This is a genomic window from Occallatibacter sp. FHG110214_02, from assembly GCF_059115385.1.
This window is the reverse complement of the sequence record NZ_JBZYWK010000008.1, coordinates 55,682-113,352: the sequence shown is the minus strand read 5'-3', so window position 1 is coordinate 113,352 and position 57,671 is coordinate 55,682. Positions and strand designations below refer to the sequence as shown.

Sequence of the window (57,671 nt, the reverse complement as noted above, 5' to 3'; positions counted from 1 at the left end):
TGCTGGATGGAGCCGATGCGGATAGCGTTCTTGCCGTAGTCGGCGAAGGTGAAGAACGTGGAGCCGAAGGGCAGCAGGCCGCCGTGCTGCGCCATGCCGTTGACCGCGGCGAACATGCCGAATTCGCGGACGCCGAAGAAGACGTTGCGGCCTTCGGGATCGACGTGGAAGTTCGCGCCCGGCTTGAAGATGGTCTTGGTGGAGGCCGTGAGGTCAGCCGCGCCGCCGAAGAGCTCGGGAACGTCGTTCGCAAGGGCGTTCAGGACAACCTGGCCGGCATTGCGGGTGGCAACCTTCTTTTCGGTCGGGAAGACGGGGACGGACTTTTCCCAGCCAGCCTTGCGCTCGCCCTTGAAGGCGCGGGTGAACTGGGCGGCGAGCTCGGGGTAATCCTTGGAGTAGGCTTCAAAAAGCTTGGTCCATTCTGCTTCCGCGGCTGCGCCCTTGGGGCCGATCGTACCCCAGTTGGCGGCGGCTTCTTCCGGCACGTAGAAGGACTTGTCTTCCGGGAAGCCGAAGTTCTTCTTGGTCTCCGCAACAGCCGCTGCGCCCAGTGCCTCGCCGTGGACGGCGTTGGTGCCTGCCTTGGGGCTGCCGTAGCCGATAGTGGTGCGGACGGCGATGAAGGAGGGCTTGTCCTTGACTTCCTTGGCGGCGGCGATAGCGGCTTCGAGTAGCTCAAGGTTGTTGCCGTCTTCGACGATCTGGACGTGCCAGTGATAGCCCTCGAAGCGCTTCAGAACGTTTTCGGTGAAGCTGAGGTTGGTGGGGCCGTCGAGGGAGATGAGGTTGTCATCCCAGAACCAGATGAGCTTGCCGAGGCCGAGGGTTCCGGCGAGGGAGGCCACTTCATGCGAGATGCCTTCCATGAGGTCGCCGTCGCCGCAGAGGGCGTAGGTGTAGTGGTCAACTACCTTGTAATCCGGCTTGTTGTAGATGGCGGCGAGATGCTTTTCCGCGATGGCGAGGCCTGTGGCCATGGCGATGCCCTGGCCGAGGGGGCCGGTGGTCACTTCCACGCCTTCGGTGTCGAGGGATTCAGGGTGGCCGGGAGTGATGGAGTGCAACTGGCGGAAGTTTTCGAGGTCGTTGATGGAGACCTTGTAGCCCGAAAGGTGAAGCACGGAGTAGAGCAGCGCCGAGGCGTGGCCGTTCGAGAGGACGAAGCGGTCGCGGTCTGCCCACTTGGCGTTGGCGGGGTTGTGCTTCATGAGCTTGTGGTAGAGCAGGTACGCAATGGGGGCGCAGCCGAGGGGCGCGCCGGGGTGGCCGCTGTTGGCCTTTTGCACGGCATCAACGGCAAGAAGCCGGAGCGTGTTGATGGAGAGCTGATCTAGCTGGGCGGGGGAGAGAGTTTCCGCGCTTGTTGACATAGTGCAGGGTCCTTTCGTTGGGGAAGGCGCGCCTTGTTGATTACGAATGGAGGCGTGCGCCTGTTGAAGAGATGCGTTATCTGGAGACAATGCCTACAACTACATTGTATCCAAGCCATTGCCCGGTATCGGTGTACCGCAAAGTGAGAGCAATCTGGGTAGCACCTGCGTGCGGGGGAATGTCTGCAAAGTAGCCCGAGCTGCCCATGGTGTTGCTCATCGAGGTCTGGACGGTCTGCCAGTTGTCGGCGGACCAGGTTATCTCGAAGGGGCTTTCTACGAGAATCCTTAATGTCTCGTTGGGTTTGATGCGTTGAATGGGGCGGCGGAAGGTGAAAATCTCAAGATTCCGGCGGGGTTGCGGGCCATCGGGGGTGCAATAGCGGTTGTAAACCGACTCGATGCGGTCGAAGACCTGGCCGTCTTTGGCGGAGCGGAGGAGCTTGAGATATTCGGCGTGCGCCCAGACGAGCGGGGTGGCGGAGCCAGCGGGGTCGCCGAAATGCAGGCCGCGGCGGGGAATGTCGGGCTCGTCCCAGACCTGCTCGGGCATCATCTGGCCAAGGGTGGCGTAGCCTTCGTAGGTCTTGATGAGCGGGGAGATGTCGCGCCCGGCGGCTAGCTCGTAGTGGGCGCGCTCGCCGGTGAGCAGCGGCCATACGCGGCCCTGGCCGTAGCCGGTGAAGGGAGCGCCGTGGTCGCCGTTGCCGTAGCCGTCCCAGTTGTAGCGGAGCCAGCCGGGGCCCTGCGGGAGGTCGCGCTTGAGGACGTGGTCTACGACCTTGAGCGAGTCTTCCATGAGCTGTGAGCCAGCGGGGCGGATGCCGTAGCGGACGTATTCGAGGAAGCCGGCATCGATGATTTCGCGGGCTTCAAATTCGTAGCGCGTGTTGGGCGGGCGGTTGTTGAGGTGGATGGTCTCGGTGCCTGCGCCTTCTTCGTCGTAGGCGTTGCCGGTTTCCGGCGGACGGACGCGCATGTAGTGGCGCTTGATGTCGGGGTGCAGCACGCCGTCGTTGGTTACGGTCCAGTCTTCGAGGTGGCCTTCCATCCAGTCGGCGTATTCCTCGACAAAGGTAGCCATTTCCGTGGAATCGTGGGCGCGGAGGATTTCACCAGCGCAGATGAGGGAGGCGATGACGGCGGAGAGGGTGGACGGGGAGTAGCCGGAGTTTTCTTCCCAGCGCTCCTGCTGGGTGATGGGGGCGTGTTTGAGGAGGAATCCTGCGGCGCGTTCTACGAAGGGGACGATGGAGAGCTCGCCTGTGGCGTTGGCTTTCCAGAGACGCCAGGCGAGGATGATGGGGAAGGCGACCTCGTCGAGCTGCATGCCGGACCAGTAGGGGCGGCCATCGACCCAGAAGTTCTGGGCAAAACCGCCGTCCGGCTTTTGGGTACAGGCGAGATAGACAAGCGCGCGCCGCGCAGTCTCCGCGCGTCCGCAGGCCAGCAGCGCACCGGCCGTCTGTACCATGTCGCGGGTCCAGACAAGGTGGTAGCCGCCGAGGTCGTCGTCGCCTTTGGCCTGGCCCCATGGGATGGAGGCTGAGGCTACGAATGCGCCGGAATATGTCTTGTCTTCATGGGCGAGGAGGACATTGTGGCTGGTGCGCATGAGCAGGCCGCCGTCATGGGATTTTTCGGCGAGCCACTCGGGGTTGGCGACGCGGTGCCACTGTTCGATGTAGCGCTTGCGATGCTCCGCGTAGGGCATGACGAGGGCGGATAGAGTTTTCTGGAGCGAAGTATGTGGGGTGTTGCCGATGCCGATGGCGACGGTGAAGGCGCGGGCTCCATCGGTTCCGGCGCAGTTCATGTCCAACTCGCCGAAGAGGGCGATGTTGCCGTTGGAAGCGGAGCCGAACTCCCAGTCCATGTGGAAGTTTTCCTTGAGGTCGCGCCAGCCGTCGCTTTGGCCGACGAAGCCGCAGGAGACGCGGGTGAAGCCACAAGATGCGCCCATGACGAGCGACATATCGTTCTTCCACGCGAAGAGCATTTTGTAACCGGCAACGTCTACGGCGCGGCCATTGTTGCCTGCGCCGCCGCCGTCGAGATGCGGGGCCAGCAACGCGTAGACCTTGAGGCGCTGAACCAGTTCGTGGTGGCCTTCGATACGCACGTTGACGAGGAGGACCGAGTGATGCGGGTCGGTGATGACTTCCTTGATGAGCGTGTAACGGCCATCGGGGTCGCGGTTGATGTAGCGAATGCCGAGAGCTTCGGGATGAATGTACTCGAAGCTGGTAAGCAGATCGCGCTTTTCTTCATGGGCGAAGGTTTCGCCGTCCGTCACCATGAACTCGAAGTCGCGGATCTGGGGCTTGTCGATGGTGGGGTGGTACAGCTCATTGACAATGCCGTGCGAGCAGGTGAACCAGAGACGGCTCGACGCCGAGTAGGCGGTGCCGATGGAGTCTTTAACGGCGGAAGTCCAGCGTGGAGGCAGGCCGGGCGCGCCAAATGCCTCGCCCTGCTGAGGAAGCCAACGATAAGAAGGATATTCGCTCATGGTCGGAAAACAGAAAGCCAAATGCGCTATCTATCGTACGCTCTTGATGATTGCGTGGATATGAAAGTTGCATACACTTCGATATCGAAAGGGTTTTGTACCGCAGTTTGGAAAAGCGGCAACTTTACGCAAAGACGGGGCAGTTTTTCGGAAAGAGATGAAACGCGGGGCGGATTCGAGGCATCCATTGGCAGTGAAGACAGTGACGGACATTTGACACTGGCGTCACTGGAAGCGGCTACAATCTGGAACGAGGAGAATTGACTCATGGCTTATGAATTGCCCGCACTTCCCTATGACCACGCGGCTCTTGAGCCCTTCATCGATACGGAAACGATGAAGCTGCATCATGGCAAGCATCACCAGGCTTATATCAACAACCTGAATGGCGCGATTGAGAAGCATCCTGAACTGGGCTCGAAGACGGTGGACGAGCTGGTTGCGGATCTGAATGCGATTCCCGAGGATATTCGCGGCGTTGTGCGCAACAACGGCGGCGGACACTCGAATCACTCGATTTTCTGGACGATTCTTGGACCGGCGGGGACGCCGGGCATTGGCGGCGAGCCCACGGGCGCGATTGCTGACCAGATCAAGGCGGATTTCGGCGACTTTGAGACCTTCAAGAAGACCTTCAACGAGACGACGGCGAAGCAGTTCGGCTCGGGCTGGGGCTGGGTGGTTTTCAAGGACGGCAAGCTGACGATTCTGACCACGCCAAACCAGGACACGCCGCTCTCGCAGGGGCTGTATCCCATTCTTGGCAATGACGTTTGGGAGCACGCCTACTACCTGAAGTACCAGAACAAGAGGCCGGATTACCTGGCTGCCTGGTGGAATGTGGTGAACTGGGCGGTTGTGAATGAACGCTTCGCGACAGCTAAGAAGTAGGGATAAAGGGAAATAGGGACAGAGGGACAAAGGAAGGCCGGAATTGTCCGGTATATTGCCTTTGTCCCTTTTCTCTTGGTCCCTCTGTCCCTGTTTTTGCAACTCTGTTGCAAAAACCGTGTCTATACAAACGTATGAAACGCTTACGTTTTACCTTGGTCCTTGCGGGCCTGATTGCTTTGGGTGCGGCGGCTGCTTCGGCGCAGTCGGCCAGTTTTACTGTCAGCCAGAATGGAAAGCAGGTCGGGACGGCCAGCTTTAAATTTGCGGCTGCGCAGGGTGGTATCAGCTCTGAGTCGCTGGTGAATGTGTCGATGCAGGGGCTGAATTATCAGCTCTCGAAGACGGAACGGCTGGATTCGGCGAACCGCCTGAAGCATGTGCTGGCCAGCGGCATTGTGAACGGCACGGCTGTCAACATTATTGCCAAGCCGGATGTGGCGGGCACGGGTGCGAAGCCGGTTGCCGCTTCGGCTGCTGCGAATCTTCTTTTGAACATCTCCGCGAATGGACGCGCGACTACGACGCGGCTGGATGCGCATGCGGGTGCCGTGTTTCTTGCGGACTTTGATCCCGGGGCGCTGCAGACTCTGCTGGCAATGTGTGTGACACAGAAGGGCAGCGATATATGGGCGATTGTTCCCAAGCAGGCCGGCTCGGTGGTTCCGGTGACGGTGGTAACGGACGGACCGGAGCAGGGGACGCTCGACGGCAAGCCGGTTGTGGTGCAGCACCTGACGGTTACGATTAGCGGCGCGAAGACGGAGATTTTTGCCGGGCCCAAGAATGATTTGCTGCAGGCGGAGCTGCCGATGCAAGGCTTTGCGCTGGTTCGGAGTGGGTTTGTGCTGACTCCGCCGAAGACGGCTGGGGCGCTACCGGCGGATGCGGGACAGTTGAAGCAGCAGATACAGCAGGATCAACAGCAACAGCAGACGCCGCAGCAAGGGTATCCGCAACAGCAGCAGTATCCGGCGCAGCAATATCCTCAGCCGCAGGAATAAATTTCCAGCCATGCGCCAAAACCTGTGCTAACGTTTGGCGCATGAAAAAACATTGCAACGCCCTTTTTGCTCTTCTACTGGTAGTGTGCTTCGCTGCTTCGGCGCGGGGCGAAGAGTTGAACCCTAAAGACCAGGCTGCGATTCGCGCTGTGCTCGATCATGAAATCGAGGCATGGAACCATCACGACATGAAGGCTTATGTGGCTGACATGACGGAAGACGTGCAGTGGGTTAATGTGACCGGGATGTGGTGGCGGGGGCGCGACGAAGTCTACCGGGCACATGAGGCTTTCCATCAAACCATCTTCAAGAATCGCAATCTCTACCCTTGGAAAGAGGTGAGTATTCGCGGCATTGCTCCACACGTTGCGATTGTAACGGCGACAGGGGCCGGAGATGGCTTTACGGGGATGCAGGGGCGCGTTTTTCCGCCTTCCACAGGTATTTTGACGTTTGTTCTGGTGCAGAAAAAAGGGCGCTGGCTGATTACAGCGGCGCAAAATACCCGGATCGATGAGGAAGCTGCGAAGAATAACCCGGCCCATCACGAATAAGGCGGTCTGGCATGGTTAAAGTGCGTTTGCTGCGGCGACGGCGGAGGCCCAGGCCCACTGGAAGTTATAGCCGCCGAGGTGGCCGGTTACGTCTACGGCTTCTCCTATGAAGAAAAGGCCGGGCGTGGTGCGGGATTCCATTGTGCGGGCGTGGAGGTCGCGGGTGTCGATGCCGCCGGCGGTGACTTCGGCTTTCTCGTAGCCTTCTGTGCCGATGGGGTGGAACTTGTGACGGCGGAGATTTTGTTCGGCGGCTTCGAGAGCGGCGTTGGTCCAACCTGTGGGGGCGGCGGTTTCGGCGAGGTGGTTGGCTAGGCGCTGCGGGAGGATTTCGCGGAGGGCCTGGCGGAAGCTGGTTGCGTCGCGGCGGGCATTTTTGGCGAAGAGAGGGGCGAGCGGATGCTCGCTCTTTGCCGTTTGTGGGGCGAAATCGATGTAGATGGGGTGGCCAGGTTGCCAGTAGGACGAGGCTTGCAGGATGGCTGGGCCGCTAAGGCCGCGGTGGGTTAGCAGCATCTTTTCGCGGAAGCGGGGTGGAGGTTGGTGGTTGGGTTTGATGGTGAGATTCTCGGTCCATGCGAGGACTTCCGTCGAGACGCCAGAGAGTTCAGTCCAGGCGGCTTCCTGATTGCCGAGCGTTAGTGGGACTAAGGCGGGACGTGGTGGGATGATGCGGAGGTTGAACTGCTTTGCGACATCGTAGGCGAAGGCTGTTGCACCCAGCTTGGGGATAGAGAGGCCGCCTGTGGCGACTACTAATGCTTCGGATTGAAATTCGCCCTGGGTGCTGGTGATGCGGAAATTGTTTTGCTCGTTTTGGACGGAGATGTCGCGGGCGTTAAGGAAGATTTCTACTTTGCCGCGTTCACATTCGGCAAGGAGCATGTCGAGGATTTGGCGGGCAGATTGGTCGCAGAAGAGCTGGCCTAAGGTTTTTTCGTGGTAGGCGATGTGGTAGCGGTTGATGAGTTCCAGAAAGTGTGCGGGTTGGTAGAGGGCTAAGGCCGACTTGGCGAAGTGCGGGTTTTGCGAGAGGTAGCGGTCGGGCGCAGTGTGGAGGTTGGTGAAGTTGCAGCGGCCTCCGCCGGAGATGAGGATTTTGCGGCCTGGCTGCCCATTGTGGTCGAGTAATGCGACTCGCTTGCCGCGCTGGCCCGCTTGGGCGGCGCACATGAGGCCTGCGGCTCCTGCGCCGAGGATGACCAGATCGTATTGGCTCACGGCTGCGTCAAATTGGCGCGGAGTGCTTGAGGGCATGTGTGTATTTTCGCCGAGGAAACTGGCTTAAATCTTCCCCAGGGGCTAAAGCCCTATTACCTCTTAGCAGACGAGAATGTACGGGCTGAAGCCCGTACCCTTCAAACTGATTGTGTGGGCGTGAAGCGGGATTGCACGAGGGCGAGGGCTTCTTCGGGGGTGGTGATGGAGCCTTCGAGCTGGGCGTCTTCTACGGTGTGGAGGATTTCTTTGAATTGCGGGCCGGGGGGGAAGCCTAACGCGATGAGTTCGCGGCCGGTGAGTAGCGGCGTGGGGCGGACTGTTTCTTCCGGCATGGCTTCATAGTGTTCGCGGACGAAGTTGTAGTGGTCGAGGTTGCGGCTACCTGCCAGGCAGTCCATTTTGTGCAGGGCGATGTGCTGTGGGAAGTCTTCGAGGCGGAAGAAGCGCTTCAGGGTGGAGGGCTTCATCTTGTCGGCGTCGGCGAAGCGCATGTGGTTTTCGATGAGCGCGAGGATTTGGCGGGTCTCGTCATTGGAGAAGCGGAAGCGGCGGCAGATTTCCGCTCCGATGGCGGTGCCGACTTCCGCGTGGCCGTTGAAGCGGATGCGGTCGGCGGCGCGCTGGAAGGTGGCGGGTTTGCCTACATCGTGAAGGAGCGCTCCCCATGCGAGGGTGAGCGGGGCGTTGGGTTCAAGCTGTTCGAGCAGCATGAGGGTGTGGGTCCAGACGTCGCCTTCGGGGTGGTATTGCGGGGGCTGCTCTACGCCTTTCATTTTTGCGATTTCGGGGAGGACTTCGGGGAGAAGCTTTGTTTCGTCGAGGAGCTCGAAGGCGCGGCGTGCGTGGCCTTCGGTGAGCATTTTGGTTAGCTCGTCGCGGACTCGTTCGCGGCTTACGTTGGCGATTTTGGCGGCTTGGTGCTGGATGGCGGCGTGGGTTGCGGGTTCGATGGTGAAACCGAAGCGGGCGGCGAAGCGGATGGCGCGGAGGAGACGGAGCTGGTCTTCTTCGAAGCGGCGTACGGGGGTGCCGATGGCGCGGAGGATGCCGGCATCGAGGTCGGCGAGGCCGTTGACGTGATCTCGTACTGCTTCGCGGAGATTTTTCGATGCGAGATTTGTGGGGTCGAGTAGCAGGCCGTTGATGGTGAAGTCTCGGCGCTGGACGTCTTCTTCGGCGCTGAGGGTATAACGCACGGCGTCGGGGCGGCGGCCATCGGAGTAGGCTCCGTCGCTGCGGAAGGTGGCTACTTCGGTGAGCGCATCTTCGTCTGCTACCAGGACTACGCCGAAGTGTGCGCCTACAGCGAAGGTGCGGGGGAAGCTGTTGAGCACTACGTCCGGGGTTGCGGAGGTGGCTACGTCGTAGTCTTTGGGGGCGCGGTTGAGCAGCAGGTCGCGGACACAGCCGCCTGCTAAGTAGGCTTCGTGGCCTGCACTTCGTAGTGTTTCAACGATGCGAAGCGCGGCGGTAAATTGGGGCGAAGTTGCCATCTGGTTTATTGTCTCGCGTTGCATAGGTCTTAAACTAAAAGAGATGAAGAAGGGCCTCATCCTGGGGATTGAAAGCTCGTGCGACGAGACGGCGGCGGCGGTGGTCGAGCGCGGGTCGCGGACGCTTTCGTCTGTGGTGGCTTCGCAGATTGCTACCCATGCGAAGTATGGCGGGGTGGTGCCGGAGTTGGCCAGCCGCGAACATCTGCGGGCGATTGTGCCTGTTGTGGATGCGGCGCTGAAAGAGGCTGGAGTCGCGCTTGAGGATTTAGATGCGATTGCGGTAACGAGCGGGCCGGGATTGGCGGGCGCGTTGCTGGTGGGCATTACGTATGCCAAGGCGCTGGCGTTTGCGGACGAGAAGCCGGTGATTGCGGTGAATCACCTGGAGGGGCATATTCATGCGGTGCTGCTGAATGAGCGAGAGCGATTCATGGGCAGCGACCCCTCCCGTGCGACAAAATCGTCGCACGAATGGGGCACCCAGGTTGAAGGTGATTCGTTTGAGGGTGAGCCTGCGCTGGCGCTGGTGGTTTCGGGCGGACATACGGCTTTATATTTGGCTACTCCGGCGCATGGGGCTTGGTCCTACAAGCTGCTGGGGCGAACGCTCGACGATGCGGCAGGCGAGGCTTACGACAAGGTGGCGAAGCTGCTGGGGCTGGGGTATCCCGGCGGGCCGTGGATTGATGCGCTGGCGAAATTTGGTGATCCGAAGGCTGTGCCGTTTACCTTTGCGCGGATCAAGAACAAGGCTCATTTGCATGGGAAGGCTCCACGGACGAAGGGTGCGAAGACTGCGCCGATTGCGGATCTGGACCCACATTTTTTGTTTTCGTTTTCCGGGATTAAGACGGCGGTGCTGCGGCATGTGGAGTTAAATGGGCTTCGCGAAGGTGCGGAAGATCGGCATGCGAAGATTCTGGCCGGGGTGAAGACGCCTAAGACGCAGGAAGAGGCGCTGGAGTTGTGCTCGCAAGATGTGCTGGATTTGATTGCGAGCTTTCAGGCTGCGGTGGTTGGGGATTTGCTGAAGAAGACCTTTGCGGCTGCTGAGTCTGTCGGTGCGAAGCATGTGCTGGTGACGGGCGGGGTGGCTGCGAATCGGGAGTTGCGGGAGAGGTTTGCTGCGGAGGCTGCGAATCGGCGCGTGAAGATTGCGTTTCCTACGCTGGCGCTTTCTACCGATAATGCGGCGATGATTGCGGCGGCGGCGTGGCCGCGGTTTCAGGCGGGGGAGTTTGCTGGGAGTGCACTCTCAGCGGATGCTTCGCTGGCGCTGGGTGTTTGAGCGTGTTTGTTTTGTCCTCGCCGGACGGGCCCACTGCGCGTGGTGCGGCATTGCATGCAGCCACTGCGAGCTGCGCTCGCGCTGGTACAATCGTAAGGGCAGATAATGGCCTACTTTGTAAGTTTGTATCTCTTTCCTGATGACGCTTCGCCTCTTTAATACTCTCTCGGGACAACTGGATGAGCTTGCGCCGGCTGACGGCGGCGAGCTACGTATGTATGCCTGCGGGCCTACGGTGTATGACTACGGCCATATTGGCAACTTCCGCACGTTTTTACAGGTGGATGTGCTGCGGCGGTTTTTGAAGCTGACCGGGGTGAAGGTTCGCCACGTGATGAACATTACCGACGTGGACGACAAGATTATTCGCAATGCGGCTGAGCGTGGGATTCCGATTGGCGAATATACTCCCAAGTTTGTCGAGGCGTTTTTTGACGACCTGGACTCGCTGCGCGTCGAGAAGCCGGAGTTTATTGCGCGAGCTACCGAGCACATCGAGAAGATGGTGGAGCTGATTCAGCGGCTTGATGCGGCTGGTGCGGCTTACAAGACAGAGGACGGGAGCTGGTACTTCCGGCTGAAGTCGTTTCCGGAGTACGGAAAGCTTAGTAAGAAAGACCTGTCTGGGATTGAGGACGGGGCGCGAGTGGATGTGGACGAGTACGAGAAGGACTCGGCGCGCGACTTTGCGCTGTGGAAGGCTGTGAAGCCGGGGGAGACGTCCTGGGATACGGCGATTGGGCGCGGGCGGCCGGGATGGCATATTGAGTGCTCGGCGATGGCGATGGAGTTCCTGGGCGAGACGCTGGATTTGCACGCGGGCGGCGAGGACTTGATGTTTCCGCACCACGAGAACGAGATTGCACAGAGCGAGACAGCGACTCACAAGCCATTTGCGCGGCACTGGATGCATGTGCGGTTTCTGCTGGTGGACGGCAAGAAAATGTCGAAGAGCGAAGGGAATTTCTATACGCTTCGCGATCTGCTGCTGAAGGGGTATAAGGCTTCGGCGATTCGGCTGGCGTTGATCTCGGTGCCTTATCGGCACCAGTTGAACTTTACGTTTGATGGGTTAACCGAGGCTACGAATGCGATTGAGCGGCTGCGGACTTTTCATGACCGGCTGACGAAGGCTTCGCTGGCGGACGGTTCGAGCGAGGCGATGAAGGCTGCTGCCGAGAAGGCGCGTGCGGATTATTTTGCTTCGCTGGGAAATGATTTGAATACCGCTGATGCGCGGGCTCCGATTTTTGATTTGGTGCGGGCGGCGAACACGGCGCTGGATAAGGGCGAGTTTCTGGCTGGGGATCGCGAGGCGGTGCTTTCGGTGCTGCGCGATTTTGACGCGGTGTTTGACGTGATTGAGGACCATGATGCGGGGCCGACGGAGCACGCGGTTGCCTGGGCGCAGACGGAGGGGCGGGAGATTGCTCCGGAACTGCTGGCGCGGCAGGGGCTGACGGATGCCGAGATTGACGCACTGGTAGAAGAGCGGACGAAGGCCAAGAAGATGCGGAACTTTGGCCGCGCTGACCAGATTCGCAATGAGCTGGCGGAAAAGGGCGTCATTATTGAGGACTCCAAGGATGGGGTTCGCTGGAAGCGGAAGTGAAAAAGCAGCTTTTAGCTTCTAGCTGTTAGCTTTTAGCTCGGTTGGGCGGGACTGAAATGCTGGATAGAAAGATGCGAAGGCATACCCTTGGGCTGAAGCCCTATTCTCCTTGCTGACTTTATGCCGGGGTAAAGTCCCGGCTGTCTTTCCTGCGTCTGCATAATCAGAGGCAATTGCATCTCGAATATTGTTCGATTCCGAACAGTTGGGTTTGTCAGCGGTCAGTGGGATAGCGGGCGCCGAACCTTTTAGTTACTTGTAAGCCTAATAAAATCAATCATTCATGGTGCGTGTAGATTTGGCACGTGACGTGCAGTTATGTTCGATGTCATGGACATTGCGCGCCCCGATATTAAGAAAAAGAGGCAGCGTCAGACGGCTGTTTGGATCGTTCTGGCTCTGGTGGTTCTGGCTGTGGCCGGATTCCTTGTTTCGCGACTGAAGCCTGCGGCTCCCACTGTGGACGCCTCGGCTGTTTGGCCGGATACGGTGAAGCGCGGCGATATGGTTCGCCAGGTGCGCGGCTCCACGGGCCTGCTGGTTCCGCGAGAAGACGCGATTCGGTTGATTCCGGCGCTGACGGATGCGACGGTGGTGCACATTCGTGTGCTGCCGGGCGCAAAGGTCACGCCGGATACGATCCTGATGGATCTCTCTGACCCTCAATTGGAGCAAAAGCTGCTTGATGCCCAGTTGGCGTTGAAGGGCGCGGAGGCAGACTACAAGAGTCTGCAGGCCACGCTGCAAAGCACGCTGATGGACAAGAAGACGGCTGCGGCGGCGGTGAGCGCCGACTACACGCAGGACACGCTGCAGGCGCAGACGGACAAGAAGCTCTATGAGCTGGGTGTGATTTCCGGGCTGGCCTATCAGAAGTCGAAGGGTACGGCTGACCAACTGACGACACAGCATAATCTCAGCCAGCAGCAAATCTCCGTGAACGAAAAGGCGATTGATGTGCAACTGGCTTCGTCTCGCGCCAAGGTGGATCAGGCGCGGGCTTTGCTGGCGCTCTATCAAAAGCAATCGGATGCGCTGCAGGTGAAGGCGGGGATTGTCGGTGAGCTTGCTCCGTTGGCGATGCCGGTGCAGGTGGGGCAGCGTGTGACGGCGGGAACGTCGGTGGCGGAGGTGATTCAGCCGGACAAGCTGAAGGCTGCGCTGCAGATTGCCGAGACGCAGGCGCATGACATCACGATTGGGCTGAAAGCATCGATTGATACGCATAACGGGATTGTGGCGGGACATGTTACGCGAATTGATCCCTCAGTTGTGAACGGAACGCGAACGGTTGACGTAGTTCTGGATGGCGAGCTGCCTCCGGGTGCAGTGCCAAACCTGAGCGTGGATGGAACCATCGACCTCGAAAACTTGCGGAATGTGCTGTACGTGGGGCGCCCGGCGCTTGGACAGGAGAACTCGACGTTGAGCCTGTTTAAGGAAGATGCGGACCACAAGTATGCGACGCGCGTGCCGGTGAAGGTGGGACGGGCTTCGGTGCAGTACATCCAGGTGATGGACGGGCTGAAGGAAGGCGACACGGTGATTCTCTCCGATATGTCGCATTACGACGGTGTGGACAGGATCAGGTTGCAGTAAGAACAGTGTCAGAAAACTTCAATGGGGGAACGCATGGCTAACGATACGTTGATTGAAATTGATGGTCTGACGAAGGTGTTTTACACCGACGAAGTGGAGACGCATGCGCTCTCCGGTATTCATCTCACCATCTCGCGCGGCGAGTACGTGGCGATGAGCGGGCCTTCGGGCTGTGGCAAGTCAACCTTGCTATCGATTCTTGGATTGCTGGATACGCCGACGGGCGGCAAGTACATGCTGAACAACAAGCCTGTCGAGAACCTGAGCTTTGGCGAACGGTCGCGGATTCGCAACCAGGAGATTGGGTTCATCTTCCAGAGCTTCAACCTGATTGGCGATTTGACCGTGGAAGAGAATGTTGAGCTGCCGCTTACGTATCGCGCGGGCATGCCTTCGGCAGAGCGCAAGAAGCGCGTGAAGGAAGCGTTGGAGCGCGTGAATATGGCGCACCGCATGCGGCACTATCCGGCGCAGCTCTCGGGCGGTCAGCAACAACGTGTGGCTGTGGCGCGTGCACTGGCGGGTTCGCCTTCGATTCTGCTGGCGGACGAACCTACTGGAAACCTGGACTCGAAGAACGGCGAGGCAGTTATGCACTTGTTGGCTGATTTGCATCGCGAGGGTTCGACGATCTGCATGGTGACGCACGACCCGCGGTTTGCGAAGCATGCACAGCGTGAAGTGCACCTATTTGACGGCAAGGTTGTGAGCGAGGATGAGCTGCGCAAGCTGACCGCTGAAGTGGAGGCGTAATCGTGTTTCAGGGCGCGGTGCAGGATTTGCAGTACGCGATGCGGCAGTTCCGGCGTTCGCCGGGATTTGCGCTGACTGTTGTGCTTACGCTGGCGCTGAGCGTTGGTGTGGCAACAGCGGTGTTTTGCGTTATCGATACGGTGATTCTGCAGCCGCTTCCGTATGACAATCCGGCGCGCATTGTGGATGTGCACAGCAGGAGCCGGAGCGGGTACAACCAGCCTGCTTCGTGGCCGAGCTACCAGGATGAGCGGTCGCAGGCGCAGAGCTTTGCGGCGCTGGCGGGGTATAGCGCTTATCAGAGTGCAACGGTGGAAACGCCGGTTTCCGGGCCAGTTTTGCTGGACGCGGTGCGCAGTACGGACAACTTCTTCACGGTTTTTGGCGTGCGTCCGCTGATGGGCCGCACGTATCTGCCAGGGGAAGAGTTGGACGGTAAGAATGATGTGGTGGTGCTGGGATATGACGCCTGGGAGAAGTATTTTGGTGGCGACCGGAATATTGTGAATCGCTCGGTGAAGATTGATGGCCGCGAATACACAGTTATTGGCGTGATGCCGGCTGGGTTTCGTTTCCCGCTGAGTGAACGTGATGCCATCTATACGCCACTGCATATTAACGAGTCCTGGATGAAAGGTCGGGGCAGCCATTGGTTGCAGACAGTGGCGCGGCTCAAGGATGGCGTGAGCATGGAGCAGGCGCAGGCGGACCTGTCGCATGTTTTCAGCAACCTGGGCAAGGCTAATCCTGACCATGATGAAGGCCGCACCGTAAAGCTGATGCCGCTGTCTAAGAGCGTGAACGCGCAGACTCAGGGGCCGCTGTGGACGTTGCTTGCTGCTGTGCTTGCCGTTCTTGCAATTGGTTGCGTGAACGTGGCCGGGTTGCTGCTGGTGCGCGGTGTGAAGCGCGAGCGCGAGATGGCGATGCGCACTGCGATTGGCGCGCAGCGCGGTCGGCTTGTTCGCCAGGTGCTTACGGAAAGCCTGCTGCTGGCGCTTGCTGGTGCGCTAGGCGGTGTGCTGTTGGCGTGGGGCATGCTGGACCTGATGCGCCTGTTCCTGATTCATGCGCTCTCGCGCGGGGCGGATATTCATTTGAACTGGGTGGTACTGAGCGCGGCGATTGCGGCCTCCGTGGTTGTGAGTGTTGTTGCTTCGCTTTATCCGGCACTGCGTATGGCGGGCACGGACCCAAACAGAGCATTGAAATCGGGCGGCAGCGCAGGTGCTGGGCGTGGGCAGCATCGTCTACGTGCGGGATTCGTGGTTGTGCAGATGGCGCTGACGCTGGTGTTGCTGGTTGTCTCCGGCATGCTGATTCGCATGGTGGGGCGTTACAGCCACGAGGACCTTGGCTTTGATCCTGCGCATATCCTGACGGCGGAGATCAATCTTTCGCCTGCACGTTATACGGGGCGTGATCCGATTGCAGATTTCTACGAGCCGTTTTTTGAGCGCGTGAAGCGGATTCCCGGTGTAAAGGCTGTGGGCGTGAACAGCATTGTGCCGATTGAGAATTATGGTTCGAACTCCGAGCTGCATATTGCGGGCCAGCCGCCTTATCCCAAGGGGCAGGAAAGGCTTTCGGAGATCCGCATGGTCAGTGAAGGGTATTTCGATGTTTTCGGAATTTCGCTGAAGCGTGGAAGGATGCTTTCCCCCAGCCTCGACGGGCCAGAGAATCCCTCTACCGCCATTGTGGTCAACGAGGCGTTTGTGAAGAAGTTTATGCCCAGCGAGATGGATGCGGTGGGACAGAGGCTGGACGACGCGGACAAAGAAGCAGATTGGACGCGCATCGTGGGCGTGGTGGGCAATATCCGCCAGACACTTTACGAGCCGCCTTTGGCCGAGCATGACTACCTGATAGGTTCGATTGCGATGAAGGATCGTGCCGCGATGTTGAGCAGCATGAACCTAATGGTGAGTACGAATGTGAAGCCGGAGAGTATTGTGCCGGAGTTGCGCACAGCTCTGCATGAGATTGATCCCACGGTGCCGTTCAAAACGCCGGAGACGATGACTGAGGTTGTTGCGCAGGCGCTGGTTTTTCAGCGCATGGAGAGCTGGCTGTTTGGCATCTTTGCTGCATTGGCTCTGGTGCTTGCGTTGGTTGGACTCTATGGCCTTGTCAGCCATGAGGTTGAGCAGCAAACGCGCGATATTGGCGTGCGCATGGCGCTTGGTGCTACGCGCCGCCGTGTGATGGGGATGGTTATGCGCCGCGTGGTATGGATGCTTGGTATCGGTGCAGTAGCTGGGTTGGTACTGACGGCACTTGTGCGCGCGGTGATTGACATGGTGATTTACTTCGATGCGCAAAAAGAAGCAGGCAACACGCTTTGGATTACGCTATCGCTGGTTGCCGCGGGCCTGCTTGCAGCGCTGATTCCGGCACGGCGCGCAGCTTCTATAGAGCCGATGCAGGCGTTGCGAGCTGAATAGAGAGAACGGATATGAGGAGGCAATCGAGATGATCCAAGATCTGCGTTACGCGTTGCGACAGTTGCGTAAGGCGCCGGGGTTTGCGCTGACGGCGATTCTTACGCTTGCGCTTGGCATTGGCGCTACGGTTACGATCTTCTCGATTGTGGAAGGTGTGTTGCTGCGGCCGCTTCCGTTTGCCGATGCTAAGCAGTTGGTTGCCTTTGGAGATCATCTCGACGGGCTGGACATTCCGGGTGGACCGGCTGTGCCTGCGCCGGAAGTGCTGCAATATATGCGTGACACGCACAGCTTCGCGGGCCTGGGCGGTTATCGAACCGGGATGTATGAGCTTTCGGGAGCGGGTGAGCCGGCGCAGATTTCTATAGCGCGAATGACAGCGAGTATGTTTCCTGCGCTGGGAGTTGCGCCGGCAATGGGCCGCGTGTTTACGAAGCAGGAAGACGAAGCTAAATCGCAAGTGGCAGTATTGAGTTATGCGACGTGGATGAGCCGCTTTCATGGTGATCCACGAGCGATTGGCGAAACGATCCAACTAGATCGTAAGCCGTACGAGATTATTGGCGTGATGCCGCGCGATTTCGAGTTTCCGCTGGAGCCGGGACAACTGAGCCGCTCCGAGCTTTGGATTCCGATGAGCTTTTCGCCGGGCGAGCTGAAGAATCAGGCAAGTTGGAATTATTCGATGGTGGGACGCCTCAAAGCAGGCGTGAGCATTGAGCAGGCAAGGCAGGATGGTGAGCGTGTGGCGCAACAGATCATGCGCGGCTGGCCAGCAGAGTTTGCGAGCATTCATATCCACACGGTGGTACAGCCGCTGGATGAAAAAACTGTAGCTACTGCGCGGCCTCTGATCCGCACGTTGTTCCTGGCCGTGGCTGTCGTACTTTTTATAGCGTGTGCAAATCTAGCGGGACTGTTGCTGGTGCGGGTGATCCGGCGGAGCCGTGAGTTTGCTGTGCGCCTAGCGCTCGGTGCGAGCGGAGCAACGGTGGTGCGGCAGAACCTGATGGAAGCGCTGACGCTAAGCATTGCGGGAGGATTGCTGGGGCTGGGACTGGCGTCCGTGGCGTTGAAGGTGGGGATCAGCCTGTTGCCGGAGACACTGCCGCGCATTAGCGCTATTAGTCTGGATTGGCAGGTGGTTGGTTTTGCGTTGTTGCTGGCAGCGGTGACTGGACTGGTTTGCGGGCTTGCACCGGCGCTGGCTGCAGCTCGTACGGGCGTGAATGAAGCGCTGAAGGAAGGCGGGCGCACGGGCACGAGCGGCACGCGGAATGCATGGCTGCGTTCGGCGCTTGTGATTACGGAAGTGGCCGTGGCGCTGGTGCTTTTGGTTAGCGCGGGCTTGCTGCTGCGGAGTTTTGAAAAGCTGCGCGAAGTGGATCTTGGTTTTCGTGCAGATCATGTGTTGACAGCGTTTTACAGCCTGCCTTCGCAGCAGTACTCCACGCAGACGAGCGTGGATGCGTTTACGACCGCTGCTCTCGACAAGGTGCGACAGTTACCGGGTGTGGACTATGCGGGGATCGCGGACAGCGTCCCAGCGAATGGCAGCAATAACAATGATGGTTTTGTTCCGGAAGGATATGTCCCACCAAAGGGCGGCGGCATTTTGACGGCTTGGAGTTCGACTGTCATCGGTGATTATTTCAAGTCTGCAGGGATTACGATTTTGCATGGACGAGACTTTACCGATGCGGATAACGCGCAATCAGCCCTGGTTGTGGTTGTGAATAAGACGCTGGCGGACCGCTACTGGCCAGGACAGGATCCGATCGGTAAGCGCCTTCATCATGGCGCCGTAGAGACGCCGCTTCCCTGGATGACCGTGGTTGGAGTGGTGAGCGACGTGAAGCAAGATGCAGTGGATGCTCCTGTCTTGCCGCAGTTCTATCAGCCGGCGAGCCAGTTGACACGATCGCTTGGGAGTTTTGCGCAGCCGGGAATGACGGTAGGTGATTATGGCGCGATTGTGCTGCGGACTTCACTGCCTCCGGAGACGATGAAGTCCACTCTTATTGGTGCAATGCACACGATTGATCCGCAACTGCCGCTGATGCATGTGGAGACGCTGGACCAGGTGGTGGAAGGTAGCCAGGCTCCGCGTCGGTTTAACACCGCAATCATTTCGTGCTTTGCCGGAGCGGCCGTGCTACTCGCGGTGCTGGGGATTTATTCGGTGATTGCGTTTTCTGCCGCAATGCGTACGCAGGAGATGGCGATCCGCTTGGCGCTTGGCGAGCAGCGGGCGAGCATTCTACGGCTGGTACTGGTTTCCGGTGCCAAGTTGGGAATAGCGGGATGCGTAATTGGGGTAGTCGCAAGCTTGTTTGCTACTCGGTTGCTGCGCACACTGTTGTTTGAAGTCAGTCCGCTGGACCCGGTGGTGATTGTGCTGGCTGCGCTGGCGATCTTTGCGCTGGTGCTTGTGGCGTCACTGGTGCCAGCGCGGCGCGCCGCTGCGATTGAACCGATGCGGGCTTTGCGCACGGAATAGGGGAATTGTATGAATGCTTTTCTGCAGGATGTTCGTTTTGCGCTACGGCAGTTGCGCAAGTCACCGGGTTTTACGTTGACGGTGGTGCTGACGCTGGCCTTAGGCATTGGCGCAAATACTGCGATCTTTACGCTCTTCGATCAGGCACTGCTGCGTATGTTGCCGGTGCAGAAGCCGAAGGAATTGGTGCGCTTTCAATGGACGGGCGGATTCTCAGGCTCGATGAGCAGTTTTGGTGGAGATAGCAAGAATTATTTCTCCTATCCGATGTACAAGGACCTGAGAGATAAGAACCAGGCATTTACGGGCATTCTTGCAGCGGATAGAACGAATGTTGGCATCTCGTGGCATAACCAGGCGGAGGATAAGGATGCCGAAATTGTTACGGGAAATTATTTTCAGCTTCTAGGGCTGCAGCCTGCCGTGGGTCGTCTGCTTACGCCACAGGATGAGACAGCAAAAGGCGACAACGCCGTGGTGGTGCTGAGCCATGATTACTGGAAGGCGCGCTTCAACCATTCCCGGGATGTGATTGGCCAGACGCTGCTGGTGAATGGGCATCCGTTTGAAATTGTCGGAGTTGCGCCGGAGAATTTCGATTCTGCCATCGGCGGCTACAAGCCAGGCATTTTTATTCCTATCACGATGGTGGAAACAGCCATTCCATGGGCGGCGAATCGCGATAACCTGAACAACCATCAATCTGTATGGCTGACATTGGCTGCGCGACTTAAACCGGGTGTTACGCGGGAGCAGGCAGAGGCAAGCCTGGGGCCGCTATGGCACTCACTTCGTGCATATGAGCTGACGCTATACAAATCAACTTCGGAGCGCTTCAAAAAGAACTTTCTCGATAACTCGACGCTCAAGGTTCTTGACGACTCCAAAGGCTTTTCGCCGGATCGCATGGATTTAGAGACGCCGCTGAGAATTTTGATGAGCATGGCGGGACTGTTAGTGGCAATGTGTGCGATTAACATCGCGACCCTGTTGCTGTTGCGGGCGTCGGCACGCGCGCGTGAGATGTCGATGCGCTATGCATTGGGTGCCAAGCGCGGTCGCATTGCCGCGCAGTTGCTGGTGGAGGGTGGTTTGATTGGTTTGGCTGGCGCATTGGCCGGATTGGCGCTGGCACCTACCGTGACGACGCTGCTGGTACGTCTACTGACGAATGCAAATCCTGGAGAAGAGCCATACTCCGCTGCCATTGACGTACGCATTCTTCTCTTTACTCTGCTGATTGCGCTTGTGGTGAGCCTGCTCTTCAGCATTGCGCCTGTACTGCATTTTCTACGTCCGAATCTTGCGGGTGCTCTGCGGCAGAATTCTGGCACCGCGACAAAAGATTCGCAGATGTTTCGCAAGGTTGCCGTTGGCGTACAAATTACGCTCAGCGTGATTTTGCTTGGTGGCGCAGGCTTGTTTGTGCGTACGCTAGACAATCTTCGTCATGGGGAAATTGGTTTTGATACCGGCCATTTGGTCGAATTTTCGTTCGACCCCACGGACTCTGGTTACGGAGAAGACCGCACGCCGCGCATTATTGCCAGTGCAATAGAGAGCTTGCGCCGTATCCCCGGTGTTACTTCTGTTGCAGCCAATACAGATCCTGAGCTCATGGGCGATACTCATACTTCGGAATTTTCCATTCAAGGCTACAAGCCTGGCGAAGACGAGCACATGGGGTTTGAGCAGCCAAGCATCACTGCAGGGTACTTTGCCACATTGAAGCAGCCGTTGCTGGTTGGCCGTGAGTTTACTGAGACGGATACGAAAGGCCAGCCCAAGGTTGCGGTCGTCAATCTTTCGTTTGCGAAGAGGTTCTTCGGCAGTCCGCAAAATGCTATAGGCAAGCAGATTGCGGAAGGCGATGGGGATGTGAAGTATGACACCACGATTGTGGGCGTCGTGGGTGACATCAAGCACCAGGATCTGCGCACCCTGATAGGAGACGCGGTCTATACACCGTATCTGCAAGATGAGCATCCGAGGGGCGTGGAAATATATTTGCGTACAACGCATGATCCAAAGAGCGTGAAGGGTATGATTCGCCAGGCGATTCATGCACAGGACCCGACACTGGTGGTGGATGGGCTACGCACGATGGATGAGCAGATTGACTATGCCGCCGCGGATGAGCGGGCACTGGCGATTCTGGCGATGGGTTTCTCTGCACTGGCGTTGCTGATGGCGTCAGTTGGATTGTACGGCGTGCTCGCTTACTCAACTGAGCAGCGCACGCGCGAGATTGGTGTGCGCCTTGCGCTGGGTGCACAACGGTGGAGTGTGATTGCGCTGGTACTGCGGGAGATGGTGATTGTTGCGGCGATTGCAACGGTGGTTGCGCTGCCTGCGACGATTGCACTGGCGCGCCTGCTTAAGAGCCAGTTGTATGAGGTAACTCCGGCAGATCCAACGACCCTGCTGGGAGCGGTTGCGGTAACAGCCTTAATGGTTGCGCTGGCTGCACTGTTGCCGGCACGTCGAGCGGCAGCTATAGAGCCTATGCGCGCATTGCGGACAGAGTAGTGCGAATTGGCGGATGAGGAATGGCAATGAATTCAATTCTGCAGGACTTGCGGCATGCGTTACGTCAGTGGCGTAGGTCTCCAGGCTTTGCGCTTACGGCGATTGCTGTATTGGCGCTTGGGCTGGGTGCGAACATTGCTGTCTTTACTGTGCTGAATGGGGTTTTGCTACGGCCGTTACCGTATGCGCAGCCGGATCGAATTGTGAAGATCGAGCCAGATCAGCCTGATTATCAGTTTTTTGATCTCAGTTATGCGGACATGCTGCAACTACGCGATGCGGCACGCCTGCAGATGGGCACGAGCATGAATGAGCGCCCGGTGAGTATTGTAGGGCCGGGAGGACGATTTCAGGCTTCACAGATCATGGTGACAGCAGGCACGTTTTCCATGCTTGGCGTGCAGCCTGAACTTGGGCGAGGCTTTCGCGAGGAAGAGAATGATCCGGGCAAAGAGCGTGTAATTGTGCTGAGCGATGGAGCGTGGCACAAGCTCTATAATGCTGATCCGCATGTGCTGGGCCAGCCGCTTATGATTCGCGGAGATGCGTACACGATTGTCGGCGTGATGCCTTCGGGATTCAGTTTCCGAATGGGCGATGATGTGATGCAGGTGTGGTCGCCGCAGGCACTCACTGCTGCCAACAAGAGCGCAATGAGTGGCGAGCAGCAGGTCTCCGGCACAATGTTTGCGCGGCTGCCGGATGGCATGACCGCGGAACAGCTTGAGGCGCGGCTAAGCACGGCGCAGGCAGTGATTGCGAAAGAAGCGCCGGAAGGCGATATGATGCCGACGCGCGTCAAGGTGGCAAGCTATCAGCATTCGCTTGTCGAAGGCCTTCGTAAGCCACTGCTATTGTTGTACGGAGTGGCGTTTGGCATCTGGGCGCTGGCGTGCCTGAATGTGGCGAGCTTGATGTTGACGCGAGCGGTTTCGCGTGGCCGCGAGCAGGCGATTCGTTCGGCTCTTGGCGCGGGTCGCGTACGCCTGGTGCAGCAGTCGCTTGTGGAGAGCTTGCTATTGAGCGGGATTGGCGCTGCTATGGGTCTACTGCTGGCGCAGGTCGCTCTTCAACTGATGCGGCATCAGATTCACCGATATGTGAATCGTCTTTTCGACGAAGTGAATTTCGATTGGCGGTTGTTGTGCGGTCTTGCCACTATGACAATTGTGACTTCCGTGGTTGTAGGGGTGATTCCTGCGCTGTGGGCGTCGAGCCGTAGTGTGCAGGCGCGGTTGCACGGTGCAACAAGCACGGCAACGGCGCAGCAGAACCGCACGCGCGAAGTGCTGGTAGTAGCACAGATTTCGTTGACGCTTGTGTTTCTGGTTGGTGCGGGATTATTTCTGCGTACGATTTTTGCGTTGCGACATGTTCCACTCGGATTTTCTCAGCAGAATGTTTTGTCCGGCGGGGTGATTATGAATCCTCCTGCATGGGATACCGGCGTCAGGCACGACAAAGAGCAGAACATTGTGCAGACGCATTATCTGCCATTGCTGGAGCGCGTACAGGCGATTCCTGGCGTGACGGATGCGGCGCTTAGCTCAGTTCTTCCCATGCGTACAGAGTTCCAAGTCTCGATTATGGGCGATCTTGATCATAAGGAAGCTCCTCGCGGGAAGACACCTTCTGCTGCTGGGCGTGTGGCTTCGCCAGGCTTTGTGAATACGCTGGGCGTTCCAATGATTCGCGGACGATTTTTTACAAATGACGATACGTCAACTTCGCCTGTGGTCATTGTTGTTAACCAGGCATTTGTGGACAAGTATCTGTCCGGTCGGGACCCCATTGGGCATGTTTTTTCGATGGGGAAAACAGGGCGATGGGCGGATACCCGCATTGTAGGGGTGATTGGAGATGTGAAGCAGGGCGATGTGACGGAGGCCACGAAGCCGGAGATTTACTTTTGCCTAGCACAGACTGACCCCGGCACGCCGCTCTATGGCATTGCACGGGCGTTCATAGAAGTAGCGATTCGTGCGGCGGTGCCAGCAGACACGTTGCGTGCTCAGTTTGAGAAAGCTCTGCATGAGGTGTCGCCGGATGCAACTACAACCGGAGTGAAGACGATTCATGAAGCTGTAGAAGATTCCTTCGGCTCGCAGACGTTGATTGCACATTTGCTGGAAGCTTTTGCGGGATTGGCGCTGATGATTGCTTCTGTTGGGTTGTATGGGCTGCTGTCATTCACTGTGGCTCAGCGTACACGCGAGATTGGGGTCCGCATTGCTCTCGGCGCCCCACAGGGAAATATTCTCTCGCTGGTGTTAAAGCGCGCGATGCTGATGGTTGCGGCTGGGCTTGTAATTGGTATGAGTATCTCGTGGTTTGTAGTGAAGTTTGCTTCTAGCTACATCTACGGGGTGAAAGCGCATGACGCGCTGACTTTTGTTGCGGTTGCTGTGGTACTGGGAGCGGCATCGTTTGTTGCGGCTTGGTTGCCAGCGCGACGTGCGGCAGCAGTGGACCCCATTCTGGCTTTGCGATCGGAGTAAGGAAAGAAAATGATTGATCTCAAAAATGTAGAGCGTAGTTACAAAACGGGCCACACAGAAACATGGGTGCTGCGGCGCGTGAGCTTGACTATTCGCGAAGGTGAGTTTGTCACCATTATGGGTCCGTCGGGTGCGGGTAAGTCGTCTTTGCTGAACGTGCTGGCGCTGCTTGATGATGGCTGGATGGGCGAGTATTGGTTTGGCGAAACAGCAGTGCATAAGCTCAATCGCAAGCAGCGCGCTGATCTTGCGCGGCAGCGGATTGGCATGGTTTTTCAGAGCTATCACCTACTCGATGACCTGACGGTTGCGGAAAATATCGATCTGCCGCTTTCGTATAAAAATATTCCGGCTAAAGACCGTGCAGGTATGGTTGCAGAGATTCTGGATCGCTTTCAGATTGTGGCGAAGAAAGACCTGTTTCCGAATCAGCTTTCAGGCGGGCAGCAGCAGTTGGTAGGCATAGCGCGAGCCGTGGTGCACTCGCCACAGCTTCTGTTGGCCGATGAGCCGACAGGCAATCTTCACTCCACGCAGGCACGAGAGATTATGGAGCTTTTCCGCGAGCTGAACAAGCAAGGCACGACAATTGTGCAGGTGACGCACTCGGATGAGAACGCGCGCTACGGCTCACGCATCCTGGAGCTGCACGATGGATGGCTGACGCGTGATGAGCAAATCCAGCCGGCGGCAACGGAGGCCCAGTGAACGACAACTCAATTTCATTCTACGGTGCGATCCGAATGACTCTTTGCTCTTCGAAGCCGACTCTTCTACGTCTTCAGACTGTTGCTGCAATTCTGTTACTACAGGTGAATATGGTTTTCGCTGTAGTTCCTCCGCAAGCGCAGGCAGGCGGGCAACAGGCACCGAATGCGCCGTCTCCCACAGCGAACAGCGCTGCTCCACCGACGCCGACACTGGCGCAACAAGCGCAGCAGTTACAACAGCAAGCGCTTGCTCCGCAGAGGCCATTTCATATTGGTATGCCGCACTCGCATAGCCCACTTGCGCCTTACAAGCCGAGTGATGCGCCTCCGCTGGATTTGACTAATTCGCCGCGTCTCGACAATCTTATTCGCGAGGGTAAGCTGTATCTCTCACTGCATGATGCGATTGCTCTGGCTATCGAGAATAATCTTGACCTCGCTTACTTTCGCTATAACTTTCCGATTGCGCAAACTGACTATGCGCGTACCAAGTCTGGCGGTACTGTGAATGGTGTCAACACGGGGGTGCAGTCGTCGTCTACGCAGGGTGGTTTTTCCGGCGGCGGCGGAGGAGCAGGAGGATCAAGCAGTGGCTCGGCTGCGGCGGGTGCGGGTGGTATCGTAACTTCGACACTTGGGGCTGGAGCTTCGGTTCCGTCTTTTGATCCTTTCCTGAGTTTCAAGGGGCTTGTGGATCATACAACGACTCAGGAAGGCAATGCTTTCTCCTATGGAGTTCTGACCTATAAGCAGAACACCATCCAGGCGCTGGCGACTTTCTCGCAGAACTTTCCGCTGGGAACTGGTGTGCAGGTGAACTACCAGGGGCAGCGTTTTGCGAATAACAGTCCTTACGAAGCAATCAATCCTACGCTGAATGCAAGTTTTCAGTTTGTTGTTACGCAACAGTTGCTGGCCGGATTTGGTATTGCGTCCAACGAGCGCTTTATACGCATTGCGAAGAAGAACCTGCAAATTACTGATTTGGCATTTCGCGCGCAGGTGATTGCCACGATTACGCAGGTGGAAAACATATATTGGGATCTTGTGAATGCGTATCAGGATGAACAGGTCAAAGAGCGCTCACTGGCTTTTGCGCAGCACACGCTTGCAGATGACCGGAAGCAGCTTGAGTTGAACGCTATCCCGGCTATGCAGGTGACCAAGGACGAATCCGACGAGGCCACAAGCGAAGGCGATTTAACGGTTTCACGCGCGGCTCTGCGACTGAATGAATTGCTCATCAAGAATGCAATTACGAAGACGGATGATCCGGCGATTGATGAGATGCCTGTGATTCCACTTGACCGGAGTGGCGCTGATGACCCGAATGTGTCCAAATCCATTGACGATTTGATTACCGAAGCGGAGAAGAACCGTCCCGACGTGAGGCAGGACGAGATCGCGATGCAGGTAGCAGAGATGAGCTTGAAGGGCATTCGAAGCGAACTGCTGCCGACGCTGAACGTCTATGGCTTCTATCAGGGGAGTGGTATTGCCGGGCCGAGGAACCCGAATTGCAATCTCGGCGCTGCCGAATGCACCTCAGATTTACCTACCGGATTTGGCGATATGTTTGTGAACACCTTTAACTACTCTTCGCCCGAATACCAGTTCGGAATGAATCTGCAGATCAATCTGCGCAATCGCCAGGCGAAAGCTGACCAGTTCCGCGCTGTGCTGGAATTCCGGCAGAGGCAGATTACCTTCGAGGAACAGAAAAAGAGCATCCGCTTTGATGTGCGCAATTCACAGTTTGCACTGCAACAGAAGAAGGCACTGGTAGATGCTGCGCAGAAGTCGAAGGACCTGGCGCAGCACACCTTTGATGTGGCACAGCAGGAGCAGAAGCTCGGGGCTATGTCCAGCACGGAGGTGCTGGCTGCTTCGCATGCGTTGTCGCTTGCGGAGTCCGCACTGGTAGCTGCGCAAACTGCGTATGAAAAGGCCAAAGTGGACATTGACCGGGCAACAGGAGAGACGCTACAGCAGATGGGAGTCTCGATTGATGACGCGAAGCTGGGAGTAGTGACGCATGCGCCGTAGACTGTTGATTACATGTATGACCGGAATTGTGGAGGACGGCCATTTCAACTAAGCAAGACAAGATTCGTGTATTGGTTGCTGACGATCAGCCGCACATCCTGGAAGCGGTCGAGTTGTTACTTGAGCCGCAGGGTATTGGTGTTCACGGAGTGCGATCGCCTCAGATGGTGATGGAGGCGCTTGGCGAGCGCGACTACGATGTGCTGCTGATAGACCTGAACTACACGCGCGACACAACTAGCGGACAGGAAGGGCTTGATCTTCTGAAGCGAATTCAGGAGATTGATTCACGCCTGCCGGTGATTGTGATGACCGCGTGGGGGAACATTGATCTGGCTGTTGAGAGCATTAAGCGCGGCGCGCGTGATTTTGTGCAGAAGCCGTGGGAGAATGAGCGGCTGCTGAGCCTGATTCGCGTGCATGCTGAATTGCATAAGACTCTTAAGCGCGCCAGGCAACTGGAGCTTGAAAACCGCTTGCTGCGTGCTGAAGGAATGCCGGAGTTTGTGGCAAGCGCTCCGGCAATGCAACCTGTACTGGAGTTGATTGCGCAGGTTGGACCGTCAGATGCGAACGTGCTCATTACTGGCGAGCATGGGACAGGCAAAGAAATTGTGGCAAAGCTGCTGCATGGTGCATCTCCGCGCTCGCGTATGCCACTGGTCGCTGTAAACGCAGGCGGGCTGCCGGAAGGTACATTTGAGAGCGAGATATTCGGCCATGTGAAAGGCGCGTTCACTGATGCGCGCACTGATCGTATCGGCCGCTTTGAGTTGGCGAACAACGGTACGCTCTTTCTTGACGAAATTGCGAACGTGCCTCCGCGACAGCAGGCGAAGCTTCTGCGCGTTCTCGAAACAGGCGAGCTGGAGCGTGTGGGTTCTTCGCATACGCGGCGCGTGGATGTGCGTGTGCTTTCAGCGACCAATGCGAATCTGCATGAAGAAGCCGCGAAGGGTAATTTTCGTGATGATTTGCTATTCCGTCTGAATACGGTGGAGATTCATTTGCCTGCGTTACGCGACCGCCGTGAAGACATTCCGCTGTTGGCGGGGCATTTTCTGAAGCGCAACCTCACGCGCTATCGTAAGCAGATTGAAGGGTTCTCTCCGGCGGCATTGCAAATGATGCTGCAATATGCATGGCCCGGCAATGTGCGTGAGCTGGAACATACTGTCGAGCGTGCTGTGCTGCTGGCGCGTGGCGGTGAAATCGAGCCGGCAAATCTTGCAATTACCAGTGGGCGTGCTTCGAGCACCGGGCAGACAGCGGATACTATGAGCATTGAAGAGATGGAGGCTCAGTTGATCCGCAAGGTGCTGCGGCGGTGCGATGGGAACATTTCGCAAGCGGCTGAGCAACTGGGGTTAAGCCGCGCGGCTCTGTACCGCCGCATTGAAAAGTATGGGATATGAGCAGAAGACGCGCAAGCAGCACACGATTCCGCGCTCGGCAGTAAGCCGGGCATGGTTGTATTGTGCATGGCTGGCGTTGCCCAGTGTTGTCTTCGCAGTCATCCTTGTTGTGCGTGAACAGATTAGTTTGCCAACTACGTTGCTAATTGGCGGCTGTCTGCTTGTTTATCTTTTATTGATTGCCTTTGCGCTGATTGAAAGTTTCGTAAAGCCACTGCAGACGCTCTCCAACGTGATTGCTTCGTTGCGTGAGGGTGACTATTCGTTTCGTGCGCGCGGAGCAAACGCACGTGATCCTCTTGGTGAGCTTGCGGGCGAGGTGAATGCTCTGGCAGATTTGCTGCAGGGGCAGCGCGTGCGCTCGCTGGAAGCTACGGCGCTGCTGGCGCGCATGCTTGAGGTGATGCACGCTCCTCTCTTTGCTTTTGACCGCGATAATGTTCTGCAACTTATCAATGAAGCCGGCGTGCAGTTGCTCGGCAGGCCCTATGCGCGGTGCATGGGGAGAACAGCGGAGGAGCTTGGGCTTGATGGACTGCTTGCTGCGACGGATCATACAACGCATTCGTTCGGCACAAAGCCTGCCCGGTGGTTGCTACGCAAGGCGAGCTTCCGCCAGGAGGGGGCGCCCCACACGCTTCTGTTGCTGGCGGATGTGAGTGTAGCGCTGCAGGAGGAGGAACAAGCTGCGTGGAAGCGGTTGATTCGTGTGCTGGGGCATGAGCTTTCAAACTCGCTTGCGCCGATTAAGTCGATTGCCGGCAGCTTGCTTATGCGCGTGGATGGCGCTTCGCTTGATGACAGCACAGCGCGGGATTTTCGCCGTGGACTTGGCGTTGTAGAGAGCCGCGCGGATTCGTTACATCGTTTTGTGCAGTCATACAGGCAACTTGCACAGTTGCCACCTCCGAATCTTCGTTCTGTTGAACTGACGTGCCTTATAGAGCGCGTGGTGTTACTGGAGCAGCGCTTGCCTATCGAGCTTGCAAGCGGTCCTATGGTTACTCTGCATGCGGACCCGGATCAGTTGGAGCAGATGTTTATCAATCTGCTGGGGAATGCGGTGGATGCAACGCTCGAAAATCATGAGAGCCGCGTTGGCGTGACTTGGCACTTGGCCGATGAGTCTGTATTTGTAGAGATTAACGATTCTGGCCTTGGAATTGCGAACGCTGAGAATTTGTTTGTTCCGTTTTATACAACCAAGCAGAAGGGCAGCGGTGTTGGTCTTGCGCTGGCGCAACAGATTGCGCGTGCGCATGGTGGCGAAGTGACGTTAGGCAACTGCGAGAACGATTGCGGAGCGCGGGCAACGGTTTGTTTACCGTTGCCCTGAGTGAACCTTCAGTTGCTTCGCAGCGCAACCATGGGGTTGATGCGTGAAGCGCGCAGCGCGGGGATATAACCAGAGAGTGTAGCTACGATAAGCAGCAGTACGGCCATCGCTAGAAATGTGGCTGTATCCCACGGTGAGACTTCAAACAGCATGGCGGTGATGAGCCTGGTGATTATCAGCGAAGCTGCCGTGCCGAGCACAATGCCGATAAGCGCGAGCCGTAACGTACCTCCCAGTACTTGCCGCTGTACACGACCAGCACCGGAGCCAAGCGCCATGCGAATGCCAATCTCCTGCGTCTGACGTGTCACCGAATACGAAATTACGCCGTAGATGCCAAGTGCGGCGAGTAGAAGGCCCAGTGTGGCGAAGACGACGACAAGCAACATGAAGAAACGACGCGGCGAATTTGCATGGTCCACAAGCGTCTGGATGGGACGGAACTCGGATAATGTTTGCTTCGGATTAAGTTCGCGTAGTGCGCGCATGACGTTTGCTGAGAGCGCCGAGGTCGGAAGGTTGGAGCGCAGCACAAGCTCAGCTGCGCTGGGGTTCTGTTGAGTGGCGGGGTAGTAAATCTGCCAGCCTGTGGCGCCTTCGGTGCTTTCTTCATGCACGTCGCTCACAACGCCGACAATTTGCACCTGGCTATTTGAATCTCTCATCAGTATTTTTCCCACAGCATCTTCGTTGGGCCAGAAATAGCGCGCATACGACTCGTTAATGATGACGACAGGCGTGCTGGATGGGCCGTCGTCCCAGGTAAAGTCGCGCCCACGCAGACGCGCTCCCATGGCACGTTGATAGCCGGGGGTTGTTACGTAGACCAGCGGTGAGGGGAGATTATGCGTTTGATCTTCCGGAAAGCCTTTTGGTGTGGGCATTCCCCATGCACGGTTTTGCCCTAGCGGAAGATAGTCGGAGATACCAGCGACTTCCACGCCGGGAACCTGGCTGATGTGTGCAATCACTTGCTGAAAGATTGTGCGGCGTTTCAGCGCAGTGAGAGAGCCATCTTTATCGTTGGGCACGTTGTCGTCGTAGTCCACCTTCACCGAATAGGCGTGCTGGGGCTCAAATCCTAGGTCGACATCAAGGACTTTCAGGAAGCTGCGTAGCAGCAGGCCTGCGCCAACCAGCAACATGCAGGCAAGCGCGACTTCCGTGACGACGAGGATGGAGCGGACACGCTCGTGTTTGCGGCTCTGGCCCGCTCCGGGGCCGGAGTCTTTGAGCGCTTCGGTCAGATTGCCGCTGGACATACGTAGCCCAGGCATGATGCCGAAGAGAAGGGCGGCAGCGACAGCGATGAAGAGTGTCCATAACAGAGCCTGGCCGTCAATGCGGAGGCTGCTGAGCAGAGGCAACGCGATTGCGCCTTGATGCGAGAGCCAGAAGAGCAGCGTGGATGCGAGTAACAGGCCGAGAACAGCTCCGGCGGCGGAGAGCATCAGGCTTTCCGTGAGCAATTGACGGATGATGCGGGTGCGGCTTGCGCCGAGAGCGCCGCGCATGGCGAACTCCTTGCTGCGCGCGGCTGCGCGGGCAAGTAGGAGGTTCGAGAGATTGACGCAGGCGATGAGCAGGATGGCTCCCACGGCGGACCAGAGCACAACAAGCGAGCGGCGCAGCTTTCCGCTGACATAATCCTTGAGTGCGACGGGAACGACGCCGACTTTGGCGTAGCCTCCACAAGTGTCGGGGTACTTGTTGCTCCAGCACATGTGTGGCGCGGCAGCCTTGGCGTCTCCCTGTGCCTGAGCGAGTGTAACGCCGGGCTTCATGCGCCCGATGAAGGTGATGATGTTGCCCCAGTTGCGCGGCGGGCCATAGAGATTGAGCGGCGTGAAGGCATCAATCTTTGCGCCGGGTGAGAAGACAGCACCAAAATCAAAGCTGCGGGGAAGCACGCCGATGACGGTTGTTTGCTGGTTGTTGAGGTCAATAGTTTTGCCGACGATGCTGGGATCAGCCGCGAACTGGGTGCGCCACCAGCTGTCAGTGAGCAGCACGACGGGGGCTGCACCGTTGCGCGCATCTTCGGCGGTGAAGATGCGGCCCATTGCTGGGCGCACGCCAAGCAACTGGAAGAAGTTGGCGATGACGTCAATGCCGGTGGCTGGGATGGGTTCGCCGTTGTGCAGAAGGCTCAGATTGCCAGGACCCGAAAATGCGAAGTAGCCGGTTACGTCCTGCCAGGCGCGGCTGTACATGCGGAACTCGTCATAGGCATCGGTTGAGTAGGTTGCGCACGACTGGCCGCATTTCTGCGGTGGCGGGGCAATCCACGCGAGTTCATGTGCGTTGGGGAAGGGTAGCGGGCGCAGGAGCAGTGTGTTGACTACGCTGAAGACAGCGATGTTTGCACCGATGCCGAGCGCGAGGATGGTCACGGCTACGATGGTGAATCCTATGTCACGGCGCAGTGTGCGCAGCGTGTAGCGCACATCCTGCTTCAGGTCGATCCAGTAATCTGCTAGGCGCTGTTTGCGTTCCATTTTGTCTCCCATGTAGACGCCGATGCTTTCGATTTCCCGTAGATGGCCGAACTGACGCATGGCCTCGCGGCGCGCGCCTTCGGGCGTCATTCCGGCGGCGATGAGGTCAGCGATTTTGGACTCGATGTGGAAGTCGAGTTCATCGCGGACATCGGCAGCGGAATCGTGACCGAAGAAGCGTACGTAGCGGCGCCAAATGGGAGTCCGGTCTGGTTCGTTCGCCATGCGTTACTGCTCCGCAATTGCGATTTGCGTTGCGCCAAGGACGCGGGAGACGGCTTCAGCATACGCCTCCCATGTGGCGCGCTCTTCGCTGAGCTGCTTTTTCCCTGCAGGAGTCAGGCGGTAGAACTTGGCTTTGCGGTTGTTCTCTGACAAACCCCACTCGCTGGCAAGCAACTTTTTGTTTTCCAGTCTCCACAATGCGGGATAAAGTGTGCCTTCCTCTACGAGGAGCACATCGCCGGAATGCTGGCGAATGAAGTTTGTGACGGCATATCCATGCTGCGGTCCCCACATAAGGGCCTTGAGAATCAGCACGTCGAGCGTGCCGCGAAAGAGTTCGAGTTTGGGCTTAGCCACTGCTTCCCCTTTGATAGCAAGGGGAGTGTCGCACAGGTTCCCCTTGGAGTGCAAGGGGTGTTCCGAGTGAGCACGATCACAGATTCACGGGTAAACTTTTGATAGCTATGATTCATGATCCGCAACGCTTGGGACAGCATCAGGTTGAGGAGTGCGCCTGGCACCGGCCGGCCCGCTAAAAGGAGAACAAAAACGGATGCAACTCGAGGTCAATGAGACCACGGAAGCCCGTGGCGAGCAGGGGATAGCTATTTACTCTCGCAAGAATCCATTTACAGCCACTGTTTTAGAGAACCGCTTGCTGACAGGCCCGGCCTCCGAGAAGGAGACACGGCATATTGAGATATCGCTGGAAGGCTCTGGCATTCAGTACCTGCCGGGAGACTCGCTGGGGGTTTTGCCTGAGAGCCGTTCGGACCTGGTGCAGGAAGTGCTGCGGCTTCTGAATTTCAGCGGCGATGAGCCGGTGACGGATTTTTATGGCGGCGCACTGAATCTGCGCGAGGCGCTGAGCACCTGGCTGGTGATTGGCAAGATGTCCGGCTCGACTATCAAGGCCTGGGCGAAGCTGACGGGCAATCCGGAATTGGCGGCGATGGTGTTGCCGGAAAACAAAAGCAAGCTTGACGATTATCTCTGGGGACGCGAGTTTCGCGATTTGCTGGAGCAGTTTCCGGCGAAGTTGGAGGACCCGCAGCAGCTTTTCAAAATTCTTCCGCGGCTGGCTCCGAGGTTGTACTCGATTTCGTCGAGCCAGGCACTGCATCCGGATACTGTGCACCTGTCGGTGCGTGTTGTTCGCTATGAGAGCTATGGTCGCGAGAGGCTTGGCGTTTGTTCGGGGCAGCTTGGTGAGCGTGCGCCGGAAGGGGCGACGCTTCCGATCTTTGTTCACTCCAACCAACTCTTCCGCTTGCCGGATGACCCGGATGTGCCGGTGATTATGGTGGGGCCAGGTACGGGGTTGGCGCCGTTCCGGGCGTTCCTTGAGCATAAGCAGGCTGGGCGTGGGCGCTGGCCGATGTGGCTGTTCTTTGGCGAGCAGCGTGAGATGCAGGATTTCCTTTACCGGGAAGAGATGTATGGCTGGCTGGAGAACGGTGTGATGCAGCGGCTCGATACGGCTTTCTCGCGGGACCAGGCGAAGAAGATTTATGTGCAGGACCGGATTCGCGAGCAGTCTGCGCTGATTTGGGACTGGCTGGACCGGGGCGCTTATTTCTATGTCTGCGGTGATGCGAAGCGGATGGCTCCCGATGTGGAAGCTGCCGTGAAGGACGCTGTTGCGACGCATAGTGGTAAGGGTGCGGAGTATGCGTCTGCTTACGTGGCTGACATGATTAAGCAGAAGCGCTATCTGCGGGATGTCTACTAGGGCATTGGCGGTCTTTCCTAACGATTTACTTATGCGTTCTGTGAGATACGCACAGTGGCCCCGGTTACGGGGCCATTTGTTTTGTTTGGGTTGCGGACGGCTGCACAGTTCCTGTGCAGAATCTTTATTCCGGAACTGTGGAACTGTGCAGAGGGCAGTTTACAGGTTTCATGTGTCAGGTTACAGACGGTTGTGCCTGCCGATGCGTACATTGGGGACTCCTTTCTTTGGGATTCGCGAGTTAGCAGCGCTTCGCGCTTAGCAAGTTAGCGGAAAAACAGAACGGCCCGATTCCTGTGGAATCGGGCCGTTTTTCTTCTACTGATTCAAGGTTAACAAATTCGAGATAATTGAGCGCAAAATCGAAGATGATTTTTGGCTAATGAGATCAATGAGTTAGAAAGTATTTTCATTCACAGGGCTTGACAAGATTTTTCCACAGGCAACGGGAGAGCTTGATGCGGGGAGAACTGGCGGTATGGGTATCCCACCCTGCGACAGAGAGAAGTCGCAAGGGTGGGGGCACGGGGCTTTGGGGGGAACTGCGAAAAGGCAACGGCAAGAACAACTGCAGATTCTTCCCCACCCCATCGCGCAAAAGAACGCGCGCCGGGGACCCCGGTCGCTCCGCCTACCCCACGAACGATAATGCCGTTCGCGGGGCCCCAATGCGCTTCGGTCAGGATGACACCGACTCAATTTGTGGGAGAACGGAAGACACCACCTAATTTATTGGGAGAACAGAAGGCACTCCCTTGTTTTGCGGGAGTGCTTCGATGGGTGGTCAGTCGTAGCGCTCGAAGATGATTTGCTTTCTGTGCCAGCCGTAGCCTGCTAGCTGTTCGCGAACTACTGAGACCATTTCGTTGAGGCCACAGACGTAGGCGTAGATGTCGAACTTGAGTTCTGTGCGCGGGATGGAGGGATCGACGGGGGGGACGGGCAGGGAGATGCCTAGCCGGGTGGCGCGTTCTTCTACAACTTTTGCGACGTGTTCCTGAACGGTGCCGCGTTGGCTCTTCGACTCTTCGCCGGGCTGGGTGAGGACGGGAATGTAGTGGAAATTGGGCTTGTGGGCGGCCAGGGCTTCAAATTCCTCGTGGTAGTAGAGGTCGGATTCGTGGGTGGTTCCGTAGATTAGCCAGATATCCTTGCCTTCGCTGTGGTCGGGGCCGTCTTTTGGGAAGAGCGATTGCGTAAAGCCGCGGATAGGGGCGATGCCGGTACTGGCGGCGACGAAGACGGAGTCGACAATGGGCTGCTGCAGGACGAAGTAGCCGTAGGGGCCGTGCAGGGTGACGGAGTCGCCTTCGGCGAGGCTGGTCAGGTAATTGGAGAAGAAGCCGTCATCGACGCGGTTGATGCAGAGGGCGAGTTTGTTGCCGTCTGGGGCTGAGGCTATGGAGTAGGCGCGGGTCTGCTGCTTGCCGTCTGGGTCGGTGGCTACCACGGAGACGAACTGCCCGGCGGAGAACGCGAAGTCTGGGCTATCGCCATTCTCGCTTGTGAGGGTGAACTGGAGGTGGTAGCACTGCGAGGACTCGGAGATGCAGGTCTTGTGGTCGAGGCGGGCGGAGTAAAGAGTGCGTGACAAGGTGGAATTCCTCTGAAGGAAAAGGATACGGCGTGGGTGGAAGGTTGGGGAAGTACGGGCAGAGGTTAGTTATTCGCGAGGCTGCGGAGAACGGCTGCGGCGATGTTTTACGTCTCCGAAACCGGGAGAGATGGGATGCCCGGCGATAATGTGGGCTAACGAGAGCTGAGTGTACGGCAAACGTTGCAGGAGGGCTGGATGGCAGACACGAAGACTCTGATTGAGCAGGCGTACTCCGCATTCAACAGGCGGGACATTGATTGATGGTGCGTTAGCGCTGATGACGGAAGATGTGAGCTGGCCCAAGGCCTCCGAGGGCGGGATGGTTGTTGGGAAGGAAGAGATTCGTGCTTATTGGACGCGGCAATGGGGTGAGTTTGACCCCTATGTTGAACCGCTGGCAATTACCGAGGAAGACGGCGGCGGGGTTCGTGTCCGGGTGCATCAGCTTGTGAAGAGTCTGCAGGGGGATGTTTTATCGGACAGCGAAGTTTTCCATGTGTTCACGGTGAATAACGGTCTTATTGCAGCCATGAACCTTGGGGATGAGGCTGATTCTCCTGCTGGTCCATCTGCCGCGTTTGCACACCAATCCTGACGCGGCGGGTGAGGCTGCGTTTTGATTCTGGTGCAAGGACTGGTACGATAATGAGATACGTGCCGTGCCGTGTCTGCGAGATGGCCTGCGGCGAGATTTTTTGAGTTGAAAGAGGCGTTTTGTGGCAAACACCACCAAGATTGAAGACAAAGTAGAACGGAAAAAGCTGAAGCGCGCGGCGCGCAAGAAGGCAGCTCCGAAGGCGAAGCGGACGACTCCGCGCGGCAGCAACAAGCAGAAGGTTAAGAAGCTGGCACGCGGTCAGTCGAAGCGCTAGTTTTTGACCGATGTAAGATTCGCGCCCGGCAGGGTTACTCTGCCGGGCGCGAAGCGTGTTTGGCTCCTTTTTTCGGGCCTTTCCCGCATAAAGAAATCTCCATTTAGTAACCGGGGCCAGGCGTGTATGCTGAATTTGCTCATACCGCATCAGGAGAAGTACTCTGGCTAGCCAACTGGTTGCCCGCAAATCCATTGACAAGCTGATACGCGACTCGGAGGCGCCGGAACATGCGCTGAAGAAGACGCTGGGGCCGTGGTCATTGACCGCGCTTGGCATCGGCGCGGTGATTGGCTCGGGGATTTTTACGGTTGTGGGCACGGCGATTTCGGGCGAGCAGTTCGACACGTCGAGCATCCTGAATACGCCGCTGGCGGACTACCTGATTCACCATACGGCGCTGGCTGGACGGCCCGGTGCCGGTCCGGCGATTGCGATTTCGCTGGTGCTGGTGGCGTTTGTCTGCGCGTTGACCGGGCTCTGTTACGCCGAGCTGGCGTCGATGATTCCGATTGCGGGGTCGGCATACACGTATACCTATGCGACGCTGGGCGAGTTGATTGCGTGGATTATCGGCTGGGATTTGATCCTGGAATATGCCGGCTCGAACATGACTGTCAGCGTGGGCTTTGCGGCGCATGTGGTCGACTTGCTGGATTGGATGGGACTGCATCCGCCGGCTACGTGGATATCTCCGGCTTATTTGCCGAGTGGGTTGACGGACCTGGCGGGGAATACGATTTACAGCCCTGGGTGGCATTTTGGGTTTAATATTCCTGCCTTCCTGGTGGTGCTGTTTCTTACTGTCATTCTTGTGCGCGGGATTCGAGAGTCGGCTTCTACGAACAACATGATGGTGGGGCTGAAGCTGATTGCCATCTTGATTTTTGTCGGCGCGGCGATTGGGTATATTCATCCATCGAACTGGCATCCGTTTATGCCGAATGGGTTGAGCGGCGTGCTTACGGGTGGCTCGATTATTTTCTTTACCTATATTGGGTTTGATTCGGTTTCTACGGCTGCGGAAGAGACCAAGAATCCGCAGCGTGATTTGCCGATTGGCATTATTGCTACGTTGATTGTTTGTACGGTGCTGTATGTCGCCGTGGCGGTGTGCCTGACGGGGCTTGTGCCGTGGCAGTCGATGGTGGGCGATGCGGCTCCGGTGGTGAATGCGCTGAAGAAGCTTTCGATGGGCGCGGGTGGGCATCCGCTGCATTGGGTGCGGCTGGTGATTTTGATTGGCGCGCTGCTGGGCATGCTTTCTTCGTTGCTGGTGTATCAGTTGGGGCAGTCGCGGGTGTGGTTTTCGATGTCGCGCGATGGGCTGCTGCCGAAGAAATTTTCTGACGTGCATAAGGTGTACCGGACGCCGGCGTTTTCTACGTGGGTGGCGGGGTTTGTGGTGGCGATTCCGTCGGGGCTGTTTGATATTGGCACGCTGGCGGACTTGTCGAATATCGGCACGCTGTTTGCGTTTGTGCTGGTGTCGATTGGCGTGATTGTGCTGCGGGTGAGGGAGCCGGAGCGGTATCGCGGATTCCGCGTGCCGGGTGGATGGGTAATTCCGGCGTTGAGCGTGATTTTTTGCTTCCTGCTGATGGCGGGGCTGCCGATTATTACGTGGTTCCGGTTCTTTATCTGGTTGGCGATTGGGCTGGTTATTTATTGCTTCTACAGCCGACATCGCAGTGAGTTTGCGAAGGCGAAGTAGGGCAGCTTTTAGCTGTCAGCTCTTAGCTTTTAGCGCGATGGCGGGAGAGCACGCTGTTCTGATGGCTGGATTTCCCTCGATAAAATTTGGGAATGAGTGAGATACGGGAGTTTGTGCGCGGGCTGCCGAAGGCGGAGCTGCATTTGCATCTGGAAGGGACGATTTTGCCGGCGACGCTGGTGGAGTTGAGCCAGCTTCAGGACGAAAAGCCGATGACGCTGGCCGAGGCTGAGAAGATTTATCAGTTCACGGATTTTTCCGGGTTCATGGATGCGTTTCGCGATATCACGCGGCTGCTGAGCGGGCCGGCGGAGTATGAGCTGGCAGCGTGGAGGATGATGCAGAGGCTTCATGAGCAGGGCGTGGTGCATGCCGAGGTTTATATCTCTGTTGGCGTGATTTACCACTTCCGGGAGCACGCTGAAGGAGTTGTTGAGCCGATCTTTGTTGCGCTGGAGCGGGCTCGCGAGCGGGCGGAGAAAGAACTTGGACTCACGATCTACTGGATTTTCGATGCGGTGAGGCACTTTACCGTGGCGGAGGCGGAGCGGGTGTTTCGCAAGGCAATCGAGTTGCGGGCGAAGTATCCTTCCATCATCGGCATTGGGCTGGGTGGCGATGAGCGACGTGCGGGGTCGGAGCCGTTTCGGGCGATTTATGCCGAGGCAAAGGCTGCCGGGTTGAGGCTTACGAATCACGCGGGCGAGACTACGCCGGCTTCGGCCATATGGGAGGCGCTTTCGATTGGGTCGGAGCGGATTGGTCATGCTTTGTCGGCTATCCAAGATGAAAAGCTTGTTGCGGAGTTGCGGGAGCGGCAGGTTCCGCTGGAGCTGAATCCGACTTCGAATGTGCGAACGGGGAATTGCGCTTCGTTTGCGGAGCATCCTTTGCGGAAGTATTTCGATGCGGGGCTGATGGTGACGCTGAACTCGGATGATCCGGCGTTTTTCGGGTCAGATATTGAGAATGAGTTTGTGCTGGCGGCTGAGCAGCAGGGCTTTACGCGCGGCGAGTTGAAAAAGCTGGCGGCGAATTCGATTGCTGCCAGTTTTCTTCCCGAGGCGGCAAAGGAGCGGTGGCTGGCTCAGATTGAAACAGCGGCGTGACGTATGTGGCTCTTGCGCGTCAGAGTCTGCAGGCGAGCCGGAAGCGAATTGCGTTATCATGCCACTATCAGTTGTTCAGGAGGCGTCCCCCGTTATGGCAACACAGTCTGAAGCACTTCTTCCCCTTCCCGAGCCGGCTGACGGCAACAAGGCGCTGCGCGTGCTGGGGTGGTTTTCTGTAGGCATGGCTGTGGCTGGGGTGGGGATTCTGCTGGGGTATGAGTTGCGTTCGCGGTATAAGTTCAATCGCCGCACGCCGTATGATTTCTTCTCGCATGCCGAGCCGGCGGCTGAGCCTACGGATGAGTTTGGAGTGGGTATCTAGGACTGGCCGTCCAGGCAACTGCGCCTTCGTCGCCAGGGAACAAATTGGGATTAATTGCAAATGCCGCCTTCGGGTGGCATTTGTTATTTCTTCCCTGCTTTCCACATGAGTGAATCTTCGATTGCGGTAGTCTGAAAGCTTATGGGGCGGATTCGGGTTCTCTCAGATCAGGTGGCTAACCAGATTGCGGCTGGGGAGGTTGTGGACCGGCCTGCTTCGGTGGTGAAGGAGCTGCTGGAGAACTCGCTGGATGCGGGAGCTACGCGGATTCGGGTGGAGGTTGAGGCGGGCGGCAGAAAGCTGATTCGCATCTCCGATGACGGCATTGGGATGAACCGCGACGATGCGCTGCTGGCCTTTGAGCGGCATGCGACCTCGAAGCTGCGGACGGCGGATGATTTGCTGTCGATTGCTACGCTGGGGTTTCGCGGGGAGGCGCTGCCTTCGATTGCTTCCGTGGCGCGGGTTCGGCTGGAGACTTCTGACGGCGAAACGGGGACGCTACTCGAAATTGCCGGCGGCAGGATTCTGCATGTGGAAGATGCGGCGTTGCCACGAGGAACTACTCTTACCGTCTCTGACCTGTTTTTTAATACGCCTGCCCGGAAGAAGTTTCTTCGGGCGGAGGCGACGGAGCTTTCGCATGTGACGGCGCTGGTGACGCACTATGCGCTGGTTTATCCGGAAAAGCATTTTGAGCTACTGAGCGCGAGTCATACGCTGGTTTCCGCGCCTCCGGTTACGCGGACGGCGGAGCGGGTTTATCAGATTTTTGGCAAGGACACGTTGAACAGCCTGTTGCCGGTAGCGGCGGAGTTGAAGCTGGAGCGAGGCGGGCTGCCGGAGCCTCCTCCGTGGAAAGTCGATCCCGACGCGCCGAAGAAAGACCCCGGTACGCTGCGTCTGACGGGGTTTTATTCCAAGCCTGAGTTGCAGAAGCTTAACCGGAACTCGATTTATATCTTTGTGAATAAGAGGCTTATTCGCGACCGGCAGGTGATGCATGCGGTTACGGAGGCTTACCGGAATATTATTCCGCCGACTTCGTTTCCGGTGGTGCTGCTTTTTCTGGAAATGCCGCCGGAGGAGGTGGACGTGAACGTTCACCCGGCTAAGACAGAGGTGCGGTTCCGGCAGTCAGCGCTAATTCACGATTTTGTGCGGGATAGCCTGCGGATGGCGTTGGTGAAGTCGCGTCCGGTGGCGGCCTTTGTGGCTTCAATGGCGGAACCGACGGCGAGTGCGTCGCTGATGCCTCCGGCGGAGTCGCCTTTGCCGAGCAGCGATGCAATCCAGAGAAATTCGGAGCCGATTGGGGCCGGAGAAGCGGAACCGTTCCGGTTGACGGGGTTTCAGCCGCCTGCGATTGCGGGAACGCTGCCGTTTGCGGCTGCGGAGGGGATGGCGGCGATTGCGGAGGCGCTGGTTTCAAATGGTTTGGAATCAGTTGGATATGCGGCGGATGGCGTTGCGGAAGTGGAGGCTCAGCAGAAGGCGGAGACGCTGAACCACCTTGCCGGGTTGAAGCCGCTTGGGCAGCTTCGCGAGTCCTTTATCCTTGCTACCGGGCCGGAGGGGCTTTGGATTATCGACCAGCATGTGGCACATGAGCGGATTTTGTTTGAAAAAATTTTGCGTGAACGGGCTGTGGAAAACGTGCAGCGCCAACGGCTTCTAATGCCCCTGCTGGTGGAGCTAAAGCCTTGGCAAATGGTGGTTTTTGCGCAAATTGCCCAAGAGCTGGAGCGGAATGGCTTTGAGGCCGAACCGTTCGGTCCAAATACGCTTGCGGTGAAGGCTGCGCCGGTTGGGTTGGAGGGTGCGCAGCTTGAAAAAATGCTGCAGCAGGTGATTGAGCAGAGCAGCTCGGCGGGTGATCCGCGGAGCGATGTGGAGACGCATGAAAACGTTCAGAATCAGAGCCTTACGGCGCTGAAAACGAGGATTGCGGCATCGATTGCATGCCACGCGGCCATCAAGGTAAACATGCCTTTGGACCCGGCGCGGATGGAGTGGTTGCTGCTGGAATTAGCCAAAACGGAACACCCAACAAGCTGCCCGCATGGACGTCCAATCGCTTTGTTGTATTCTTGGAGAGAGATCCAGCGGGCCTTCCACCGTATTTGACACGTATTTGGAAGGCGGCAGCCCCACCCCCAGGGGGCGGGAATGCCCGGCGAGAACGCTAGCCTTGGAAAAGAGGTTCTTCTTTGACATCGGAGCAATTGGAAGCAGCGCGCGCCGAAAGGATGCGCCAGAATGGACATGGGGCTCTCACGCTTGAGGATGCCCGGACTTGGATTGAAGAGACGGGATTGTGTCTTTTTTTACCCCGTAAGCAGTCAGTGCCAACGTTGGCGCCTTCATTTGTAGAGGCGGTGGCGGGCGAACGGAGTGCGACTCCCAACCAAAAACAGATTGCGACGGCAGAGGAATTGCTCGTCCGGCTTGAGCTGGACGGCGTAGCCGTGCGCCTGAATCTGCAGGGCCAGCCCGGAGAGCAGCCGGATTATATTGTCGCTTCCTGGGTGCTTCCGTATGTCTATGCGCTTCGCGGCGATCGCGATTGGCGGAGAGTTCCGCAGTTGACTGGTTCGCGTGCGGTTTCGCCTCTCGCCGTTCAGGCTTACAAGCGGCTGGAGCAGGGCGAGACGACAGTCTCCGAGTTAAAGCAGGTTCTGGGCCATGGCGTGAGCGAGTCTGCGGTAGTCCGCGCTATTACGGAACTCTGGCAGCAGCTTCGGATTATTCCTATCATTGCAGCTCCGGGCAAGGCGGCCAAGTGGCAGCTTTTGCGCGTGCGCTTCCAGAAGGCGATTGCCGAAGGTGCTTCTACCTCGCAGGTGACGGCGATTTCAGTTCTGGCTTCGATCTTCCTGCAGGCCGTGATTGCGGCTAGCATGGAAGAGGTGGAGCTGTTCCTTGCGCCACTGACGGCGCGGAGCAAGATTCGCGAAGTGCTGCGCGGACTGGTGGCGACCCGCCAGGTGCATACGCTGACGATGGGTCATGCGCCGCACTTTTATGTTGCCGGCACGCTGCCGGAGTTTAGCGTTGCTCCGCAGATTTTTGCCAGCACTGCGCTTTCCGGTTATGCAGCACGGTACAGCACGGACGACTTTGTGGGCGGCGGCTACCTGGGGCGTGAAGAAGAGCTGGTGGAGCGCTATGGTCATGATGCGCCGGCTGCTCCCTCGGCGGAAGAGTACGAAGAGAAGGCTCATCACAGCTCGAATGGCGATAGAAACGGCGACCGGAATGGTTCCGGGCGTCAGCACTTTAATCGCCCGGCCGCGCATGGACGTGACCGCAAGCCTGCGTCTGGAAATGGTCCGCGCCGCGGGGCGGAAGGGCGTTCGGCCAAGCCTGCGAATGGCAATGGCGCGAAGGCTCGGCCCGGTTCTGCTCGTCCGAGTTCCGCACGGCCTGGCACGGCTCGGCCTGGTTCGAGCAGGAGCGCTTCTGCTGCTCCCGCTTCGGCGGTGCGCAAGGGCGGCTTGAGCCGGAGCTCTGCTTCGACTCGCAGTGGAGCCCCGACACGGAACGGTTCCAGCGCCCGCAATGGGCATAAGCCTGCACTGACGGCTTCGGGCAGCTTCCGGGATAAGCAAGGTTCCAAGAAGCGCGGTTAAGCATTGCCGGGGATAAATCCCCGGCAATGCTTCAGCCAACCGCATCGGGGCCTTAAGGCCCTGCGATGTGCATGCTTGTCATCATGGTGAGCGCCTGCAAATGAGCGCACTACTACCAGTGTTTGGTACCAGGACCTTCGCGTGAGCCAGAAGAAAATTATTGTTGCAATTGACGGGCCGGCTGGTGCGGGAAAAAGCACGATTGCTCGCCATCTGGCAGGGCATTTCGGGCTGCTGAACCTTGAGACAGGGGCGATGTACCGCGCATTTGCGCTCAAGGCTCTTCGGGCAGGGCTGCCTTTGGACGAGGTTAGTGGATTAGAGGGGCTTTCACGCGAGACTGCAATTCAGCTTGTGCCGGGTGAGGGCGGGAATCGCGTTTTTCTTGATGGCGAGGATGTGACGGCGGAGCTGCGTAATCCTACTGTGACGAACGCAGCTTCATGCGTGAGCGTTTTTCCTCCGGTTCGCGCATGGCTGGTGGGGCTTCAGCAGCAGATGGGGGCTGAGGGCGGCGTAGTGATGGAAGGTCGCGATATCGGCACGGTAGTTTTTCCAAATGCGGATGTGAAGATTTTTCTGGATGCTTCCCCGGAGGTGCGTGGGATGCGCCGTTTTGACCAGCTTGGAGAGAAGGCGACGCAGCCTGCGGAAGAGGTTATCCGCGAGCTGAAGGACCGCGATACGCGGGACCGGGGGCGGACGGAATCTCCGCTGAAGGCTGCCGATGATGCCGTGCTGCTTGACTCGACGCACATGACGCTGGGCGAAGTGGTGCGGGCGGCGGAAAAGATTGTGGAAGAAAAACTTGCATCACGGGCAGCGGCAGACTAAGACAGCCGGCCAGGCCAGACGGGTGATTTTTGATTCCAATTCTCCCGGTTGCACGTCTAAATTCTGAACTTATATATTCTATTTTTGAGTTAGATAGAAGCTAAAGTGAACGAAATTAAGAGTGGGGCTGTACAGCCTGCCTTTTATTCCCATTCTTGCTGTTGATTCCCCTTGAAGCTGCGCCCTTGGTTGCTTTTTGCATGCTGTGCAAGATTGCATTTTGATTTTGCATATCTGAAAAAAGGAGCTTGAGTAGTATGGAAGCAATAGTTTGCGATAGCTGTGGCTCAGACAAGTTTCGGGCCTCTCATTTTCGACTTAAAGATCTTCCGAAGTTGTTCAAGCTGCGGCGTCCCATACGCTGCTGCTCCTGTGAATGGAGGATGTATGTGTATATCCCCCAGGCAAAGATCTATAAATCGTCGCGCTCGAAGAAGAGATAAGCGAAGAGACGTTTCCTGTGCGGTGTGACGGTTTCTCCGTTGCAGACAGGTGAGGCTCCGGAAGTGCAGGCTGGAGGTATTGAGCCGATGTGGAAGTTGCCGTCTTCCAGCAAAAGTGCGATAGGCTCTAAAGAGCGATGGAGATTACCTGCAGCCGTTGTCACCAGGCGATACCTGCCGATGGCCTTTACTGCCCGACTTGCGGGTTGCCGCAACTGGTTTATTCGGGCGAAGAGGGCGAGTCCTCTGCACAGGCGGAGCGGTGGGAGAGCACTGTGCGCGACGCGGGCGCGGTGGAGTGGAAGTCTGCTCTGCGCGCGGCGTTGATGCTGGCTGTGCCGGCAGGCCTGTTGAGCTGTGGAATGTCTCCTGTAGGCGCGCTGGCGCTGTTCTGGATGGCGGCAGGCGCGGCATGGGCCGTGATGTTGTATGCACGGCAGCAGAAGGTTGCCCAGCAGACTTTCTGGCTTACGGCAGGTGCGGGCGTGCGCATTGGGCTAGTCACGGGGATCCTGGCTGGCTGGCTGGCTTTTGCGGCTACGGGAATTTCGCTTTTCCTGACACGCTTTGCTTTTCACCAGGGCAAGAATATCGACGATAGCTGGCAGTCGCTGGTGGCGCAGGTCTCTGAGCAGTGGCAGCAGATGAGCACGGCGCGGCAGGATGCGCAGGCCGGGGAGTTGTTCAAGAGCGTTGCCGCATGGCTGCTGACGCCGGAAGGCCGCATTGGTTCTACGCTGGGCGCACTGGCAATGCTGGAGGCGGGTCTACTGGTGTTTGCCATGATTGGCGGAGCCGTGGGGGCGAAGCTGGTGAAAGGGCAGAGACTAAGGAGGGATGCAGGGTAGGTACTTATCGTTCTTGCTTCCCATAAGTTTTTGCCGTTTCTCTACAACTTCCTGCTTTCTTTTTCCTTGTTCTGTCGTGTCCGGTTCGCTTTACTTCCCCCCACTCGGCCTCGTATCATCCGTCGAGAGCATTACTCGCGAGAACACTCCATGACAGAAGCACAAAGCAAATCTTCCCTGCGCGTGAAGGGGCGGTTGATGTCCGCCTCCGAGATTGAACGTACGCTTGTACGGTTGGCGCACGAGATCGTCGAGAAGAGCAACGGCTGCGAGGGGATGGTGCTGGTTGGCATCAAGCGCCGTGGTGTGCCGCTGGCCGAAAGGCTGGGGAAGCTGATCTCGACGATTGAGAAGACGGCTGTGCCGACGGGCACGCTGGATATCCAGTTCTACCGCGATGATCTTTCGACGGCAGGGCTGAAGCCGGTTGTGACGGCGGGCACGCTGGGCGTGGAGATTGCGGGTAAGAATGTGATTTTGTGCGACGACGTGCTGTATACGGGGCGTACGATTCGTGCGGCGCTGGATGCGCTGTTTGACCACGGGCGTCCGCAAAAGGTGCAGCTTGCCGTGCTGATTGACCGCGGGCATCGTGAACTGCCGATTGAGGCTACCTATGTGGGCAAGAATGTGCCGACGAGCAGCCGCGAGATTATCGAAGTGAAGTTTCAAGAGGTTGATGCGGATGAGCAGGTTTTGCTTGTAGAACGCGTTGACTGAAAGGCAGCTTTTAGCTGTTAGCTATTAGCTTTTAGTTCGATGCTGATGGAGCTGGCTGTTGTGGCTACTACGCGATTAAGGACGGTTGGATGCCGCAGGATTTTCGCGACTTGACGGTTTGGCATCGCGCGATAGATTTAACGGTTTGTGTGTATTCGCTGACGCAGAAGTTTCCTAAGGAAGAGACCTACGGGTTAGCTTCGCAATTACGGCGCGCGGCGGTTTCCGTGGCGAGTAATATTGCGGAGGGCCGCGGCAGGTTGAACCATGCAGAGTTCAGACAGTTTCTCGGAGTTGCTTTAGGCTCAACGTTTGAGGTTCAGACGCAGCTTGTTGTTGCAAGCAGGCTGAAAATGGGGAATGAAGCAGCAATCAACGAAGCAACGGCGCTGAGCAATGAAGTTTCCAAAATGCTCACCGCTTTTATCCAAAAGCTTGGCTCAAAGCAGAAAGCTAAGAGCTAATAGCTAAGAGCTAATAGCTGATGAATGCGATTCGCCGCAAATTTAACACTCCTTCCGCTTCTGCTACTCCTTTTCCTTACAATTCGGGTTCGCTGCTTTCGGTGAATGACCTTTCACTGGAAGAGTTGAACCATGTTCTGGAACGGGCTACGGCGCTTGAGGCGCAGAACCCGCTGGAGCGGGACAAGATACTTGCCAAGCGGCGCGTGGCGCTGCTGTTTTATGAGGCTTCCACGCGGACGCGTACCAGCTTTGAGTTGGCAGCCAAGGCGCTGGGCGCGGATACGGCGCTGGTGTCGAACCTTTCTTCGAGCATTGAGAAGGGCGAGACGCTGAAGGATACGGGGCTGAATCTGCGGGCGCTGGGTGCGGAAGCGATTATTCTGCGGCATAGCTCGTCGGGTGGGGCGTGGCTGCTGGAAGCTTCCACTAAGCTGCCGGTGCTGAATGCGGGCGATGGCATGCACGAGCATCCGACGCAGGCGCTGCTGGATTTGCGGACGATTCTTGCGCATCTTAAGCCGGGCGTGAGGAATGTGGGGCCGGAGACGCTGAAGGGCGTGACGGTGACGATTACCGGAGATATTCTGCACAGCCGCGTGGCGCGGTCGAATGCGCTGCTGCTGCCTCGGTTGGGTGCGGAGGTGGTGTTTTGCGGGCCGAATGCGCTGCTGCCGGAAGTGGCGGTGACGATTGGGCCGGGCGTCAGCATTGAGCGCAATTTTGAAGCGGCGCTGAAGCGGTCGAACGTGGCGATGATGCTGCGCATCCAGGCGGAGCGGCTGGCCGGCTTGCAGTTGGATCTTGAAGAGTACAAGGCTGCATACCAGTTGACCGGCGAGCGGCTGGCGAGGCTGGCTCCCGAGGCGGTGGTGATGCATCCGGGGCCGATTATTCGTGGGCTGGAGATTACGAGCGGCGTGGCGGATGGGCCGCAGTCGGCGATTCTGGAACAGGTGACGCATGGGCTGGCGATTCGCATGGCGGTGATTGAGCGCGCGCTTGGCGCCGGCGGAAAAACTACATCGGAAAAGAGCACTGCGGCTGGAACGAAATCCGGAGCGCGGAAGAAGGGGGCGCGCGGATGACGGCCATTGCGATTAAGAACGGACATTTGATTGATCCCGGCACGGGGATTGATGCGCCGAAGGACATTCTGCTGAAGGATGGCCGCGTGGCAGAGGTTGCTGCTCCGGGGAAGCTGAAGGGCACGAATGGCGCGCAGATTGTGAATGCGAAGGGGCTGGTGATTGCGCCGGGGCTGATTGATATTCACGTGCATCTGCGCGAGCCGGGGCAAGGGCATAAGGAGACGATTGCCTCTGGGACGGCTGCGGCGGCTGCGGGTGGGTTTACGGCTGTGGCGGCTATGCCCAATACGATTCCGGTGAATGATTCGCCGGAGATTACGCGGTGGATGCAGTCTCCGGAGCGTGGGGCTTCGGTGCGTGTGTTTCCGATTGGCGCAGCAACGCGCGGGTCGAAGGGCGAGGTGCTGAATGACTTTGCAGCGTTGAAGGCTGCGGGTGCGGTTGCGGTGACGGATGACGGGCATCCGATTTTGAAAGACACCGTGATGCGCGATACGCTGACTGCCGCGGCGCGCGTGGGGCTGAGCGTTATTCAGCATGCGGAAGATACGCGGATGACCGTGGGCGCTAGCATGAATGCGGGTCCGGTGGCGTTTCGGTTGGGATTGCGTGGCATGCCTGTGGAGGCGGAGTCGGGGCTTGTGGAGCGCGATATCCGGCTGGTGACGGAGCTGCGCTCGGACAAGGTGCATCTGCATGTGGCGCATACTTCCACGGCGAAGGCGATTGAGGCAGTGCGGCAGGCGCGGCGGAATGGGCTGCGCGTGACTTGCGAGGTTGCTCCGCATCACTTTCTGCTGACAGATGAGCACGTGGGGTACTACGACACGAATTGCAAGATGAATCCGCCGCTGCGGAGTGCTGCGGACCGCGATGCGATGCTTGAGGCCATTATGGATGGCGTGGTGGATGCGATTGCTACCGATCATGCGCCGCATGCTACGCATGAAAAGGAAGTTGAATTTGAGCGGGCTCCGAATGGGATTACCGGGTTGGAGACGGCTCTCGGTTTGTGCATCAAGTGGCTTCACGGGGAGGCGAAGATGCCGCTGGGACGTGTGCTGAGCTTGCTGAGCGCGCAGCCTGCGGCGGTGCTGGGACTCAGGGGGCGTGGTTCGCTGGCTGTGGGCAACTTTGCTGATGTAGTGGTGTTTGATCCTAAAGAAGAATGGACGTATCGCGTGGCGGAGACGAAGTCGAAGTCGCGTAATACCCCGTTCGACGGATGGACAATGCAAGGCAAGGTGAAGTGGACGATTAGCGAAGGCCGGGTGGTATTTGCCTCAAATTGAGGCTTGCGTCCGTGGGCACAGGCAGCATATTCTCGGCCCTCGGATCCAAACGGAATGCAGGCTAATTAGAAAAGAGGTTCACACTATGTATAACTTTCGCAAAACAATTGCTATTGCTCTCGCGACTATTACTCTGGCAGGCGGCATGACGATTGTCGAAGCCCAGCACGGAAGGTATGGCGGATATGGGCACCATGGGCGCCCGTACTATGGCCATCGCGGTGGACCGGGTGGCTTTCATCGGCCAGCTCCCATGGGATACAGGGGCGGATACTATCGCCACAACGAGTGGCGCCGCGGTTATCGCTTGCCTCCCGGGGTGTGGGGTGGCGGCATGGTGATTAACGATTACGGCTACTATCACCTGAGCCCTCCGCCATATGGCTACCAGTGGCGCTACATCGACGGCAACTATGTGCTTGCTGCCATGGCTACGGGCGTCATTTCTTCGCTCATTATCGGCTCCATGGTGCGTTAAGCTGTTGGTGTTTTGTGTATACGCAGGCCGCCCGGGCTCTCCGGGCGGCTTTGCTGTTTTACAGCCACTTTAAAGCTGCGATGCTTTGGCAGGCTGGACAACATATCCCTTGCTGCGTGAATCCAATTGAAAGCGTACCCGCAACAAGAATTGGAGAAGCCATGCACATCCTTAGCAAAGCAGTTGCCTATTCTCTCGTCAGCGCTACGCTGGCAGGGGGAACCGTAATCGCACAAGGGCCTCCACAGAACTCGAAGCAGCAACCCACGCACCCAACGCCCGGCGCGAGGCCCGGCGGCAATCGTCCGGGTGGTGGTAACAACAATCGTCCCTCGCAACCGAACCGTCCTTCGCAGCCCAATCGTCCGTCGCAGCCGAGCCGTCCGGGTGGAAATCGGCCGGGTGGCGGCGGAAGCCGTCCGATTCACCGTCCTGGGCCGCCTTCGGGATATCATGGCCGCGGCTACGTCCGTCATTCCGGCTGGCGGCGTGGGCGTCGTATTCCGATGAGCTACTGGAGCAGCGCTTACGTGGTGGATGACTGGGGCTCGTACGGTCTCTCGGCTCCTCCCTATGGGTACCAGTGGCGCTATGTGGATGGCCAGTTTGTGCTGGCTGCTATCGCTACGGGGCTTATTTCGTCGGTAATTCTTGCGGCGCTGGGCAACTAAAACGGAAAACCGGATTGCGGAACGCCTCGCATTTTTTAACAAAATGCGAGGCGTTTTTGCGTTGCGTTCCGCATGTAAAGAGCTGATGCAAAAGGTAATATGAGAGCTGCAGCGCAAGACAACGGCTTTGCGCTGCGCTGAATCCAAGGATTCGTAAGTAGAAAGTAGATATATAGGAGAACGCATGCAGAGCATTCGGAAGATTGTTGCCATTCCCCTGCTTGGCGCGGCTCTTTTGAGCAGCCAGAGCGTGTTTTCACAAGGTCGGCACGACGATAGACGCGATAACAACCACTTTGTGCGCCATGATGAGTGGCGCAAGGGATACCGCATGCCCCAGGGCGATTGGGGCCGTGGGGACCGTGTTTCCAACTGGAACCGCTATCACCTGCATCGTCCGCCGCGCGGCTATGAATGGCGCCGTGTGGATGGAAACTTCGTTCTTGCCGCAGTGGCGACCGGAGTGATTGCTTCCGTGGTGGCTGCGGCTGCTGCGCAGTAACAACTGAAGATAGAAACAGGAATCCCGGCAGCTTGAGAGCTGCCGGGATTTTTTGTGTCGATGGCCAGTCCCTATGCCTTGCGGCGGTAGAGGATTTGGAAGTCGTAACCGGGGTTGGCGGGGAAGAGGCTCGCGATATGGCGCAGGCGCTCAGCTAATGCGGGTGCTACCAGAAGCGGGTATTCGCGTTCGCGCAGATCGTGGTAGTCGAAGTCCACGGCGAGCGAGAGCATGTAAATAGCCAAGGCATCTGAGAAGGTGGCTTCGGCGTACTGGTTGCGGGCCTGCTCGTCGATTTTCTGCTGGCTGCGCGAGTCCTGTGCGCGGCGGCGGGCTTCCCAGGCGTCTACGCTGGTTTCGCCGCGGGTCTGGGCCTCAGCTTGTGACCAGACGAGGTCGCTGAAGCTTGCGGGGACGCCGGCGGCGTCTACAAAGTTATGCGCTACGTTGATGAAGAATTCAAAGGCCAGGCCGAAGCGGTCTTCTACGAGGCGGGTGGAAATAAATACGGCGTCTGTGGAGCCGAAAGTGGCGTTGCGATGACAGACGGCGCGGTCTCCGAGCTCGACGGTGTAGGCCGGAGCGATGAGCACTTCGCCTGTGTCAGCAATGGCGAGCGGGACGAAGAAATAAGCGCGGCGCGCCAGGGCTGCCGACATGGAGGCGGGAACGGCTCCGATGAGGCGTTCGAGGTCAGACTCGGGAATACGGGTTTCGCCCCAGGCAGCATATTGGATGCCGTTGGCGGCTTTGATGAGGCTGGTTTGCGAGGCGACTTTGTCGGCCTGCCAAAGTTCGAGCTGTGCGGTGCTGGTCATACAGAATTAGTATTCTAGATGAGTAAACCATATGACAGCGATTCCTTCGCAATTTGGCCGTCAGGATGGCGGAACAGTTTTCGGATTTCCGCTAAAGGGTTTTGGACTGCTGAGCAGCTTACTGCTCTCGTTCTCCTCCGCGATTCTTACGTTTTGCGTGACGACGACGGTGGCGATTTTTGTGCTGCTGGCGATGCGATTGGCTGGCGGCAAGGCCGTCGATTTTGCGGTGAGTTATCGCGATATCGGGTTTCCGGCGGCGGTGATTGTGCTGGCGGTGGCGCTGCCGTTTTTTCTTATTCTGTGGGCGCGGGCAAAGTTTCTTAACAAGTAGAGGTGCGGATGGCGGTTGAGTCGATTTCGCTGGGTGAGTTGCAGGGAGCGCTGCAGGAAGGCGCGCAGAGCGGGGCAATTCGGAACTGGGTTGCAGAGCTTGAGGCGGGCAAGGTGATTTATTTTCCCGAGACGCCGGTGCCGATTCCCGCAGCGGACTTGCAGACGCTGCTTACCGGCTCGCAGACGGATTCGCGGCTGCACAAGAACATTGCTTACAAGCCGAATCGCGACGAGCTGACGGGCGTGGATGAGAAGACTTCTCCGCCGGAGGCCGTGCGTGAGCTGCATGCGATTATGCGGCGGTATTCGGCGAGCGTTGAGGGGTTCCTGACGAAGTTTCTTGCGCCGTATGAGAAGCGGTGGACGCTGGATTATGCGAGCTACCGGCCGATTGAGGAGCAGGGGCGCGACTTGAGTGTGCGGCGGCGGAATGATTTGCTGCATACGGATGCCTTTCCGACGCGGCCTACGAAGGGCTGGCGGATTCTGCGGTTCTTTCACAACATTCACCCGACGCGGACTCGCGACTGGGTTACGGGCGAGCCGTTTGCCGGGGTGATTGGGGAGTTTGTGCCGGGTAAGCTGCCGGTTCCGCAGCCGGATAATGCGCTGTCTTCGGCAGGCAAGGGGATTGCAAAGGGGCTTGGGCTGGGCAAGCTGGTTCCGCAGGTGAAGCGGACGCCTTATGACGAGTTCATGATGCAGCTTCACAACACGATGAAGGAAGATGCGGCGTTTCAGGAGAAATCTCTGCGGGAGGAGTTTCAGTTTGCGCCGGGGGCGAGCTGGATGGTTTATACCGAGACGGTTCCCCATGCGGTGCTGGCGGGGCAGTATGCGCTGGAGCAGACGTTCCTGATTGATCCGGCGGCGATGGTGGTGCCGGAGTCGGCTCCGGTGCGGGTGCTGGAGAAGATGGCAGGGGCGCGGCTGGTTTGAGAGGCAGGGTACGGGGTGCCGGGGGTGTGTACCTACCTTTTGTGTCGATTTGCATTAATGCAGCGGTCGTTTTTGTAAGGAGTTGAAATATAAAGCTATATGGTTGGTTTTGCCTATTTACCTATTCGTTAATAGGTTGGCGAAAAGTGGTTACTTTTCAGAAAAAATGTCGCAAAAAAAACTTTTTTGGGGCGGAATGATGAACGGCCCGATTCCAAAGGAATCGGGCCGTTTTTCTGCTTGATTTTTAGTGTGGCACAAAAGGGGTTAATTGAGCGCAAGAGTTATCCACAGATTTGGGATTTATTTTGCATTGCATGCAGCGGCTGCGCGCTTGGCGCGCCACAAGACTTTTGTGACCCTCCCGGTGGTCGGGGATTGGGGTTGTGTGGAAGGCAGCGAAAGGCAACCGCAGATCCTTCACTCCGACTACCCCACGAACGATGAAACCGTTCGCGGGGCCCCAATGCGCTTCGTTCAGGATGACACTGCCTTCTTTTGTGGGAAAACCAGGGCACTACGTTGTTTGTGGGAGAGCTTAGATGTGGGGGGGGAACTGGCGGTATGCGTATCCCACCCTTGCGACAGGGAAAAGTCGCAAGAATGGGGCACGGGACTTTGTGTGTGTGCAGATCTAAAAGCTACGTTTGTGATTGGTGGGCCGTATTGTTACGGCCCTTTCTTTTAGAGGCGTTCGGCTACGGATTTGGCCTGGGTGAAGAGGTAGAGGTAGTCCGGGCCGCCGGCTTTGGAGTCGGTGCCGCTCATGTTGAAGCCGCCGAAGGGGTGCGCGCCGACCATTGCGCCGGTGCATTTGCGGTTGAAGTAGAGGTTGCCGACGTGGAACTCGCGGCGGGCGATGTCGAGCTTGGTGCGGTCCGTGGTGTAGATTGCGCCTGTCAGGCCGTACTCGGTGTTGTTGGCGATTTTCAGGCCGTCTTCAAAGTCGTTTGCCTTGATGAGCGCCAGAACTGGTCCGAAGATTTCTTCCTGTGAGAGGACTGCGTCGGGGGCGATGTCGGCGAAGACAGTGGGTTCGAGGAGGTAGCCGCCATCCGGCGTGTTGACGGCGTGGCCGCCTGCAACCAGCATGCCTTCTTTTTTGCCCTGCTCGATGTAGCCGAGGATGGAGTCGTGAGCGGCCTTGTTGACTACGGGGCCGAGGTTAGGGTTTTCTACGGGGTTGCCGACGGTTAGCTGGGCTACCTTTTCGCGGACCTTTTCTACGAAGGTGTCGTAGATGGGGGCTTCAATGATGGCGCGGGAGCAGGCGGAGCACTTCTGGCCGCTGAAGCCGAAGGCTGAGGCTACGACGCCGTCTACGGCTGCATCTACATCGGCGTCGGCGCAGACGAGGATGGAGTCCTTGCCGCCCATTTCGAGGATGGTGCGCTTGATCCAGATTTGGCCCTTTTGGGTTTTGGCGGCGCGCTCGTGGATGTCGAGGCCTACGGCTTTGGAGCCGGTGAAGGCGATGAAGCGGGTCTTGGGGTGCTCGACGATGGCGTTGCCGAAGGTTGCGCCGGAGCCGGGGCAGAAGTTCACCACGCCTGCGGGGAGGCCGGCTTCTTCGAGAACGTCAAAGAACTTGGCGGCGATGGTTGGGGAATCGCTGGACGGCTTGAGGATGACGGTGTTGCCGGCGACGATGGAGGCAGCGGTCATGCCGGCCATGATGGCGAAGGGGAAGTTCCACGGGGGGATGACTGCGCCGACGCCGAGGGGGATGTAGAGGAGCTGATTGTTCTCGCCGGGGTACTGGATGGGCGTGGTGGCCTGGGCGAGGCGGAGGGCTTCGCGGGCGTAGAACTCGAGGAAGTCGATGGTTTCGCCTACGTCGGCGTCGGCTTCGGCCCAGTTTTTGCCTACTTCATAGGTGAGCCATGCGCAGAACTCGAAGTGGCGCTGGCGGATGATTTCCGCGGCGGCGAGAAGCAGGGAGGCGCGGGTTTCTACCGGGGTGCGGCTCCAGCTTTCATAGGCGGCGAGGGCGGCGGTCATTGCGCGCTCGGCGTGCTCGGCGCCTGCTTTCTGGTGGATGCCGACGGTTTCCGCGGGCTTGGCGGGGTTTTCCGAGGTGATTTTGCCTTCTGTCCGCAGGCGCTGACCGCCGATTACGAGGTCGTATTCGCGCCCAAGCTGGTGTGCCACCTGGTCGAGAGCGGCACGCATGGAACGGGCGTTCCCCGGGGCTTTGAAGTCGGTGAAAGGCTCATTGCGGAAGTCTCCTTGCGGAGAACGCGGCTGAATTGCGGTCGGAAGAGTAATTGTTGCCATGACGAGATTGATTGTAGCTCCTATGGAGGATGGGTTGTGTAAGGTAAATTATTTCTCTATTGGATTATCGAGAGAATTATAGTTTTTTGTGTGCCGGAACGAGGTGGAGATTGGTAGAAAAAGTAGCCCTCAGGGGCTAAAGCCCGTACCCTTCCCAATAATTCGCGCTGGGAAACTGAATTTCCCGCAAATGTGTGGTGAAAACGAAACAAATCAGCGGGGGATGGGTTTGGACAGATATCGCGCCAGTTTGCGTGGCAGGTTTGCCGGCAGACGGATGGGGGACGCGAGGGTTTACGGGCCTAAAGACAGACCCCCTTTCAGTACTAGACCTGGCTCTTCGCGCTGTGTGGGCGGGTCAGGGGCAGTGAGCGGCATGCCGCCCTGCCTGGAGGAAAGCAGTGAAATTCCCATCCACCAAGAAGAGCGTGTTTGCTGGTCTGCTTGCAGTTGCCCTGGTTCTCCTTGCAACAAATCATGCGGTTGCGCAGTATGGCGCGCCGGACCCCGGCTATGGCGGCTATGCGCAGCCTCAGTATCCTCAGCAGCAGTATCCCCAACAGCAGCCTCAGTATGCTCAACAACCACAGTATGCGCAGCAGCAGCCTTATTATGGCTATGCGCAGCAGGGGTATGGGCCGGAACAGCAGCAGTTGAATTATGCGCCGCAGGGTGCGGTGGCTGCTCCGATGGCAGCACAGGCAGCTATGGACCCTGGGCAGCTTGAGCAGTTGGTGGCTCCGATTGCGCTTTATCCCGACGCGCTGGTGGCGCAGATTCTTGCTGGTGCTACTTATCCGGCGCAGATTGCTTCGGCGGACCAAATGGTGCACCAGATGGGCATGGCTGATCCGAATGCGATGGCCGCGGCGGCGAGCGGGCAGACGGCGTGGGACCCGAGCGTGAAGGCGCTGACGGCTTATCCGCAGGTGCTGGATATGCTGGCAGGGAATTTGCAGTGGACTACGGTGCTGGGGAATGCGTATTACAACCAGCCGCAGGATGTTTTGCAGACGGTGCAGGTGATGCGCATGCGGGCGCAGCAGGCGGGCACGCTGGTGAATACGCCGCAGATGCAGGTGATGCAGAATGCGGGGTACATCTCGCTGGCTCCGCCGACGCCGGACATGATGTATGTGCCGACGTATAACCCTTGGACGGCTTATGGCGATCCGGTGCAGCCTTATCCGGGGTTCTCATTTACGGGCATTTTGAGCACGCTGGCGAATGCGTTTATGGGCGGGTTTGGCGGGAACGGGATTGGCTCGGGGTTTGGTGGCGGCGGTGGTCCGCTGCAGTTTCTGGCGAGCTTTGCGCTGGGGGCGTTTAATCGCACTCCGTTTGGGCTGATTTCGTGGGGGCTGGACTGGCTGTTTAATGCGCTGACTTTCCACCACAACGACTACTACACGGCGAGCCGGTCGGTGCGCGACTGGGGGTTGCCGCATGGCGGGCCGCGGTATTATGCGCGGACGGCTTATGCGGGGAACCGCTTTGGCGGCGGGTTCCGGAATGGCGGGTATAACCACGAGGCGATTGCTGTGCATGGCGGGCAGCGGTTTGGCGAGAATCGCTTTGGCGGCAACAATTTTGGCGGGCGGATGCAGACGGGCTTTAATCGTTCGCAGCCGGTGGGGGGCCGGCCGGTTTATAACGGCGGGCAGCAGTTTGCGGGGAATCGTGATATGGGCCGGGGGATGGAACAGTTCCGCGGGCAGTATGGGAATGGGTTTGCGAACCGGGCGCTTCCTACGCCGGCGCGGCAGGATTATTCGCGTGGCGGGTTTGGCGGCGGGATGAATGCAATGCAGCCTTCGCGGCAGACTTATCAGAGTTCGATGAACGGGTTCCGCGGGAATGAGGGCGGCTTTGGGCGGCAGAGCTCGATGGCTTTTGGTGGGGGGCAGAATTTTCACCAGGAGCGCGGCGGGTTCTTTGGCGGCGGGTCGTACAAGGCTCCCAAGTTCAGCGAGCCTAAGATGGGTGGCTTTGGCGGCGGATTTAAAGAGCCCAAGATGCCGAAGATGCAATCGTTCAAGGCGCCTAAGGAGCACTTTGGCGGCGGCGGTGGCGGGCATTTTGGTGGTGGCCACGGCGGCGGTGGTGGGCACTTTGGCGGCGGGCATCATCACTGAGGACTGATTGAGTGCAAAGGAAAACGGCGGATGAGTTTGAGGCTCATTCGCCGTTTCCTTTTGTGGTTGTGTTCTTGGGCTCTGCTATTGTGGGTTCCATGCTTTCGCTGGTGATGTTACTTGGTATGGCTGGAGAATCTCCGCGTAATGTGGATGGCGCGCGCGATTTTGTACGGGCGGTGTATGCGCGGTACAGTTCCGCAGATGACTCGGATACGTATTTGCTCGGGCAGAAAAGACGTGCTGAGCTTTCGCCCTCGCTGCTGCGGTTGATTCAGCACGATATTGATACGACACCGAAGGGAGAGGTGGGCAAGCTGGATTTCGATCCGATT

45 protein-coding genes (2 of these 45 running past the window's edge) are annotated in these 57,671 nt (G+C 57.9%); 36 read left to right on the top strand and 9 right to left on the bottom strand.

The genetic code is table 11. The annotated features are described in order from the left end of the window. Both tkt and AC5S3R_RS09600 read right to left on the bottom strand, forming a co-directional pair. Positions 1-1,373: the 5' portion of a transketolase gene (tkt, locus tag AC5S3R_RS09605; RefSeq protein ID WP_494266810.1), read on the bottom strand. 634 nt of this gene lie to the left of the window's left edge; 1,373 of the gene's 2,007 nt are visible here — the first part of the coding sequence; the start codon lies at positions 1,371-1,373; the stop codon falls past the left edge of the window. A gap of 76 nt (positions 1,374-1,449) precedes the next feature. After that, complete coding sequence (locus AC5S3R_RS09600) at positions 1,450-3,885, bottom strand: glycoside hydrolase family 15 protein (RefSeq protein ID WP_494266809.1); 2,436 nt, start codon at positions 3,883-3,885, stop codon at positions 1,450-1,452. 267 nt (positions 3,886-4,152) lie between these two features. On the opposite strand from AC5S3R_RS09600, the gene AC5S3R_RS09595 reads away from it, so the two are divergent. From AC5S3R_RS09595 to AC5S3R_RS09585, 3 genes are all read left to right on the top strand, one after another. Further along, positions 4,153-4,776, top strand: coding sequence for a superoxide dismutase (locus AC5S3R_RS09595; RefSeq protein WP_494266808.1), 624 nt, complete (start codon positions 4,153-4,155; stop codon positions 4,774-4,776). A 134-nt stretch (positions 4,777-4,910) separates the two neighbouring features. After that, positions 4,911-5,780 (top strand): hypothetical protein, encoded by an 870-nt coding sequence (locus tag AC5S3R_RS09590; protein ID WP_494266807.1) that lies wholly within the window; start codon positions 4,911-4,913, stop codon positions 5,778-5,780. Positions 5,781-5,821: 41 nt separating this feature from the next. Then, a complete protein-coding gene (locus AC5S3R_RS09585; protein WP_494266806.1) occupies positions 5,822-6,334 on the top strand; it encodes an SgcJ/EcaC family oxidoreductase in 513 nt (170 codons plus the stop codon). Positions 6,335-6,349: 15 nt separating this feature from the next. Here the strand turns inward: AC5S3R_RS09585 and AC5S3R_RS09580 are convergent, their stop codons facing one another. Both AC5S3R_RS09580 and AC5S3R_RS09575 read right to left on the bottom strand, forming a co-directional pair. Further along, positions 6,350-7,591: a BaiN/RdsA family NAD(P)/FAD-dependent oxidoreductase gene (locus tag AC5S3R_RS09580; protein ID WP_494266805.1), complete on the bottom strand. Its 1,242-nt coding sequence runs from the start codon at positions 7,589-7,591 to the stop codon at positions 6,350-6,352. A gap of 101 nt (positions 7,592-7,692) precedes the next feature. Next, positions 7,693-9,048, bottom strand: a complete 1,356-nt coding sequence (locus AC5S3R_RS09575; RefSeq protein ID WP_494266804.1) for a CCA tRNA nucleotidyltransferase — start codon at positions 9,046-9,048, stop codon at positions 7,693-7,695. Between the two features lie 43 nt (positions 9,049-9,091). Between AC5S3R_RS09575 and AC5S3R_RS09570 the strand changes: the two genes are divergently transcribed. From AC5S3R_RS09570 to AC5S3R_RS09515, 12 genes are all read left to right on the top strand, one after another. After that, entirely contained in the window at positions 9,092-10,339 is a 1,248-nt protein-coding gene (locus AC5S3R_RS09570) for a tRNA (adenosine(37)-N6)-threonylcarbamoyltransferase complex transferase subunit TsaD (RefSeq protein WP_494266803.1), read from the top strand. Between the two features lie 139 nt (positions 10,340-10,478). Beyond that, positions 10,479-11,951 (top strand): cysteine--tRNA ligase, encoded by a 1,473-nt coding sequence (gene cysS / locus AC5S3R_RS09565; protein ID WP_494266802.1) that lies wholly within the window; start codon positions 10,479-10,481, stop codon positions 11,949-11,951. Positions 11,952-12,269: 318 nt separating this feature from the next. Then, positions 12,270-13,550 carry an efflux RND transporter periplasmic adaptor subunit gene (locus AC5S3R_RS09560; protein ID WP_494266801.1) on the top strand — a complete coding sequence of 427 codons (1,281 nt, stop codon included), beginning with the start codon at positions 12,270-12,272 and terminating at the stop codon, positions 13,548-13,550. A gap of 33 nt (positions 13,551-13,583) precedes the next feature. Continuing rightward, positions 13,584-14,303: an ABC transporter ATP-binding protein gene (locus AC5S3R_RS09555; RefSeq protein WP_494266800.1), complete on the top strand. Its 720-nt coding sequence runs from the start codon at positions 13,584-13,586 to the stop codon at positions 14,301-14,303. 2 nt (positions 14,304-14,305) lie between these two features. Then, a complete protein-coding gene (locus tag AC5S3R_RS09550; protein ID WP_494266799.1) occupies positions 14,306-16,750 on the top strand; it encodes an ABC transporter permease in 2,445 nt (814 codons plus the stop codon). A 28-nt stretch (positions 16,751-16,778) separates the two neighbouring features. Beyond that, the gene (locus AC5S3R_RS09545; protein WP_494266798.1) at positions 16,779-19,250 is read left to right on the top strand and encodes an ABC transporter permease; all 2,472 of its coding nucleotides are present in this window, start codon (positions 16,779-16,781) and stop codon (positions 19,248-19,250) included. A 9-nt stretch (positions 19,251-19,259) separates the two neighbouring features. Further along, positions 19,260-21,779, top strand: a complete 2,520-nt coding sequence (locus AC5S3R_RS09540) for an ABC transporter permease (protein ID WP_494266797.1) — start codon at positions 19,260-19,262, stop codon at positions 21,777-21,779. Positions 21,780-21,805: 26 nt separating this feature from the next. Next, on the top strand, positions 21,806-24,277 hold the full coding sequence (locus AC5S3R_RS09535; protein ID WP_494266796.1) for an ABC transporter permease: 2,472 nt from the start codon (positions 21,806-21,808) through the stop codon (positions 24,275-24,277). Positions 24,278-24,286: 9 nt separating this feature from the next. Then, positions 24,287-24,985 carry an ABC transporter ATP-binding protein gene (locus tag AC5S3R_RS09530; RefSeq protein ID WP_494266795.1) on the top strand — a complete coding sequence of 233 codons (699 nt, stop codon included), beginning with the start codon at positions 24,287-24,289 and terminating at the stop codon, positions 24,983-24,985. 110 nt (positions 24,986-25,095) lie between these two features. Then, positions 25,096-27,033, top strand: a complete 1,938-nt coding sequence (locus AC5S3R_RS09525) for a TolC family protein (protein ID WP_494266794.1) — start codon at positions 25,096-25,098, stop codon at positions 27,031-27,033. A 71-nt stretch (positions 27,034-27,104) separates the two neighbouring features. Further along, entirely contained in the window at positions 27,105-28,448 is a 1,344-nt protein-coding gene (locus AC5S3R_RS09520; protein ID WP_494266793.1) for a sigma-54-dependent transcriptional regulator, read from the top strand. Continuing rightward, on the top strand, positions 28,438-29,784 hold the full coding sequence (locus AC5S3R_RS09515) for a sensor histidine kinase (protein ID WP_494266792.1): 1,347 nt from the start codon (positions 28,438-28,440) through the stop codon (positions 29,782-29,784). Before AC5S3R_RS09520 ends, AC5S3R_RS09515 begins: the two co-directional genes overlap by 11 nt. 8 nt (positions 29,785-29,792) lie before the next feature. On the opposite strand, the gene AC5S3R_RS09510 is transcribed toward AC5S3R_RS09515, so the two are convergent. Together AC5S3R_RS09510 and AC5S3R_RS09505 are read right to left on the bottom strand one after the other, a co-directional pair. After that, positions 29,793-32,507, bottom strand: a complete 2,715-nt coding sequence (locus tag AC5S3R_RS09510; protein ID WP_494266791.1) for an ABC transporter permease — start codon at positions 32,505-32,507, stop codon at positions 29,793-29,795. A 3-nt stretch (positions 32,508-32,510) separates the two neighbouring features. Further along, on the bottom strand, positions 32,511-32,864 hold the full coding sequence (locus tag AC5S3R_RS09505; RefSeq protein ID WP_494266790.1) for a PadR family transcriptional regulator: 354 nt from the start codon (positions 32,862-32,864) through the stop codon (positions 32,511-32,513). Positions 32,865-33,060: 196 nt separating this feature from the next. On the opposite strand from AC5S3R_RS09505, the gene AC5S3R_RS09500 reads away from it, so the two are divergent. Next, positions 33,061-34,239, top strand: a complete 1,179-nt coding sequence (locus tag AC5S3R_RS09500; RefSeq protein WP_494266789.1) for a diflavin oxidoreductase — start codon at positions 33,061-33,063, stop codon at positions 34,237-34,239. A 784-nt stretch (positions 34,240-35,023) separates the two neighbouring features. Here the strand turns inward: AC5S3R_RS09500 and AC5S3R_RS09495 are convergent. After that, complete coding sequence (locus AC5S3R_RS09495; RefSeq protein WP_494266788.1) at positions 35,024-35,833, bottom strand: ferredoxin--NADP reductase; 810 nt, start codon at positions 35,831-35,833, stop codon at positions 35,024-35,026. A 220-nt stretch (positions 35,834-36,053) separates the two neighbouring features. Here AC5S3R_RS09495 and AC5S3R_RS09490 point away from each other — a divergent pair, with 220 nt between their 5' ends. The 16 genes from AC5S3R_RS09490 to AC5S3R_RS09415 all read left to right on the top strand — a co-directional run bounded on the left by AC5S3R_RS09490 (position 36,054) and on the right by AC5S3R_RS09415 (position 50,831). After that, positions 36,054-36,431, top strand: coding sequence for a nuclear transport factor 2 family protein (locus AC5S3R_RS09490; protein ID WP_494266787.1), 378 nt, complete (start codon positions 36,054-36,056; stop codon positions 36,429-36,431). Positions 36,432-36,552: 121 nt separating this feature from the next. Then, positions 36,553-36,708, top strand: coding sequence for a hypothetical protein (locus AC5S3R_RS09485; RefSeq protein WP_494266786.1), 156 nt, complete (start codon positions 36,553-36,555; stop codon positions 36,706-36,708). Positions 36,709-36,910: 202 nt separating this feature from the next. Further along, positions 36,911-38,422, top strand: coding sequence for an amino acid permease (locus AC5S3R_RS09480; RefSeq protein ID WP_494266878.1), 1,512 nt, complete (start codon positions 36,911-36,913; stop codon positions 38,420-38,422). Between the two features lie 92 nt (positions 38,423-38,514). After that, positions 38,515-39,531 (top strand): adenosine deaminase, encoded by a 1,017-nt coding sequence (gene add / locus AC5S3R_RS09475; protein ID WP_494266785.1) that lies wholly within the window; start codon positions 38,515-38,517, stop codon positions 39,529-39,531. Between the two features lie 94 nt (positions 39,532-39,625). After that, positions 39,626-39,856 carry a hypothetical protein gene (locus tag AC5S3R_RS09470; protein WP_494266784.1) on the top strand — a complete coding sequence of 77 codons (231 nt, stop codon included), beginning with the start codon at positions 39,626-39,628 and terminating at the stop codon, positions 39,854-39,856. 141 nt (positions 39,857-39,997) lie between these two features. Then, on the top strand, positions 39,998-41,983 hold the full coding sequence (mutL, locus tag AC5S3R_RS09465; RefSeq protein WP_494266783.1) for a DNA mismatch repair endonuclease MutL: 1,986 nt from the start codon (positions 39,998-40,000) through the stop codon (positions 41,981-41,983). 227 nt (positions 41,984-42,210) lie between these two features. Next, on the top strand, positions 42,211-43,488 hold the full coding sequence (locus tag AC5S3R_RS09460; protein ID WP_494266782.1) for a hypothetical protein: 1,278 nt from the start codon (positions 42,211-42,213) through the stop codon (positions 43,486-43,488). Positions 43,489-43,629: 141 nt separating this feature from the next. Further along, positions 43,630-44,322, top strand: a complete 693-nt coding sequence (gene cmk / locus AC5S3R_RS09455) for a (d)CMP kinase (protein WP_494266781.1) — start codon at positions 43,630-43,632, stop codon at positions 44,320-44,322. A gap of 580 nt (positions 44,323-44,902) precedes the next feature. Next, positions 44,903-45,613, top strand: a complete 711-nt coding sequence (locus AC5S3R_RS09450) for a hypothetical protein (RefSeq protein ID WP_494266780.1) — start codon at positions 44,903-44,905, stop codon at positions 45,611-45,613. Positions 45,614-45,763: 150 nt separating this feature from the next. Further along, positions 45,764-46,333 carry a bifunctional pyr operon transcriptional regulator/uracil phosphoribosyltransferase PyrR gene (gene pyrR, locus AC5S3R_RS09445; RefSeq protein ID WP_494266779.1) on the top strand — a complete coding sequence of 190 codons (570 nt, stop codon included), beginning with the start codon at positions 45,764-45,766 and terminating at the stop codon, positions 46,331-46,333. Positions 46,334-46,422: 89 nt separating this feature from the next. Next, the gene (locus AC5S3R_RS09440; protein ID WP_494266778.1) at positions 46,423-46,797 is read left to right on the top strand and encodes a four helix bundle protein; all 375 of its coding nucleotides are present in this window, start codon (positions 46,423-46,425) and stop codon (positions 46,795-46,797) included. A gap of 20 nt (positions 46,798-46,817) precedes the next feature. Next, complete coding sequence (locus AC5S3R_RS09435; RefSeq protein ID WP_494266777.1) at positions 46,818-47,885, top strand: aspartate carbamoyltransferase catalytic subunit; 1,068 nt, start codon at positions 46,818-46,820, stop codon at positions 47,883-47,885. After that, complete coding sequence (locus tag AC5S3R_RS09430; RefSeq protein ID WP_494266776.1) at positions 47,882-49,180, top strand: dihydroorotase; 1,299 nt, start codon at positions 47,882-47,884, stop codon at positions 49,178-49,180. Before AC5S3R_RS09435 ends, AC5S3R_RS09430 begins: the two co-directional genes overlap by 4 nt. An 85-nt stretch (positions 49,181-49,265) precedes the next feature. Next, positions 49,266-49,658, top strand: a complete 393-nt coding sequence (locus AC5S3R_RS09425; protein WP_494266775.1) for an RcnB family protein — start codon at positions 49,266-49,268, stop codon at positions 49,656-49,658. Between the two features lie 161 nt (positions 49,659-49,819). After that, positions 49,820-50,329, top strand: a complete 510-nt coding sequence (locus tag AC5S3R_RS09420; protein WP_494266774.1) for an RcnB family protein — start codon at positions 49,820-49,822, stop codon at positions 50,327-50,329. Positions 50,330-50,513: 184 nt separating this feature from the next. Next, on the top strand, positions 50,514-50,831 hold the full coding sequence (locus AC5S3R_RS09415) for an RcnB family protein (protein ID WP_494266773.1): 318 nt from the start codon (positions 50,514-50,516) through the stop codon (positions 50,829-50,831). A 71-nt stretch (positions 50,832-50,902) separates the two neighbouring features. On the opposite strand, the gene AC5S3R_RS09410 is transcribed toward AC5S3R_RS09415, so the two are convergent. After that, positions 50,903-51,649, bottom strand: coding sequence for a hypothetical protein (locus tag AC5S3R_RS09410; protein ID WP_494266772.1), 747 nt, complete (start codon positions 51,647-51,649; stop codon positions 50,903-50,905). A gap of 31 nt (positions 51,650-51,680) precedes the next feature. On the opposite strand from AC5S3R_RS09410, the gene AC5S3R_RS09405 reads away from it, so the two are divergent. Together AC5S3R_RS09405 and AC5S3R_RS09400 are read left to right on the top strand one after the other, a co-directional pair. Beyond that, positions 51,681-51,983, top strand: coding sequence for a hypothetical protein (locus AC5S3R_RS09405; protein ID WP_494266771.1), 303 nt, complete (start codon positions 51,681-51,683; stop codon positions 51,981-51,983). Between the two features lie 8 nt (positions 51,984-51,991). Then, positions 51,992-52,924, top strand: a complete 933-nt coding sequence (locus AC5S3R_RS09400) for a Kdo hydroxylase family protein (RefSeq protein ID WP_494266770.1) — start codon at positions 51,992-51,994, stop codon at positions 52,922-52,924. A 684-nt stretch (positions 52,925-53,608) separates the two neighbouring features. Here the strand turns inward: AC5S3R_RS09400 and pruA are convergent. Further along, a complete protein-coding gene (gene pruA / locus AC5S3R_RS09395) occupies positions 53,609-55,201 on the bottom strand; it encodes an L-glutamate gamma-semialdehyde dehydrogenase (RefSeq protein WP_494266769.1) in 1,593 nt (530 codons plus the stop codon). Positions 55,202-55,602: 401 nt separating this feature from the next. Here pruA and AC5S3R_RS09390 point away from each other — a divergent pair, with 401 nt between their 5' ends. Then, positions 55,603-57,336 carry a DUF3300 domain-containing protein gene (locus tag AC5S3R_RS09390; protein WP_494266768.1) on the top strand — a complete coding sequence of 578 codons (1,734 nt, stop codon included), beginning with the start codon at positions 55,603-55,605 and terminating at the stop codon, positions 57,334-57,336. Between the two features lie 125 nt (positions 57,337-57,461). Next, on the top strand, positions 57,462-57,671 hold the start of the coding sequence (locus AC5S3R_RS09385) for a YqhG/Tai3 family protein (protein ID WP_494266767.1). It continues 222 nt past the right edge of the window; only the first 210 of its 432 coding nucleotides appear in the window; the start codon lies at positions 57,462-57,464; its stop codon lies beyond the right edge, outside the window.

Coding starts and splice junctions, on each gene's coding strand:
- AC5S3R_RS09420 (WP_494266774.1), top strand. CDS start 49,820: ATGCACATCCTTAGCAAAGCAGTTGCCTATTCTCTCGTCAGCGCTACG.
- AC5S3R_RS09540 (WP_494266797.1), top strand. CDS start 19,260: ATGAATGCTTTTCTGCAGGATGTTCGTTTTGCGCTACGGCAGTTGCGC.
- pruA (WP_494266769.1), bottom strand. CDS start 55,201: ATGGCAACAATTACTCTTCCGACCGCAATTCAGCCGCGTTCTCCGCAA.
- cysS (WP_494266802.1), top strand. CDS start 10,479: ATGACGCTTCGCCTCTTTAATACTCTCTCGGGACAACTGGATGAGCTT.
- AC5S3R_RS09500 (WP_494266789.1), top strand. CDS start 33,061: ATGCAACTCGAGGTCAATGAGACCACGGAAGCCCGTGGCGAGCAGGGG.
- AC5S3R_RS09575 (WP_494266804.1), bottom strand. CDS start 9,048: ATGGCAACTTCGCCCCAATTTACCGCCGCGCTTCGCATCGTTGAAACA.
- AC5S3R_RS09590 (WP_494266807.1), top strand. CDS start 4,911: ATGAAACGCTTACGTTTTACCTTGGTCCTTGCGGGCCTGATTGCTTTG.
- AC5S3R_RS09515 (WP_494266792.1), top strand. CDS start 28,438: ATGGGATATGAGCAGAAGACGCGCAAGCAGCACACGATTCCGCGCTCG.
- AC5S3R_RS09405 (WP_494266771.1), top strand. CDS start 51,681: ATGACAGCGATTCCTTCGCAATTTGGCCGTCAGGATGGCGGAACAGTT.
- AC5S3R_RS09470 (WP_494266784.1), top strand. CDS start 39,626: ATGGCAACACAGTCTGAAGCACTTCTTCCCCTTCCCGAGCCGGCTGAC.
- AC5S3R_RS09535 (WP_494266796.1), top strand. CDS start 21,806: ATGAATTCAATTCTGCAGGACTTGCGGCATGCGTTACGTCAGTGGCGT.
- AC5S3R_RS09425 (WP_494266775.1), top strand. CDS start 49,266: ATGTATAACTTTCGCAAAACAATTGCTATTGCTCTCGCGACTATTACT.
- AC5S3R_RS09440 (WP_494266778.1), top strand. CDS start 46,423: ATGCCGCAGGATTTTCGCGACTTGACGGTTTGGCATCGCGCGATAGAT.
- AC5S3R_RS09435 (WP_494266777.1), top strand. CDS start 46,818: ATGAATGCGATTCGCCGCAAATTTAACACTCCTTCCGCTTCTGCTACT.
- AC5S3R_RS09555 (WP_494266800.1), top strand. CDS start 13,584: ATGGCTAACGATACGTTGATTGAAATTGATGGTCTGACGAAGGTGTTT.
- AC5S3R_RS09595 (WP_494266808.1), top strand. CDS start 4,153: ATGGCTTATGAATTGCCCGCACTTCCCTATGACCACGCGGCTCTTGAG.
- AC5S3R_RS09585 (WP_494266806.1), top strand. CDS start 5,822: ATGAAAAAACATTGCAACGCCCTTTTTGCTCTTCTACTGGTAGTGTGC.
- AC5S3R_RS09525 (WP_494266794.1), top strand. CDS start 25,096: ATGGTTTTCGCTGTAGTTCCTCCGCAAGCGCAGGCAGGCGGGCAACAG.
- mutL (WP_494266783.1), top strand. CDS start 39,998: ATGGGGCGGATTCGGGTTCTCTCAGATCAGGTGGCTAACCAGATTGCG.
- AC5S3R_RS09560 (WP_494266801.1), top strand. CDS start 12,270: ATGTTCGATGTCATGGACATTGCGCGCCCCGATATTAAGAAAAAGAGG.
- pyrR (WP_494266779.1), top strand. CDS start 45,764: ATGACAGAAGCACAAAGCAAATCTTCCCTGCGCGTGAAGGGGCGGTTG.
- AC5S3R_RS09570 (WP_494266803.1), top strand. CDS start 9,092: ATGAAGAAGGGCCTCATCCTGGGGATTGAAAGCTCGTGCGACGAGACG.
- AC5S3R_RS09400 (WP_494266770.1), top strand. CDS start 51,992: ATGGCGGTTGAGTCGATTTCGCTGGGTGAGTTGCAGGGAGCGCTGCAG.
- AC5S3R_RS09410 (WP_494266772.1), bottom strand. CDS start 51,649: ATGACCAGCACCGCACAGCTCGAACTTTGGCAGGCCGACAAAGTCGCC.
- AC5S3R_RS09600 (WP_494266809.1), bottom strand. CDS start 3,885: ATGAGCGAATATCCTTCTTATCGTTGGCTTCCTCAGCAGGGCGAGGCA.
- AC5S3R_RS09580 (WP_494266805.1), bottom strand. CDS start 7,591: ATGCCCTCAAGCACTCCGCGCCAATTTGACGCAGCCGTGAGCCAATAC.
- AC5S3R_RS09510 (WP_494266791.1), bottom strand. CDS start 32,507: ATGGCGAACGAACCAGACCGGACTCCCATTTGGCGCCGCTACGTACGC.
- AC5S3R_RS09530 (WP_494266795.1), top strand. CDS start 24,287: ATGATTGATCTCAAAAATGTAGAGCGTAGTTACAAAACGGGCCACACA.
- AC5S3R_RS09450 (WP_494266780.1), top strand. CDS start 44,903: ATGGAGATTACCTGCAGCCGTTGTCACCAGGCGATACCTGCCGATGGC.
- add (WP_494266785.1), top strand. CDS start 38,515: ATGAGTGAGATACGGGAGTTTGTGCGCGGGCTGCCGAAGGCGGAGCTG.
- AC5S3R_RS09415 (WP_494266773.1), top strand. CDS start 50,514: ATGCAGAGCATTCGGAAGATTGTTGCCATTCCCCTGCTTGGCGCGGCT.
- AC5S3R_RS09545 (WP_494266798.1), top strand. CDS start 16,779: ATGATCCAAGATCTGCGTTACGCGTTGCGACAGTTGCGTAAGGCGCCG.
- AC5S3R_RS09430 (WP_494266776.1), top strand. CDS start 47,882: ATGACGGCCATTGCGATTAAGAACGGACATTTGATTGATCCCGGCACG.